Source organism: Bacillus sp. BP-3 (assembly GCF_028401955.1).
GTDB lineage: Bacteria > Bacillota > Bacilli > Bacillales > Bacillaceae_G > Bacillus_A.
In genome coordinates, this window is record NZ_JAQOTJ010000001.1 from 219,138 (window position 1) to 276,808 (window position 57,671).

Genomic DNA, 57,671 nt, shown 5'->3' on the forward strand with positions numbered 1-57,671 from the left:
TGAAGACAGGTCTTGGTAATTATTTTTTCTTAATTGATGTGGAGAAAGAGTATGATAATGCTCTGCTTCCAGGAGTGAAAATGGAATTAGAAGCACTTGGTTTTTCGGTTACATTACTTGGGAGTTATTCTTCTTATTGGGTTTGAAAAAAGAATCTCATTTCGTATTTTATCCCGCATTAACGGGCAGTAAGACCCCCACATCAAGATTCAGAGAGAAACGAGAAAGGTAGATGGGGGATAACTGCCCGTAAAAGCCCGATTGGTTCAACTAACCATCAGTGGGAGATGAAAAAACTCTCCACTGATGGAAGTTTCACTTTATGTTAATTTTTCAAGCCGTGCGGTTAATGATTTTCGCCAATCTTCGGCGAGTTCGGGAACAGCAATAATTTTTTCCATGCCCTCTACATCTTTTTGTCCCCGGAAATAGATTTCGTTCGCAAATAGAATGGAAATTTGGTGTGGATGACGTTCGAGAAATGTAATTTGTGAATCTTTACGAACTGCCCCTTCTTGTAGAACGCGGCATAAATATCCTGTATAGCCAGTTTCAACAATGCGAGGTAACATGCCAGGAATGCCGAGTCGTTTCGAAATTGTACTGCACGGAATTCTTCCTTGCGTCACTTGAACAATTGCATCTCCGAGCTGATAAATGTCGCCAATACAAACATCTTGCTCTAACATATTTGTAACTGTTACATTCTCTCCAAATGCAGATGAAGGAAGGGATGTATGAAACTCGTTTTCCCACAAATCATAATGTTCATAAGGATAAATACAAACAGCACGATCAGGCCCTCCGTGAAAGCGTAAGTCTGCAACACCGTCTCCTTGAAATCCATCTTTTGATAAAAAGGCATCTTCAACAAGCTGTTTACATATGCCGCTTGTCATTTCTTTATTTTCTGCATATTGAATTGTTTTTGGCTTCCCGATGCTAAAGTGAATGAGTTCAATTCCCATATATTATCTCCTTTCCCATCATTTTCTCCATTGTAGCATGATGAAAATAAAAAACGCACAGAGAAAATAAAATTCTCTGTGCGTTTTTTAATGAACAAGAAATCCAGCCCGGTCCAATGCCTCACAAGCAGCATGTAACTTTTCGAGCGAATCTGCTTCAATTGTATGCAAATGAATCCCATCTGTAAGCTGAGATAGATAAGTTGCTTTTGTTTCTTCAATCTTTTTTAAATACTGTTCAAGTTCAAAGCGGTTACTTACCAGAATTAAAGCAGTTAAGTCTCCGTACACTGGATGTTCCACTTTTACATCTTTAATTGTAACTCCATGATCAACAAGTATTGTAAGCTCTTGGCGTACTTGTGATGGCAGATGATTGGAAACGATAATACGCTCGAATGTAGTATGTTGTTTTTCTGTCGGTTTCAAATATAAATATCCTTGCGCTGTTGCAATAATAGGTTCGTTTCGTGCTTTTAATAAAGAAATATCTTGTACAATAACTTGACGGCTTACGTTTGTTTTCTTTGCTAATTCACTACCGGACAATGGTTTATTTGCAGCGAGGAGCCATTCTAAAATGAGCTGTCTTCTTTCCTCACCTAAAATTTTTTTTTGGTCATTTTGATTCATTTTCTATTAACACCTCTATTGAATTGATTTCTAACTTCTGTAATTGCATGAATCACTGCATCAATGTGTTCTGTTGTTGTTTGCTGTCCGAATGAAAAACGGACATATTGCTTCGCTTCATCATGTTCTTTGCCAATCGCAAGCATCGTTTTAGAAGGCTCTTGTTTCCCCATTTGACAAGCACTTCCTGTTGAAATCGCAATGCCGCGGCGGTTGCATTCTAGCATCGTATACTGACCTTCTATTCCTTTTATTGTAACCCCAATGATATGCGGTAAACAAGAAGTAGAATGACCTTCAACTTGTATTTCGGGTGATAGAGCTTGTAATTGCTGGATAAAGTATGTTCGCAATTCTTGTAAATGAGTAACTTCCACTTGTTGATTCTTTAACATGTGCTGCGCTGCTGTAATAAACGAAGCGATGCCAGGAACATTCACGGTACCGGGACGAAATCCTTTTTCATGAGAGGTACCAGGAAACACTTGTCCAAAGCGTACTTGCGGGTTTATATAGCATGCTCCCACCCCTTTTGGACCGTAAATTTTATGAGCTGAAACAGAGAGACTATCAATATTCATCTTAGTCACATTGATTGGTATTTTCCCAAATGTTTGCACACAATCTGTATGAAATAAGACGTTATGCTTTTTAAGAATGGCTCCAATTTCAGTAATTGGGTGCAGTGTGCCGATTTCAGAGTTTCCATGTTGAATACTTGCAAGCACGGTTTGTTCTGTAATCGCACGCTCGAGTTTGTCAAGTTGAATCATGCCAAAGCAATCCACCGGAATTTCAGTAATTTCATAGCCCTGCTTTTGAAGAAGGTGAAAATAATTTCGTATTGATGCATGTTCAATAGGTGTTGTAATAATATGAGTACCGCTCTGAGTATTTAGTAACGATTGAATCGCAAGATAGTTCGATTCAGATCCACCGCTCGTAAAAAAAACGCCTTGTTCTTTCCCACTGATCATCGCAGCAAATGTTTGGCGGCAAGATTGTAATAAAGAGGAGGCAGTCCCGCCAATATCGTGTAAGCTTTGTTCGTTTCCAAAATAACGTTCAGCGGCTTTTGTGTACGTCTCTAGCGCTTCCTTACTCATAGGTGTTGTTGCAGCATAATCCATATATATCATAGAGCATAGCCCTTTCTGTATTAGATTTTTTTGTCGGTTTCTAAAAAGTTCTTGTTATTATTTTAAATATATGTAAATATAGGTGTCAAGACAGTTGAAAAGTGTAAAGTAGGGGGCAATGAAAATGCCAAATGCAGATGTCTTAATTATCGGAAGTGGGGTTGCGGCGCTGCGCGTTGCACAAACCATTTGTCACGAAAAGAATGTGATGATTATCACAAAGAAAACAGGGCGAAACAACAATACAAATTTAGCACAAGGCGGGATTGCAGCAGCAGTATCTTCATCGGATCATCCAGATAATCATTATGAAGATACGCTTACAGCAGGTTGCCATTATAACAATACCGAAGCGGTGCGCTATTTAGTAGAGCATGGGCCACGAGAAATGCAAACATTATTAGATAACGGGATGCGCTTTGATGGCGATGAACGAGGGCTTCATCTTGGAAAGGAAGGAGCGCATCGACAAAGGCGTATTTTACACGCAGGCGGGGATGCAACCGGGAAAAACTTATTAGCGCATCTTGCAGAGCAAGTACTTCCATACGTGACGGTTGTTGAACAAGAAATGGTCTTGGATTTGATAATAGAAAATCAAACTTGTCATGGTGTCGTAGCACGTGATAGTGAAGGAAATATACAAAAGTATGACGCGCAGAGTGTTGTATTGGCAACAGGAGGTATTGGAGGACTGTATGCCTTTACTTCCAATGATTGTACTGTTACAGGCGATGGGTTAGCCATGGTGTATCGAGCTGGCGGAGAACTTGTTGATTTAGAATTTGTACAGTTTCATCCAACAATGTTGCATGTCAATGGTGCTTGCTGCGGCCTTGTTTCAGAAGCGGTGCGCGGAGAAGGAGCGATTCTTCGAAATGGAAAAGGAGAGCGCTTTATGACGAATATTCATGAGCAACAAGACCTTGCACCGCGTGATGTGGTGGCACGTGCTATTCATGAACAAATGTTAGCTGGTGAAACGGTACACTTAGATATATCATCTATTGCAAATTTTGAAGAACGATTTCCAACGGTCTCTTTTTTATGTGAAAAAAGTGGCGTTAACATGGAAAGTAAGTGCATTCCAGTAGTGCCAGGCGCTCATTTTCATATGGGCGGTGTAAAAACAAATTGTAACGGGGAAACGTCAATCAATTGTTTATATGCAGTTGGTGAAGTCGCGTGTAATGGTGTACATGGAGCCAATCGCCTTGCGAGTAATTCATTATTAGAAGGTCTTGTATTTGGAAAACGTGTCGGAGAACACATTTTAGAAAATAGTAGACCGCGAATCGTCGGTAACGATGAAATAGTGAATGGTGATTTACAACAAATACAATTACCAAACAAAGAAGAAATACAAGAGATGATGATGCAATACGTTGGAATCGTCCGAACAGAAGAAGGTTTATTATACGCGAAGCAATGGTTAGAGCAGTATGGAACATATAACAAACCGCTTCCATGTGAAAATCTCACAAATGAAGATATAACAATTATCAATATGTTAACAGTTTGTCAGCTACTAACAAAAGCTGCACTGCAAAGAAGAGAGAGTATCGGCGGTCATTATCGCAGTGACTTTCCAAATCGGAGTAATAAGCTACGCGAAATTGTAATGAGAAGAAACCTGTTGAGATTTGCGTAAGAAAAGAGGGGTACTATGAATTCATTAAAAGTAAAAGAGGCATTAAAGCAATTTTTTCTAGAAGATATCGGGGAGCGAGACGTAACATCGCAGCTTATTTTTCCAAACGATCTGCAAGCAAAGGGAACGTTTCTTGTCAAAGATACGGGTGTATTTGCAGGAGCTGATGTAATTAAGGAAGGTTTTGCAGTATTAGATCATCGAATTGAAGTTACACTTCATAAAAAAGACGGGGACATGGTAACAAACGGAGAAATTCTTGCTACTGTACAAGGGTCGATTGCTCCTTTGTTAACAGCTGAGCGTGTTGTGTTAAATGTTATTCAGCGTATGAGCGGTGTAGCAACGATGACAAGAAATGCAGTTACTGCACTTGAAAGCAATCATACACGCATTTGTGATACGAGAAAAACGATGCCAGGGCTTCGTATGTTTGATAAATATGCCGTTGTATGCGGCGGCGGTTATAATCATCGTTTCGGATTATACGATGGTGTCATGATTAAAGATAATCATATTGCATTTGCCGGGTCGATTACAAAAGCGGTAACAGCGGTGAAAGAACAGCTCGGACATATGGTGAAAGTAGAAGTAGAAACCGAGACGGAAGAACAAGTATTAGAAGCAGTTTCTGCCGGAGCAGACATTATTATGTTTGATAATCGTACACCAGAAGAAGTGCGCGAATATTGTAAGCTCGTGCCAAGCGCAATTGTTACAGAGGCTTCGGGCGGGATTACGATGGAAAATATAGCCAAGTATGGCCAAACCGGTGTGGATTACATTTCGTTGGGGCTCTTAACGCATTCTGTTAAAGCGTTAGATATTAGTTTTAATATTGAAGTGTGATTGAGGGAAGAGGGGGACTTCACTGATGAATATTTTAGAAACAGTGCAACTGATTGAAACGATGTTACCAGATCGTTATGGAACAATGTCAATCGAAGAGATGGAAGCGCGTGTGCGTGAAATTAAAGAAAAGATGGGGAAAAAGCTTTTCATACCAGGACATCATTACCAAAAAGATGAGGTCGTTCAGTTTTCAGACTGGGCAGGAGATTCTTTGCAGCTTGCCCAAGTAGCAGCGCGTAATAAAGAGGCAAAGTATATTGTATTTTGTGGTGTTCATTTTATGGCAGAAACAGCTGATATGCTAACAACAGATGAGCAAATTGTTATTCTTCCTGATATGCGAGCTGGTTGTTCGATGGCTGATATGGCTGATATTGAACAAACAGAGCGAGCTTGGAAAGAATTGCAGCAACTATTTGGAGATACAATACTTCCATTAACTTATGTAAATTCAACCGCTGCAATTAAAGCGTTTTGCGGCCGAAATGACGGCGCGACAGTTACATCTTCTAATGCGAAAGAGATGGTAAAATGGGCGTTTACACAAAAAGAGCGGATTTTATTCTTACCAGATCAGCACTTAGGACGTAATACAGCATATGACCTTGGTGTACCGCTAGAAAACATGGCAGTTTGGGATCCGCATACAGATTCATTAGAATATGATGGGAATATGGAAGATATTCAAGTCATTTTATGGAAAGGGCATTGTTCCGTCCATCAAAATTTTACTGTGAAAAATATTGAAAATGTAAGAAAAAACCATCCGGATATGAATATTATTGTTCATCCGGAATGTTGTTATGAAGTTGTTGCAGCTTCTGATTATGCTGGCTCAACAAAATATATTATTGATATGATTGAAAAAGCTCCGTCTGGAAGCAAGTGGGCAATCGGTACAGAAATGAACTTAGTCAATCGTATTATTCAGCAGCACCCAGATAAAGAAATTATTTCATTGAATCCATTTATGTGTCCATGTTTAACGATGAATCGTATCGATTTACCACATTTACTATGGGCACTGGAGGCAATTGAGCGCGACGAACATGTAAATGTAATTGAAGTAGATAAAAAAGTAACGGAATTCGCGGTACTTGCATTAAACAGAATGTTAGAGTGAGTATAAAAGCAACGGATTTTCGTTGCTTTTTCTTTTGTACATAATTTTGTTTTTATGAGCATACATTGTGGTGAAGCAATCATTGTGTTTATACTCGTTTTTATTATAGATAAGTTATACAGGAGGGGGAAAAATTGAAAATTCATATCGTGCAAAAAGGGGATACCCTTTGGAAAATTGCGAAAAAGTACGGGGTGGATTTTGAAGCATTGAAACAAGCGAATACACAGCTTAGTAATCCAGATTTAATTATGCCAGGCATGAAAATTAAAGTACCATCTAACGGTGTTCCAATTAAAAAAAATCCAGGTGCGGGTTCAGTCCCTCCAAAAGAATATGTAAAAGAAGTACAGCAAAAAGAATTTCCAGTAGCGCCGAAACCTCTTGGTATAGAAGAAGAGGAAGAAATGACTCCACAAGCCGGACCAATTACAGAACAGCCGGCAATACAAAAAATGCAGAAGGAAATGCAAGTAAAAGCGCAAAAGGAGCAACCTATCCAAAAAGAACAGCCTATCCAAAAAGAACAGCCTATCCAAAAAGAGAAACCGGTGGAAAAACAACCTATTATTGAAAAGCAACCGACTGTTAGTAAAGTGGAAAAACAAAAAGAGAGCACAAAATTTTCCGTAAACATTTTACCACAGCCGCCGCAAGCGCCGGTTAAACCTGCGAAAGGATATAAAATTGCTGATATTATAAAAAAAGGGAACGATTTAATTGCTCCGCAAGTAAATAAAATGAAGGGAAGTAATGTCGTTGTCCCGGAAGTGAAGAAAGAAAACGTAAGTAATGTCGTTGCTCCGGAAGTGAAGAAAGAAAATGTAAGTAATATCGTTGCTCCAAAAGTGAAGAAAGAAAACGTAAGTAACATCGTTGCTCCAGAAGTAAAGAAAGAAAACGTAAGTAACATCGTTGCTCCAGAAGTAAAGAAAGAAAATGTAAGTAATGTTGTCGCACCAAATGTCACAAAAGAAATTCCACAAGCACTTCCACCTAATATTACGGTGCCAATCATGGAAAATAGCCACATGCCAAACGTGATGCCAATGATGGAAAGTAATCAAATGCCAAATATGATGCCAATGATGGAAAATGATCAAATGCCAAACATAATGCCAATGTTGGAAAGCAATCAAATACCAAATATGATGCCAATGATGGAAAGCAATCAAATGCCAAATATAATGCCAATGTTGGAAAGCAATCAAATACCAAATATGATGCCAATGATGGAAAGCAATCAAATGCCAAATGTGATGCCGATGATAGAAAACAATCAAATGCCAAATATGATGCCAATGATGGAAAGTAATCAAATGCCAAACGTGATGCCAATGATGGAAAATGATCAAATGCCAAACATAATGCCAATGCTGGAAAATAGTCAAATGCCAAATATGATGCCAATGATGGAAAGCAATCAAATGCCAAATATGATGCCAATGATAGAAAGCAATCAAATGCCAAATGTGATGCCAATGCTAGAAAGTAATCAAATGCCAAATATGATGCCAATGATAGAAAGCAATCAAATGCCAAATGTGATGCCAATGCTAGAAAGTAATCAAATGCCAAATATGATGCCAATGATAGAAAGCAATCAAATGCCAAATGTGATGCCAATGCTAGAAAGTAATCAAATGCCAAATGTAATGCCGATGATGGAAAATAGTCAAATGCCAAATATGATGCCAATGATGGAAAGTAATCAAATGCCACACCAACAAAATCCATACTACGGAATGCCGCCAATGCAGGGAATGCCGCCAATGCAGGGAATGCCGCCAATGCAGGGAATGCCGCCAATGCAGGGAATGCCGCCAATGCAGGGAATGCCGCCAATGCAGGGAATGCCGCCAATGCAGGGAATGCCGCCAATGCAGGGAATGCCGCCAATGCAAGGAATGCCGCCAATGCAGGGAATGCCACCAATGCAGGGAATGCCGCCAATGCAGGGAATGCCGCCAATGCAGGGAATGCCGCCAATGCAGGGAATGTCGCCGATGCAGGGAATGCCACCAATGCAGGGGAGACCACCATATGATATGCAACACACTTTTATGTCGAATTCGAATGTTGCGCCTGGCACAATGGATAATAATGTGCCGCCAATGGAGCTAATGCAAGAAGATTGTGGTTGTGAGGGTGAACCAGAACTGTATAGTCCGCAGCCAGGTATGCCTTATTTCCCGCGGGAGCTTCATCAGCAAAACCCATATATTCCGTATACACCGCAGCCGGGCACAATGTATTACCAACAAAGTTCTCCCTCTGTATTTGGAACACCTTATCCAGAAGAAGAAAATTAATAAGAGTGATAAGAAGCCGTTCTTTTATAAAGAACGGTTTTTGTATGAGAATCTGTTTGGTAATTTGGTGGAGATTACAAAATAAAGTATTTTGAGTACAAAGAATTGTAAAAGGACTTATTGTTGGGAGCAGTATTGTATTAGATGTATGTAGTAAGCGCAGGTCTTTAGGGAGTAGAATGAAAGGGAGTTCCTAAAAAAGATCTCCTTAATTATTGAGCGTCTTCATGCTCACTTAGGTCATAAGTGTCATTTAGAAGCAGCACATTCGAAATTTTAAGTAAAATACTTACAGTGTAAAAAACCTCTTTGTGACTCATGATAAGAAGGAGCTTTTCGAATGAAAAGTTCATTCTAACAGAGGGGGTTTTTGCATTGAACAAAAAAATTAAAATTATTGCTGCTTCTTTGTTAGTTACCAGTGCGTTAGCTGCATGTGGTACACCGAAAAATAAAAGTGCGATGGACCGTAATGCTACTTATAATTATGAGCGCACATCTTATGAGAATGCGTATCCGCATAGAGATAATGTAGCAGGTACAGACCGTTACACAGATTATGTCACATACCGTAACGATACGCGAACTGACCAGTATGGGAATGTAAAGTATACAAAAATTAATCAAGACGTTCACAATCGTCGTGATAACGTTGGATACAATTATTACCGTGATGTAAACTATCATGGACAAATGACGAACCCATACCCAACTCGTAATGTAACGATGAACAACACGTATATAAACAACGATGGAAAAGTAGCTGAAGCAGTTTCCAACCGAGTAAAAGGGATGGATAATGTAGATCGTGTTTCTACTGTTGTACGTGGTAATGATGTTGTCATTGCGGTCAAAACTCGCAACAATCCAGACGAAAAAGCGCTAGAAAATGACATTCGCAAAGCTGTTGCGCCTCTTGTGAACAATCGTAATGTCTATGTAACAGCAAAAGCAGATATGTTTACTCGCGTTGATACAATGAGTACGCAGCTACGAAATGGAACAATTACAAATGATTTAAATCGTGATGTAACAAATATGTTCCGAGACCTTCGTACAAATGTAACTAACGTGGTGCGATAATGGAAAGAGGGGGAATTATTTCCCCTTCTTTTTATTTATGTAGTGTATTGCTTTTTCTGTTAATAAATGAATATTTTCTATGCAGTCTAATTGAAGTTCATCTTCTAATAAGTCTGCATTAATTGTACTATAATGTTGTTTTAATTCATGTAAGTCCGTGATGAGTTGATTTGGCTGAGGATTTGTTTTTCGTTCATTTAGTCGACGCGCCCAGACAGATTCATCACTGCAAATACATGAAATAGACGTTAAAATCCCTTCTCGTTGTTCGACCCAAGATTTTAACTTCAGTACGTCCTCTAAATGGTTATAGCCAAAATCGATAATAACGGTTGCATTGCAAGCAAGAGTGGATTCTAACAATCGGAAAAGAATATCAAAGCAAATTTTGTTTCGAGTAAAATAATCTGTTACATGTTTAGCGATGGAGTCATATAAATCGTCTTTATGAATAACCAGTATATGTAGCTGTGCGCCTACAGAATTTGATATTGTTGTTTTACCGGTACATATTTTTCCCCTAAATAAGATCACTTGTGTCATCATTCTATATCCTTTCTTTATAAGTGTTCTCCATATTCGACATTTTGTGAAATGATCCTTCTTTTTAGAGACAGCGTTTTTGATTATTATTTTTTTCTTGCTTTCTCTTAGCATTAATGTTATATTAACAAAGCGATGAGCTAATTTACGTAAGACGAGAGATATGCTTAAGTGCTAAACACGCGGATGTGGCCGCCTGGTCTCTCGCCGTAAACGCATCAAGACGCCTGCATGACAGGCGTCTTTCTTATTTATATAGAAAATGGTAGCGGAATAGGTTGAAGAACTTATTCCGCTTTTTTGTGTTCTTAATCTTGTACACCTCCTTCTTTATGGATAAAAGAAATTATTTTATACAAATTCATTTTAAATTCTTCGACATATCAATTGCTGTTATGCAGAATAAAACATAACCGCTACTTGCTTTCTCCTTTTGTTTTAAACCTTGCATGTGGCAGGAACAGGCCCTGACCGTTTCTATGTATGGCCAGATGCTCTCGCCCACCTAAAAGCGAGGGGTTTTTAATTTATATCTATATAATGAGTTAATGCTGCTTTTCGAGATATCTAACTTCGAATCTTCTAAGGGGCATAAAACTTTTATTTTCGGCCAAACTGTAAATAGAAGTTTTTATTTTCCCTAAAAGAGGTGACAGCATATGAAGTTCATGATCGTTGCCATGCAGATTGTGCTAGCTGCGTTTTGTTTGTATCATGAATCGAATGTAGCATTGGCAGAGAGTTCGGGTAATGCAGCTAGACAGGAGCCTCAAATTACAGTCATGTTGCAGCGTATATATTTAGATGGGGAAGTGAGTCAGGAGATTATTAGAGAAGAAGTTGTGAATTTAGAAAAGCTTTTAGAGCAATATGAAGATTGGCAACTCGTTGACCGAGATGATGTGCAAATTGTATTGCAACAGCACATTGATGATATTTCGCCGTTATTAAAAACGAGTGGGTATTTTGGCGTTTCGAAAGAGGGAATTCTCCAAATTTTTAACGGTGTGCCGAAAGATGACAATGCCATTCATTCCTTCTTTCAAATTGATATAAAAAAGATGGAAAGTTATCAGCGTGAACAGCTGAAGCGAGGAATTCGGGTGAAGTCAAAAGAGCGGTTCGTAAAAGTGATGAAAGATATGGAACAATATTCTCTGAGAAATGGAAACAGCCGTAGCGTAAGGTAGCTGCGGCTTGTTTCTTATTTTTATTTTGCTAAAATCATTTTTCAAGAGCAGCGTGTTAATATGAAAATGAAAAAATAGGATAGAGAACATTTGTTGGGGGAACCTCGCATTTCTAATGTTATTTATGTTAAAATGGAATACATGATTTGAGAGGGAGAGATACAGTTTTGTTTGAATATATTACAGGTTATGTGGAATATGTAGGACCGGAGTATATCGTTCTTGATCATAATGGAATTGGTTATCAAATTTTCACGCCAAATCCGTATGTATTCCAAAGAAGTAAACAAGAACTTCGTGTATATACATATCATTATGTAAGAGAAGATATAATGGCCCTTTACGGATTTAAAACGCGTGAAGAGCGTTTACTATTTACAAAGCTTTTAGGTGTATCGGGGATTGGGCCGAAGGGAGCGCTTGCGATTTTAGCTTCAGGTCAAACGGGGCAGGTTGTACAAGCGATTGAACATGAGGATGAAAAATTCTTAGTGAAGTTCCCAGGTGTTGGAAAGAAAACAGCGCGTCAAATGATTTTAGACTTAAAAGGGAAATTGGCGGATGTTGTGCCTGATGCTTTTGTTGACTTATTTTCAGATGCAGAGCGTTTCGATGAGAAGAAGGGAACATCTGTCGAACTTGATGAAGCTTTGGAAGCACTTAGAGCACTTGGATATGCAGAGCGAGAAGTATCTCGCGTCGTGCCAGAATTATTAAAAGAATCACTTACGACGGATCAATATATTAAAAAGGCACTTAGTCTTTTACTAAACGGTAAGAGGTGAGTAGAATGGATGAACGTCTCGTTTCAGGAGAATCCGCGTATGAAGATGCGGACTTAGAATATTCGTTAAGACCACAAACGCTCCGTCAATATATTGGCCAAGATAAAGCAAAGCATAATTTAGAAGTATTTATTGAAGCGGCGAAAATGCGTGAGGAAACGTTAGATCACGTCTTATTATATGGACCACCAGGACTTGGGAAAACGACATTAGCAAACATTATTGCGAATGAAATGGGCGTGAATATTCGTACAACGTCAGGACCAGCAATTGAACGACCTGGTGATTTAGCAGCAGTATTAACAGCACTTCAACCGGGTGATGTTTTATTTATTGATGAAATTCACCGTTTACATCGTTCAATTGAAGAGGTGTTGTATCCAGCAATGGAAGATTTTTGTCTTGACATTGTCATTGGAAAAGGCCCAAGTGCACGCTCCGTTCGGCTCGATTTACCTCCATTTACGTTAATTGGAGCAACAACGCGTGCAGGGGCGTTATCTGCACCACTTCGAGATCGCTTCGGTGTATTGTCTCGTTTAGAATATTACACAGTTGATCAGTTATCAGCCATTGTAGAACGTACTGCAGAAGTGTTTGAGGTGGAAATTGACTCCTTAGCTGCCTTAGAAATTGCAAGGCGTGCACGAGGTACGCCTCGTATTGCCAATCGTTTATTGCGCCGTGTACGTGATTTTGCGCAAGTTCGAGGCGATGGAACGATTGCGATAGAAATTACGCAAATGGCCCTCGAACTACTACAAGTAGATAAGCTTGGGCTTGATCATATTGACCATAAATTATTGCTTGGTATTATTGAAAAATTCCGCGGTGGTCCAGTTGGATTAGAGACGGTTTCTGCAACTATAGGTGAAGAATCACATACAATTGAAGATGTGTATGAGCCATATTTACTACAAATTGGCTTCTTGCAAAGAACGCCAAGAGGTCGTATTGTTACACCGCTTGTATATGAACACTTTGGATTAGAGATGCCACAAGCATGACGGATATGCCAAAGCTGCTCATTACAGTAGGTATTCTTTTCATAGTTGTTGGATTAGCTTGGAAGTTTATAGGTAGGCTTCCAGGCGATATTTTTGTGAAAAGGGGAAACGTTACCTTTTATTTTCCCATCATTACGTGTATTGTGATAAGTATTGTATTATCTTTTATTATGTACGTAATAAATAGATTTAAATAGAAATAGGTGAACATAAGTTATGGATATTAATCTGTTTGATTTTCATTTACCAGAAGAACTCATTGCACAAGTGCCACTTGAAGAGCGGGAAACATCAAGATTAATGGTGTTAGATCGTGAAACGGGCGAGATTCAGCATAAACATTTCATGGATATTCTTTCTTATTTACATGAAGGGGATTGCTTAGTTTTAAATGAAACGAAAGTAATGCCTGCTCGTTTGCACGGTGTAAAAGAAGATACAGGTGCACATATTGAAGTGCTTTTATTAAAGCAAGAAGATGGGGATACTTGGGAGACACTTGTTAAACCAGCGAAACGTGTGAAAGAAGGAACGATTATTTCTTTTGGCGAAGGAAAGCTAAAAGCAATATGTATCGGAACTGGCGAACAAGGCGGACGTCATTTGGAATTTTCATATGACGGCATTTTCTATGAAATTTTAGATGAGCTTGGTGAAATGCCGCTTCCTCCGTATATTAAAGAAACACTTGAAGACCGTGACCGTTATCAGACGGTATTTGCACGTGAGGTTGGTTCAGCAGCAGCGCCAACAGCAGGACTTCATTTTACAGAAGAGCTGTTAGAAGAACTGAAGAAAAAAGGTATTCAGTTAGCGTTTATTACGCTTCATGTTGGTCTAGGGACATTTAGACCGGTTTCTGCAGATACAATTGAAGAACACCATATGCATGCGGAATATTATCATATGTCAGCGGAAACGGCAGACCTTTTAAATCGTGTGAAGCAAGAAGGTGGTCGTATTATTACTGTTGGAACAACATCAACGCGTACACTTGAAACGATTGCAACAGATAATAATGGTAAGATTTGCGCGGCTTCTGGCTGGACTGATATTTTTATGTATCCAGGATATGAATTTAAAGCAATTGATGGTTTAATTACAAACTTCCATTTGCCAAAATCAACTTTAATTATGCTTGTGAGTGCATTTGCAGGAAGAGAAAATGTTCTTCATGCCTACAATGAAGCGGTAAAAGAAAAATATCGTTTCTTTAGCTTCGGTGATGCGATGTTTGTTGCATCTCACTCTCAAGTAGAGAAGAAATAAAAAAGGAGTAAAGATATGACAGCAATACGTTATGAATTAATTAAAACATGTAAACAAACGGGCGCGCGTTTAGGTCGTGTTCACACACCGCACGGTTCATTTGAAACACCAATTTTTATGCCAGTTGGAACACTTGCGACAGTAAAAACAATGTCACCAGAAGAGCTAAAAGCGATGGATGCGGGTATTATTTTAAGTAATACGTATCATTTATGGCTTCGTCCTGGTCATGAAATTGTACGTGAGGCAGGCGGCTTACATAAATTTATGAACTGGGATCGTTCGATTTTAACAGATTCTGGCGGTTTCCAAGTATTTAGTTTAAGTGACTTCCGCCGTATTGAAGAGGAAGGTGTTCACTTCCGTAATCACTTAAATGGGGATAAATTATTCCTATCACCAGAAAAGGCAATGGAAATTCAAAATGCACTTGGTTCTGATATTATGATGGCATTTGATGAGTGTCCGCCGTTTCCGGCAACATTTGAGTATATGAAAAAATCAGTAGAGCGTACGAGCCGCTGGGCAGAACGTTGCTTAAAAGCACACCAGCGTCCAGAGGATCAAGGTCTATTTGGTATTGTACAGGGCGGAGAGTTTGAAGAACTTCGCCGTCAAAGTGCACGCGACCTTGTTTCAATGGATTTCCCAGGTTATGCGGTTGGTGGTTTATCTGTTGGAGAACCGAAAGACATTATGAACCGTGTGCTTGAATTTACAACACCGCTTCTTCCTGATAACAAGCCGCGTTATTTAATGGGTGTTGGATCACCAGATTCGTTAATTGACGGTGCAATCCGTGGTATCGATATGTTTGACTGTGTACTTCCAACTCGTATTGCACGAAATGGTACGTGTATGACAAGTGAAGGCCGTTTAGTTGTGAAAAATGCAAAATTTGCGAAAGACTTTGGTCCGCTTGATCCGAATTGCGATTGTTATACATGTAAAAACTATTCACGCGCGTACATTCGTCACTTAATGAAATGTGATGAAACATTCGGAATTCGTTTAACGTCTTACCACAACCTGCATTTTCTGTTAAACTTAATGGAGCAGGTGAGACAAGCCATTCGTGAAGACCGTCTTGGAGATTTCCGTGAGGAGTTCTTTGAACAATATGGCTTTAATAAACCGAATGCTAAAAACTTCTAATACATAATAATTGAGGAGGAATAAAAGATGAATCCAGGTATGATGAATATTGTCATGATCGTTGCGATGTTTGCGATTTTCTACTTCTTATTAATTCGTCCGCAACAAAAACGTCAAAAGGCTGTAGCGCAAATGCAAAGCGAACTGACAAAAGGTGATGTAATCGTAACAATTGGTGGCTTACACGGTACAATTGAATCTGTAAATGATACAACAATTGTGATTAAATCTGGTGGTTCACACCTTACATTTGATCGTAGCGCAATTCGTGAAGTTGTGAAAAACTAATGCAAAAGGTGCCCTAAAAGTATTACTTTTAGGACACCTTTTTTTAATAAACGTAAGTATTGCTAGTAAATAATAACGAGAATGAGAAAATATAATTTGCTTTTTCTAGTGGATTTTGACTTGTGAAATGTATCCCGCTATTCGTGGGCAGTAAGCCCCCCACCTCAAGGTTGAGAGAGAAACATTGTCTAGCTCCAGTGGCTAGAATGTTCGGTGGCTTCGCTTCTTCCTACGAGGTAAAAACACCTCTACGTCAGAAGCTCCATCCCCCTCACATTCTGAACGAGCCACTTCCGCATTTCTTTATTGTCCAGCTTCTATGTTTAATATGTTGTTCGCTTACCGATGTTGACTCCAAGTATGCCTCCAATTGTACTTGCTGCAATAATGATAAGTTGATATAGAAGTTGTGCGCTTGATAATGTCGATGAAAACCCTAAATAATTTACAAGAAATACGAGAATAGCAAATATGCCTCCAGTTGATCCACCAACAAACCATCCTTTTCCTTGTGCTTTTACTCCAGCAACAAATCCAGCGATTACTGTCGACACAATGGCAAGGATAAGAAGTGCGATGGATAAAGTCCCTTCATTTATGTTTGTAAATTTCAATAATAAAGCAATGATGATGCTTGCTAGGCAAGCGAAAATAAGTAAGGTAACGATGCCGAATCCAACTGCAATTGATAATTTTTTCGTTCCATCCATAGAGCATCTCTCCTTTCTAATACAAGCATATTTCCTCTTTTACTAAGTTAGACTAGTTTCTTTTTGTGCGGGGAAACTAATGGGTAGAAATTGCAATGAGAAAGGAAAGAGAAGATGGAACTACTTCAAATTGTCTTTCGAACAATTCTTTTATATAGTGTGATGTTAATTATTTTTCGGCTCATGGGAAAACGTGAAATTGGTGAATTAAGTGTTTTAGACTTAGTTGTGTTTATTATGCTTGGTGAAATGGCGGTTATTGCAATTGAAAATATGGATAAGGCAATTTGGCATCAACTCGTTCCGATGGTGCTGATTATGATTATTCAAATTGTGTTATCCTTTGTCTCACTAAAAAGTCAGCGTATGCGTCACATATTAGAAGGAGAACCAGCTATTATCGTACGTGAGGGAAAGATAGATGAAAAGCAGATGCGTAAGCAGCGATACAACATGGATGATTTACTTATGCAATTACGTGAGGAAAGTATCGGTGATATACGTGATGTCGAGTATGCGATTTTAGAGCCATCGGGAAGGTTATCAATATTTGAAAAACAAAAAAGTAAAAAAAGTAAAAATGACACACCATTATTTTCACTTCCGCTTATTATTGATGGAGAGATTCAGAAAAAACATTTATACATGATGGAACATACTGATATATGGCTGAAGGATAAGTTAAAGAAATTAGGACATACCGATATTGAGAAGATTTCATATTGTAGTTTTCAAAATGGTCAGTTTTTTGTGGATTTAAAAGATGAGTAAATATACGATCCAAACAGGACTTCATGGAACTTTGTAGAATAGAAGAGGGAAAAGAAGTCTAATTTGGAGTGAATGATATGGGAGTCAGACTAGAAAAAGCAACAGTTTCTGACGCGGAATTGATTTACGCTATGCAAGTAGAGGCTTTTCTACCGTTATTGGAAACATACCAAGATTATAATACGAATCCGGCAAATGAGAAGCTTGATAGAGTCATTACAAGAATTAACAATCCGTACGGTGAATTTTATAAAATCATATACAATAAGGACGTTGTTGGTGCTGTGAGTATAGTTTGGAAAGAAGGGGCAACTGAATTTTGGATTAGTCCAATGTTCATTCTTCCGAAGTATCAAGGAAAGGGAATTGCCCAGAAAATAATATTGTTATTAGAAGAAATGTTCCCCCAAGCAACAAGTTGGGAATTAGCCACAATTTTAGAGGAAAAACGGAACTGTTATCTGTATGAAAAAATGGGTTTTGTACAGACTGGGGTAAGAAAAAGGTTGAACGAACATACAACGCTTGTTTATTATGAAAGACTGTAATAAATAAAAACAGCTATCGAATTAAAATCGATAGCTGTTTTTATTTAAAAAAGGAAAATTTACGAAGAATCGGGAGTCTTAGTAATTCTTCTTTTCGAATAATGCCAAAAAGGATTAATAGGAATACATATAGTGCGGAGGTAGATAGTACTTCCCATAATGTTTGCATGCCAAGTGAAGGAGAGAAGATCATGTGTTTATGTATGTAATAGCCCACGCCCCCAGCGATGATAATAGCAAGTAAACCATAAATATAATCTTTTATATAAATAGTAAACGTAATTTTTTTTAAGACAGTTGCATAGTGAAGTAAAGTAACTGTAACGATATTGGCTGCAATTGCAAGAGCGACGCCCATCATTTGAAACTGTGGTTGTGAGGCAAGAACGAAAATAACGAGTAATTTCACAATTGCCCCGATAAACGTATTCATCATAGCAGCTCGTGCTAAATTTAGAGCTTGTAATACAGATGTGAGTGGCCCCTGAAAATAGTGAAATAAAAAGCAAGGTGCAAGTACTTGAATGAAAAGTGTAGCACTATCGGAACCGTACATAAGCGTTAAAATGGGCGAAGTGAATACATATAAAATGACGACGGACCATCCCCCTGTAATAAGAGAGATGCGCAGAGCTTGTTGTAATCTATGCTCTACTAGACGGAGCTGTTTTTTTGCATTTGCTTCACTAATAGAGGGAACAAGTGCTGTAGAAAGAGCGTATGTAATAAAGGCCGGCAGAGACAAAAGTGGAAAGGCATACCCATTTAATATACCGTATTGCTGCGTTGCGATAGAAGCTGCAACTCCGGCAATTGCTAAACTTTGCATAACAACGATTGGTTCGAAAAAGTAAGAAATAGATCCAATTAAGCGGCTTCCCGTCGTAGGAAGTGCAATATCCATTAAAGAATAAAAGGTGCTTTTACTTTCTTTTACAGTACTTATAAAATGGGAATGAATGGCAAGGTGTTTTTCTCTTTGAAATAATGTTAATAAAAATAATAAAGAAGCGATTTCTCCAAGTACAGCTGAGAGCATGGCACCTGCGGCAGCGTACTCGACTCCATATGGTAAAAAAAAGCGAATGCATACAGCAATAATCGTAATACGAACGACTTGTTCTAGCACCTGTGCATAGGCGCTCGGTTTCATATTTTGTCTTCCTTGAAAGTAACCACGAAGTACAGAGGAAACGGCAATGACAGGTACAACTGGTAAAATAGCAATTAATGGATAGTAGGTTCGTTTATCAGTTAATAATGTTTCTGCTAATAAAGGAGCAAGAAGCATAATTCCAATTGTTAATAGAATACTAATGATTGAGGTAATAGCTAATGAAACGGTTAATATTTTTTTAACTTGTTGTTTATCGTGTGTAGCTTCTGCTTCAGCAATCAGTTTTGCAATGGCAACTGGAAGGCCGATTTGTGTAATGGTAATAGCTAATATAAATGTTGGAACAGCCATCATATATAGCCCAACGCCTTCTTCGCCTAAAATGCGCGCCATTACAATACGGTTAATAAAGCCTAATATTTTTGTAATAAAACCAGCGAGCATTAAAATAAAAGCACCACGTAAAAAGGTTTGTTTCGTCATCGTTTTCTCCTACCTTCTCAAAATCAGTGGAATGATTTACAATAATTTATATGCATGAATAAGATAAGCATGACAAGCTTTTGAAATGAGGAACGTGAGATCAGAAGGAGATGAGCTAGAAATGGCTGAGAAAGAGGCATTAGTAGAAGCGTATCGAGAGCAATTACAAATCGTTTTGGACAGTAAGGTGGAAGAGTTTCAAATGCTCGGCTATGATCGTGTTACACTAGAAGATGTATGGAAGTGTTTAAAGGATAGAAAGTGGAAAAAAGTAGGGCGCGATGTCAGATTGTATGAGCTTGTAAATGATGTGCTAACGTTAACAGCTAACGATTATATGACATATTTAACGATGAAGGCATATCAAGCACCGCTTTGGTCGTTTGAAGAATATGAAAATAAATAATAAGGTTGTAATTGGTTTGTTCTTCCTCTTGCAGTATAATAGTGAGTATTGATAAAGAGGTAATTTTGGAACAAGTGCTTTTGTTCAAAGGAGGAACAAGAAACATATGGCAAAGCGAAGCAGCAGAATCGTTGCCTTTTTCCTCGTTGTGTTATTAATTGGAGGAATCATTGGAGCAACGACAAAAAACATTACAAAAGGAATTAATCTCGGACTTGATCTTCGAGGCGGCTTTGAAATTTTATATGAAGTAAAGCCAGCGAAAAAAGGGGATAAAGTTACAAGGGATACTCTTGTGAGTACGGTTGGTGCACTCGAAAAACGTGTAAACGTTCTTGGTGTAAGCGAACCGAATATCCAAATTGAAGGAAATGATCGCATTCGTGTGCAGCTTGCTGGCATTAAAGATCAACAGCAAGCGCGAGATGTATTATCAACGCAAGCGAAATTAACGTTCCGTGATGTAAATGATAACATCCTTATGGACGGTGCGGACTTAGCAACGAACGGTGCAAAGCAAACGTTCGATGAGCAAGGTCGACCAAGTGTTGGCTTAAAGTTAAAGAGTGCTGATAAATTCCGTCAAGTGACTGAGAAAGTATTAAACATGAAGCCGAACAACTTAATGGTAATTTGGCTTGACTTTGAAGAAGGAAAAGATTCTTACAAGGCAGAAGCAGCGAAGCCAAAACCGAAATATTTATCAGCAGCTACTGTGAGTCAAGTATTTAATCAAGCGGAAGTATCTATTGTTGGTGGAAACTTTACAGTAGAGAGCGCAAAACAACTTTCAGAGTTGTTAAATGCCGGAGCACTTCCTGTTGATTTAAAAGAAATATACTCTACTTCGGTTGGAGCGAAATTTGGTGAGCAAGCACTGCAAAAAACAATTTTTGCTAGTGCAATCGGTATAGCGCTTATTTTCTTATTTATGCTTGTATTCTATCGTCTACCTGGTCTTGTAGCGATAATTATGCTTGGTTTATATATTTACATAACGTTACTCGTATTCAATTGGATGCACGCGGTTCTTACATTGCCGGGTATAGCAGCACTCGTGCTCGGGGTCGGGATTGCGGTTGATGCAAACGTTATTACATATGAAAGGCTGAAAGAAGAACTGCGCATAGGAAAATCGATGCTATCGGCATATCGTGCAGGTAATCAGCGTTCATTATCAACCATTCTAGATGCAAATGTTACAACACTTGCAGCAGCAGGAGTATTGTTTGCGTATGGTACAAGTTCTGTTAGAGGATTTGCGACAAGTTTAATTGTAAGTATTTTAGTTGGCTTTATCACAAACGTATATGGTACACGTTTCTTACTTGGCTTACTTGTGAAGAGCCGTTACTTTGATAAAAAATATGCTTACTTTGGTGTAAAACCGAAGGAAGTTATTCCGCTATCAAAAGGTGTAGAACACGCACCAACGAAATTTGACCGTATTAACTTTGTTAGTATCGGACATAAATTCTTCTGGTTCTCAGTTGTTGTCATGATTGCGGGTGCGATTATTTTACCGATTTTCAAATTGAATCTAGGCATTGATTTTGAAAGTGGTACGCGCATGGATATTAAAACAAATCAAGCGATAACGGTATCACAAGTACAAAAAGAGTTGCATGATTTGAAAGTAGATGTGAAGCAAGAAGATATCGTGCCAACAGGTAATGATAATAAAGGATTTGCTGTTCGTACAATTGGTGTACTATCAAAAGATGATATTTCGAAAGTAAAAACAGCCTTCCACGATAAATATGGTACAGAACCAAACGTAAGTACAGTTTCTCCGACAATTGGGAAAGAAATTGCGCGAAATGCACTTATAGCTGTGTTGATTGCATCAGCTGTTATCATTTTATATGTGAGCATTCGCTTCCGCTTCACATATGCATTATCAGCAGTATTAGCGCTTCTGCACGATGCATTCTTTATTATTGTTGTGTTTAGTCTACTTCATTTAGAAGTTGATCTTACGTTTATCGCAGCGGTGTTAACAATTATCGGTTATTCTATTAACGATTCGATTGTTACGTTTGACCGAAATCGTGAGTTATACAAACAGAAGCAAAAAATTCGCACATTAAGCGATTTAGAAGAGATTGTGAATGCGAGTATTCGCCAAACAATCGGTCGTTCTATTAATACGGTTATGACGGTGTTACTGCCTGTTATTACATTGTTAATTTTCGGCAGTGAGTCATTACGTAACTTCTCAATTGCATTATTTGTTGGTTTAATTGTTGGTACTTACTCTTCTGTTTTCGTTGCATCCCAAATTTGGTTGATGCTTGAAAACCGCCGTTTGAAAAAAGGAAAAGGTCAGAAGAAAGTAGAAGTAAAGACATCTGAACCGCAAGTATAAGAAAAAATCATGTGAATTTGAATGAAAAGAGATGCCTCTTTGCAGGCATTTCTTTTTTTGTTCTGGGATAGAATAAAGTGAAGGTTAGTACGGGACTTTATCCCTCGCTGATGGAAAGTCCGCCCAATCGGACTTTTACGGACAATTATCCATCATCTATCTTCTTTAGAAAAGCGGAAGCGGCTCGTTCAGAATCGCAGGACGCCCACGTCCCTGACAGGGAGGTGTTTTTTGCCTCGTTCGAGGCGAGGGTCTTACTGTCCGCGAATAGTGGGATAAAGTGTACGTTGATGAAAGAAAGGGTTTCGATTATGGAAAAAGATGAACGTTTTAAACAAGCGGAATTTGGGGCAATTGTTGGAATTGTCGGCAATATTGTGCTTGCGATTGTCAAAGCTGTTATTGGATATATTGGAAATAGTAAAGCGCTTATGGCGGATGCAGTTCATTCTGGTTCGGATGTTATCGGCTCATTAGCAGTCTTTTTTGGACTCCGCGCAGCGAAGCAACCGCCTGATGAGGATCATCCATATGGACACGGAAAAGCTGAATCTATTTCTGCAATCATTGTAGCTGTTCTTTTGTTTATTGTCGGAATTGAAATTGTTATTTCTTCTGTTAAAGCTTTTACACAAGTGCTTGAGCCTCCGCGCTGGATTACTGTGATTGCTGTACTTCTTTCGATTGTTGTGAAAGAAGGAATGTTTCGTTATAAATATAAGTTAGGCAAAAGGATAAATAGTGATGCAATTATTGCAAACGCGTATGAGCATCGTTCGGATGTGTTTTCATCAATTGCGGCTTTAATTGGTATTGGGGCAGCAATTATAGGGGATAAATTTGGGATGGAGTGGCTTGTATATGCCGATCCAGCTGCCGGTTTATTTGTATCTTTACTCGTTATAAAAATGGCTTGGGATATCGGCAAAGAAGCGATTCATACAACACTGGATCATGTGCTTCATGAGGAAGATATTATTCCGATGAGAGAAGCGGTTATGCAAGTAGAAGGAATTAAGAAAATAGGTTCGCTATATGCAAGAGAGCATGGGCATTATGTTATCGTCGATATTAAAGTGTCTGTTGATCCATACATTACGGTAGAAGAAGGACATCGTATTGGTAAACGTGTGAAAGAGGTGCTCATGCAGCAAGATCATGTACAAAATGTTTTTGTTCACATAAATCCCTATTCTCCTGACTAATGAAAACTTGTAAGCGCCAATTGGTTAATCAAACCTCATTGTCACCCCTTAATCTGTCTAGTATAATAGACAGGTTAAGGGGTGATTTCGTGTTACAACCGAAGACGCGTTGGAAAGAAAAGGATAATAATGAGGAACTTGTAGAACAATTGGCAAATAAACTTCAATTGTCATCTCTTGTTACTTCGTTATTATTAAATAGAGGTTTAGATACAGAAGAAAAGATTGTGGATTTTTTAAATACAGAGCAGCAAGAATTTCACGATCCTTTTTTACTTGAAGGTATGGATCGTACTGTAGAGCGCGTTCGCGAAGCGATTCAAAACGGTGAACAAATTTTAATTTTCGGTGACTATGATGCGGACGGTGTTAGTAGTACAACCGTTTTATTTTTAGCATTACAAGAAATCGGAGCGGATGTAGAGTTTTATATTCCGAACCGATTTACAGAAGGATATGGACCGAATGAAGAAGCGTTTCGCTGGGCGCATCGCGCTGGTTTCTCGCTTATTATTACAGTTGATACAGGGATCGCAGCTGTTCATGAGGCGCAAGTTGCGAAGGAGCTTGGCATTGATTTAATTATTACTGATCATCATGAGCCTCCGCCAGAATTGCCGGAAGCTTTGGCTATCATTCATCCGAAGTTAGATGGCGGTATATATCCATTTCACTATTTAGCAGGTGTTGGTGTGGCGTTTAAAGTTGCTCATGCTTTGCTTGGTAGTGTACCAGAACATTTATTAGAAATTGCTGTTATTGGTACAGTAGCCGATTTAGTGTCTCTTAATGGTGAAAACCGTCTACTTGTACAGCGTGGATTGAAAAAAATGCGAACAACGCAGCGAATAGGTTTACAAGCGCTGTTCAAAGTTGCTAATATTTCGCAAGGTGAAATTACAGAAGAAAGTGTAGGGTTTGCAATTGGACCACGCATTAACGCGGTTGGACGATTAGAAGATGCTGCCCCAGCTGTTCATTTATTATTATCAGAAGACGTAGAAGAAGCAAAAGAACTTGCACAAGAAATTGATGAACTAAACAAATTACGAAAAGACATTGTAAAGCAAATTACAGAAGAAGCGATTGCAGAAGTAGAAGCACATTATCCACCAAAAGAGAATACAGTATTAGTTTTAGCAAAAGAAGGATGGAATCCCGGTGTAATTGGGATTGTTGCTTCGAAGCTCGTAGATCGTTTTTACAGGCCGACAATTGTCTTAAGTATTGATCCTGAAAAAGGCACAGCAAAAGGTTCAGCTCGTAGTATTGAAGGTTTTGATTTATATTCGAATTTATCAGATTGTCGTGATATTTTACCGCATTTTGGTGGGCATCCAATGGCGGCTGGTATGACTCTTAATATAGAGGATGTTGATGAACTGCGCCGCCGTCTAAACGAGCAAGCTGCTGCATTGTTATCAGATGAAGATTTTATTCCTGTCACTACGGTAGATGTAGTATGTAAAGTGGAAGATGTCACGCTGGATGCAATCGAAGAAATGCAAAAGCTTGCTCCGTTCGGTGTCGGGAATCCAAAACCGCGCGTCGCTGTGAAAGATGCAAGTCTAGAAAGTATTCGTGCCATTGGTTCTGATGGCTCACATTTAAAAATGACACTTCGCGATGGACCAGCAACATTAGATAGTATTGGCTTTGGTTTCGGAGCATTTGCAAAAGAAATTTCTCCTGTAGCGAAAGTATCAATCGTTGGAGAAGCTTCTATTAATGAATGGAATAATTTCCGTAAACCACAAATTATGGTTCAAGACATTGCTGTAGAAGCTTGGCAATTATTTGATTGGCGTAGTATGCGTAATGTAGAAACGAATTTAGCAGATCTTTCGCGTGATAAACTGACAATTGTGTATTTTAAGGAAGAAGCATTGCAAAAGTTTTCGTTAGAAGCATATAAAGATTACGCAATACAGGCTAAAGATGTGACAACATTCGAAGATCGCTACGTTGTTATTCTTGATTTACCGGATGCGACAGAAGATTTAAAGCACATATGTGAAAAAGGATTTCCAGCCCGCATTTATACGGTTTTTTATCAAGAAAATAATCATTTGTTTAGTACGGTTCCAACGAGAGAACACTTTAAATGGTACTTTTCATTCCTGCATCAAAAAGCACCGTTCTCGCTTCGTCAATACGGAGAGCAGCTTTGCCGTCATAAGGGCTGGTCAAAAGATACAGTAAATTTCATGACACAGGTGTTTTTTGAGTTAGAATTTGTTACAATAAAAGACGGTGTCATTTTTATGACAGAAGAAATGAAAAAGCGTGATTTAACCGAATCAAACACGTATCGTGAGAAAATAAACCAATTACAATTAGAAAAGGAACTGGTTTATAGCACATATCAGCAGTTATATGCATGGTTTGAAACGCTTCGTAACCATAAAGAAGTAGAACAGTTAGGATAAAGGACTTGTATTTACAACGCTTTTTATATTCGAGGAGGATTCATAAATATGGATTTCAAGCAACATATTGCAATCGTACCAGATTATCCGAAAGAAGGTATTGTCTTTAAAGACATCACACCTTTAATGAACGATGGAAAAGCATATAAAGCAGCAACAGATGCAATCGTTGCATATGCAAAAGAAAGAAATATCGACCTAGTAGTAGGACCAGAAGCACGTGGTTTTATTATTGGATGTCCAGTTTCTTACGCATTAGAAGTAGGCTTTGCACCAGTTCGTAAATTAGGTAAATTACCACGCGAAGTAATCACAGTAGATTACGGTAAAGAGTATGGTAAAGATGTGTTAACAATTCATAAAGATGCAATCAAACCAGGTCAACGCGTATTAATTACAGATGACTTATTAGCTACAGGTGGAACAATTGAAGCAACAATTAAGCTAGTAGAAGAACTTGGCGGTGTTGTGGCAGGTATCGCATTTTTAGTAGAGCTTACTTACTTAGATGGCCGTAAAATGTTAGATGGCTATGATGTGTTAGTGTTAGAACAATATTAATTGTAAACAGGGCGACATGCGGAGTACCCGTGAATCTCTTTGAGAGGATCGGGTATTTTTATATATGTATCGAAAAAAGTAAAGTGAAATGTCAGTAAAATCTTTTCCTTTTCACAATTCACAATCATTACGTTATAATGGTAAGATAAAAATTATTCTAATTGGCAAGGAAAGAGATTATGAATCTTTAATAAAAGGTGATTAGATGGCGAATGAACAAGTACTAACAGCTGAGCAGGTACTGGAGAAAGCAGGGCAATATTTACACGATGATGATATCGATCTTGTGGCGCGCGCTTATGAATTTGCACGTGCGGCACATAGCGAGCAATACCGAAAATCAGGTGAACCATATATTATCCATCCTATTCAAGTAGCAGGAATTTTAGTGGACTTACACATGGATCCATCTACTGTATCTGCGGGGTTTTTACATGATGTAGTAGAAGATACAGATGTAACATTAGAAGACATTGAACGTGAATTTACAAAAGAGATTGCGATGCTTGTTGATGGTGTAACGAAGCTCGGGAAAATTAAATACAAATCTCATGAACAGCAGCAGGCGGAAAATCATCGAAAAATGTTTATCGCAATGGCGCAAGATATTCGTGTTATTTTAATTAAGCTTGCAGACCGACTTCACAACATGCGAACATTGAAACATTTACCACAAGAAAAGCAGCGCCGCATTGCAAATGAAACATTAGAAATTTTCGCTCCATTAGCACACAGGCTCGGAATTAATACGATTAAGTGGGAACTAGAAGATACATCGCTTCGTTACTTAAATCCGCAGCAATATTACCGTATTGTCAACTTAATGAAACGTAAACGTGCAGAGCGCGAAGAATATTTGGATGAAGTTATGATGGAAATTCGTGACAAATTAAAAGAAGTCGCGATTCAACCAGAAATTTCTGGTCGTCCAAAGCATATTTATAGCATTTATCGAAAAATGGCAATGCAAAATAAACAATTCAATGAAATTTACGATTTGTTAGCTGTTCGTGTTGTCGTAAATAGTATTAAAGATTGCTATGCCGTTTTAGGTATTATTCATACGTGCTGGAAGCCGATGCCGGGGCGTTTTAAAGATTATATCGCAATGCCAAAAGCGAACTTATATCAGTCGCTGCATACGACAGTAATTGGACCGAAAGGCGATCCGCTTGAAGTGCAAATTCGTACGAAAGAAATGCATGAAATTGCCGAATTCGGAATTGCGGCCCACTGGGCATATAAAGAAGGAAAAACGGCTGAAACAACAGGTACACTTGAGAAAAAACTAACATGGTTCCGTCAAATTTTAGAATGGCAAAATGAAGCCTCGAATGCAGAAGAATTTATGGAATCATTAAAAATTGATTTATTCTCTGATATGGTGTTTGTCTTTACACCAAAAGGCGATGTCATGGAATTGCCGCTTGGCTCTGTACCGATTGACTTTGCTTACCGCGTTCACTCTGAAATCGGGAATAAAACGATTGGTGCAAAAGTAAACGGTAAAATGGTCACTTTAGATTATAAGTTAAAAACAGGTGACATCATTGAAATTTTAACGTCTAAACACTCGTATGGCCCGAGTCAGGACTGGGTGAAATTAGCGCAAACATCCCATGCGAAAAATAAAATTCGTCAATTTTTCAAAAAGCAACGCCGCGATGAGAATATTGAAAAAGGTCGCGAGCTTGTTGAAAAAGAGGTGCGAGGCCTTGAGTATGAGATGAAAGAAGTGTTAGCATCTGATAATTTAAAGCGCGTTGCTGAGAAGTTTAATTTTGCAAATGAAGAAGATATGTTTGCAGCTGTTGGATATAACGGAATTACTGCATCGCAAATTGTGACGCGCTTAACAGATAAATTCCGTAAGCAACGTGAAGAAGATTTAACAGAAGTAAAAGAAGTTCGAAAACCAATGAAAATTCGTAAATGGGATTCTGGTGTAAAAGTAAGCGGTGCAGATAATTTACTTATCCGTTTATCGAAGTGCTGTAATCCAGTTCCGGGCGACGATATCATTGGTTATATTACAAAAGGTCGCGGTGTCTCGATTCACCGTACAGACTGTGTAAATATTCATACAGAAGAAGCGCAGGCAAGACTGTTAGAAGTAGAGTGGGAAGGCAGCCCAGAAAAAGAAATTGAATACAATGTTGATATTGAAATTTCGGGTTATGATCGCCGCGGTTTACTAAATGAAGTACTGCAAGCTGTAACAGAAACGAAAACATATATTTCAGCTGTTTCAGGAAGAAGTGATCGCAACAAAATGGCGACGATTCATATGTCTATTTCAATTCGTAACTTACAGCATTTGAAAAAAGTTGTCGAGCGCATTAAACGGGTTCCAGAAATTTATGCAGTGCGCCGCATGATGCATTAATAGGGAGTGAAGTGAAATGAGAGTTGTCTTACAACGATCAAAAGAAGCATCTGTAACGGTAAAAGGTGAAGTTGTAGGGCAAATTCCTTTCGGCTTAACACTATTAGTTGGAATCGCCCATGAAGATACGGAAAAAGATGCAACATATATCGCTGAAAAAATTGCAAACTTACGCATTTTTGAAGACGAAAACGAAAAAATGAACCATTCTGTATTAGATGTTGGTGGACAAGTTCTTTCCATTTCTCAGTTCACGTTATATGGAGATTGCCGAAAAGGAAGAAGGCCAAACTTTATGGATGCAGCAAAACCTGACTACGCAGAGCGCTTATATGAATTCTTTAACGAAGAACTTCGCAAACAAGGACTGCATGTAGAAACAGGGCAGTTCGGAGCAATGATGGACGTTCAGCTTGTTAATGATGGTCCAGTGACATTGATTGTAGAGAGTAAATAGTGATGGTCGAAGAGAGGGGGGTGTTCTCCTCTCTTTTTTGATTTGTTTAAAACATATGCATAACGTTTCTGTTGATTGTTAGAACGATTGTTTCATTCTTGAACATAGTAAAAAAATATAATATATCTATCCCTGTTTGTATAGCGCATCACGATCAGGATACTATTATGAGAACCAAAAAGGACTAGTTATAGGTAAAAATAAGGAATGATATTTCCAGTTATTATTGTTATGGATTAAATTATATAGAAGGTGCTCGATATTATGCAGTATTCATACAAGGAATTTTTGCCAAATTTATTAGCACAGATTAAGGAGATAGAACAATCTTTAAAAGAGCCTATTGCATTATTGTTAAAAAAATATAAACCCGTTTTCGCAGAAAAAAATATAGATTTTGATGTAGGACTTGAGATAGAGGGAGAAAATCATTTTACTCCTGGATACAATTCTGCTGTTGTTATGGCAATATCGGAAGAAGATGAGTTACTTGGTGTATATATAGTGACAATTTGGAAATGTGAACAAACGTGGCTTGGTTTACCTGTTTCTAAGAATATACCTGGATGCAGAATTATGGGAGATTTAGTAAAGGAATCAGTAGAAGAAATTTTATTAGAGCTAACAGAACATATTGAAGAAATATGGAAAGATGATGCGATTGAAGGTAAGTTATAGTATGTGTGTAGTGTGATTGTTAGGCGAAAAGAACTTTATCAGATGATTCCTCTTAGTAACAACGTATAACCCTTACATCAATATGGAACACTATTCATTAGAATTCCACTACCGAATGTGAGGGATATACGTATGCGTATGAATGAAAAGGGAAACTTTGCTACTAACGGAGCAAACCAATTGTTTAATGTGAATTTTCATGAGTTTATTTCAAAAGAACAGCAAAATACATCGCTAGAACTTGCTTCTGAATTTGGGATTTCTTTAAAAGATGTAAAAACGTTAAAGAAGCACCTCGGACGTTCTTGAGAATCTTGACAATAATTGTGAATAATCGTATAGTAGTAAACAAATTCATTTTTTACAGTTACATATGGTATAAACCGATGATAGAGAAGAGTAGATAAGAGACACATGAAAAGAGAGGAAATGTCTAAGGCTGAAAACATTTCTGCATGATGACTGATCGAATGACACTCTGTAGGTTTCGTCTTGAACAGCATAGTGCTTAGTAGAGGTCGAACGCAATTTAAGCGTTATTAAAAAAGTGGAAGCATACGTGCTTCAATTAGGGTGGCACCACGGGTATTATACTCTCGTCCCTACTGTACAATCAGTAGAGGCGGGAGTTTTTTTATTTTTATTACTATTGAGAAAATGAGGAGGAACTGAATATGTCTATTCAAATCCCGCGCGGAACGCAAGATATCCTTCCTGGTACTGTGGAATTATGGCAGTATATTGAAGGGCAAGCACGTGAAATTTGTCGTCGTTACAACTATAAAGAAATTCGTACACCAATTTTTGAGCATACAGAATTATTTTTACGCGGTGTTGGAGATACGACAGATATCGTACAAAAAGAAATGTACACATTCGAAGATCGCGGGGAGCGTAGTTTAACACTTCGTCCAGAAGGAACAGCTCCAGTTGTACGTTCTTATGTAGAAAATAAAATGTTCGGTGATGCGACGCAGCCGACAAAATTATATTATATTGGACAGATGTTCCGTTATGAAAGACCACAAGCTGGACGTTATCGTCAATTTGTTCAGTTTGGTATTGAAGCGATAGGTAGTAATGACCCAGCAATTGACGCAGAAGTGATTGCGCTTGCTGTTGAGTTTTACCGCGGCATGGGCCTAAAAAATATTAAAGTTGTGTTAAATAGCTTAGGTGATGCAGCGAGCCGTAAAGCACATCGCGATGCGTTAATTGCACACTTTGAGCCTCGCATTGGTGAGTTTTGTTCAGATTGCCAATCTCGTTTAGAGAAAAACCCACTTCGTATTTTGGATTGTAAAAAAGATCGCAATCATGAATTGATGAGCACAGCACCATCGATTACAGAATACTTAAACGAAGAGTCAAGTGCGTACTATGAAAAAGTACAGGAATTATTAACAATGATGGGTATTCCATTTGAGAAAGATCCAAACCTTGTGCGCGGTTTAGACTATTATCAGCACACTGTATTTGAAATTATGAGCGAAGCAGAAGGTTTTGGTGCGATTACAACATTAAGCGGCGGCGGCCGATACAACGGACTTGTACAAGAAATCGGTGGCCCAGAAATGCCTGGTATTGGTTTTGCGATGAGTATTGAACGTTTAATTATGGCGTTAAAAGCTGAGAATATTGAATTACCAATTGCTCATAACATTGATTGTTATGTTGTAGCGCTTGGTGAAAAGGCGAAAGATCATGCTGCAAAAATTGTCTTTGACCTTCGTAAGGCTGGATTAGCGGTTGAGAAAGATTACTTAGATCGTAAAATGAAGGCACAGTTTAAATCAGCGGATCGTCTAAGTGCAAAATTTGTAGCTGTTTTAGGTGATGATGAATTAGAAAAAGGCATTATCAACTTAAAAGATATGGCAACAGGCGAACAAGAAGAAGTTGCATTAGATGTATTTGCTTCTTACGTAGCAGAAAAGTCACTATAGGGGGAAAAAGAAATGGCTGAAAGAACGCATGCATGCGGAAAAGTAACAGTAGAAGCTGTGGGACAAACGGTTCAATTAAAAGGTTGGGTGCAAAAGCGCCGTGATTTAGGTGGATTAATTTTCATTGACTTACGTGACCGTACAGGTATTGTACAAGTCGTATTTAGTCCAGAAACTTCAAAGGAAGCGTTAGAAGTAGCAGAAACAATTCGCGGTGAATACGTACTGCACGTAGAAGGTACAGTTGTTGAGCGCGCAGCTGGTGCGATTAATGAAAATATGGCAACAGGCCGTATTGAAGTACAAGTAACGAAAGTAAACGTACTAAATGCAGCAAAAACAACACCAATTATGATTACAGATGATACAGATGCATCAGAAGATGTCCGCTTAAAATATCGTTATTTAGATTTACGTCGCCCTGTTATGTACAACACATTTAAAATGCGTCACGACGTAACAAAAACAATTCGTAATTTCTTAGATAGCGAAGATTTCTTAGAAGTAGAAACACCAATTTTAACGAAAAGTACACCAGAAGGAGCTCGTGATTACTTAGTACCGAGCCGCGTACATGAAGGCGAGTTTTATGCACTGCCGCAATCTCCGCAGTTATTTAAACAGCTTCTTATGGTCGGCGGATTTGAGCGCTATTATCAAGTAGCGCGTTGTTTCCGTGATGAAGATTTACGTGCAGACCGTCAGCCAGAATTCACACAAGTCGATATTGAGACATCATTCTTAACACAAGAAGAAATTCTCGAAATGATGGAACGTATGATGACAAAAGTAATGAAAGAAGCAAAGGGTGTAGAAATTAATGCACCATTCCCGCGCATGACGTATGCTGATGCGATGTCTCGCTACGGTTCTGATAAGCCAGATACACGCTTTGCGATGGAACTAATTGATCTATCAGAATTTGCAGCGGGTTGCGGATTTAAAGTGTTCACAAGCGCTGTAGAGAGTGGCGGACAAGTAAAAGCAATCAATGCCAAAGGTGCAGCGAGCAAATATTCCCGTAAGGATATCGATGCATTAACAGAATTCGTAAAAGTATACGGAGCAAAAGGTTTAGCTTGGTTAAAAGTTGAAGAAGACGGCTTAAAAGGACCAATCGCAAAATTCTTTAACGAAGAAGATGCAAATACGCTTATGAGCACGTTAGATGGGGCTGCTGGTGACTTATTATTATTCGTTGCTGATAAGAAGAGCGTTGTTGCGGATAGCTTAGGAGCACTTCGTTTACGTTTAGGTAAAGAACTTGAGTTAATTGATGAAAGCAAGTTTAACTTCCTATGGGTAACAGATTGGCCGCTTCTTGAGTATGATGAAGATGCTGATCGTTATTTTGCAGCGCATCATCCATTCACAATGCCATTCCGCGAAGATGTTGAGCTACTAGAAACAGCACCAGAAAAAGCGCGTGCACAAGCGTATGACCTTGTATTAAACGGTTATGAGCTTGGTGGTGGATCACTTCGTATTTATGAGCGTGATGTACAAGAAAAAATGTTCAAAGCGCTAGGTTTCTCACAAGAAGAAGCGCAAGAGCAGTTTGGATTCTTATTAGAAGCATTCGAATACGGTACACCGCCGCACGGAGGAATTGCATTAGGTTTAGACCGCCTTGTTATGTTACTTGCGGGTCGTACGAACCTTCGTGATACAATTGCCTTCCCGAAAACAGCAAGCGCAAGCTGCTTATTAACAGAAGCACCAAGCCCAGTTGCAGATGCACAGCTTGAAGAGCTTTACTTACAATTAAAAGTAAAAGAAGAGAAGTAAAAATGAATCCTAGGTGGACATACTAATTCCATCTAGGATTTTTTTATAGAGTATATAACTTATATAAATACAAAGTAACTACTCAGTTACTTTATGGAAAAACGACAGAAAAGCATTTTTTTAAATGGGCGAGAGGGACTGGACATGCATAGAAGCGGTCAGTTCCTTTTCCTGCCACGTGCAAAGTGTAAAACAAAGAGAGAAAGCAAGCAGCAGTTATGTTTTATTCTGTACGGCAGCGACTTAGATGCTAAAAAATCAAAGTGGATATATACAAATAGTCGGAAAAACGCTAGAATACATGGTAGACCATTTTTGTAATAGGAGTGTAGACCGCATGTTACATCAATTTTCACGTAATGAATTAGCCTTCGGAAAAGAAGGTATTGAAATATTAAAAAATAGTACAGTTGGTATTCTAGGAATTGGCGGCGTTGGTTCGTTTGCAGCAGAAGCATTAGCGCGTTCTGGCGTCGGTCGTCTTGTATTAGTTGATAAAGACGTTGTTGATATTACAAATGTTAACCGTCAAATCCATGCGTTACTTTCTACTGTGGGTCGTTCAAAAGTAGAACTAATGAAAGAACGTATTGCTGATATTAACCCAGACTGCGAAGTTATCGCATTAGAAATGTTTTATACAGATGAAACATACGAAGAGTTCTTTAAACATGGTTTGGATTTCGTAGTGGATGCATCTGATACAATTACGTTCAAAATTCATTTAATTAAACAGTGCTTGCGACGTAAAATTAAAATCATTTCAAGTATGGGTGCAGCAAATAAAATGGATCCAACTCGTTTCCGTATTGCCGATATTTCTAAAACGAACACAGATCCAATTGCGAAAGTGATTCGTACGAAACTTCGTAAAGAAGGTATTAAAAAAGGTGTGAAAGTTGTATTCTCTGATGAAAATCCAATTGTGATTCGTGAAGATATTCGTAAAGAAATCGTTCCAGATGAAAATGCAAAAATTCGCAAAGCGAAATTACCACCGTCCTCTAACGCATTCGTTCCGTCTGTGGCCGGCTTAATTATGGCAAGTCATGTTGTGCGTGAACGTTTGAAGGATGTTGAAGTAAAACGTGTCGGACAAGACTAAAATGAGGCACACATGTTTCTTTATGGAAGCATGGGTGTTTTTTTATGTTAAATATTCAGAGAAATGTTAAGAGTTAGATGTGCATATTTTTATATGAAGGAGGGAGACAATGAGAAATAAGAAACTTCTGTTAAGTTTTATTATGTTGCTTTGTTTCGTTTCATTTTCCGCATGTAATTCATATGAAGATTATTGGGTATTAGAGAAATCAAGGTATAATGAGGCGCCAGAAATGATTGACTATTTTCCGAAACGTGCACAGGAGAATCCTTCACTCGTAGGCTATTCTACCTATACAATTTCAGAAGGAAGAAAAATGATTGTGTTAGCAGTTGGGTCTAAGCATAAAGGTAGTGAAATTGAAGTAACAAAATTTCAGGAAAAAGGTGATACAACATATGTCACTGTGAATATCAAAAAGGGCAAATCGAATGAAGAAAATCCTGTTATCTTAATTGGAGTAAGTAAGTTACATAAGAATATTGTGATACAAGATACGGATGGAAAGAAATATAAAAGCTTATAAAATTGAAGAATAAGTAAAACAGAGAATATGAAACGCATGAATTTTATCCATGCGTTTTTTATGTGCTCGTTTTGTTATTTTAATTTTCGGCTGTGTAAACAATATCTAAGTTTCCGTTCTGATCCATTTTGAAAATTGGTGCCATCTGTTCTTGCGGGTTATCTAGTAGAACGAGCTTGCGTGCACGGTCCATAATTCTAACGAGTGTTTCATAATCTTCCTGCACAGATTGCTGTTGTTTCTGCAGTGTTTTAAGCTTTTTCTCTAATTGATGATTTGTTTTTTGCAACGTTTCGAGCTGCCTACGTAATGTGTCGTTTTCAGTTTGTAACTTTTCTGTACGTGGATTGTTTTGTTCTATATTTTGCAAAAATGAAATGACATCTTGCATCGTAAGTGACGACTTATTTGTAATAACATCTTCCGAAAACTCACCCTCAATAACAACTTTTTTCTTCGGCTCTAATCGTGATACTTGTGGTTTCGGCTTCACTGCTTGTTCTCTCTTTAATTCTTTGCGTTGCTTTCTCGCAATTTGCACAGCTTCTTCATAGCCTTGCCGAACTTCTGCGTTCCAACGAAAGCCACAAGCGGCAGAAGTTCTGTTTAATTGATCGCCCACTTCATCAAATGCTTTTAATTGCGTACTGCCTTCGCGAATGTGACGTAAAACGGTTTCTGCTAGAAGTAAATCATCTTCTCCAGTCCATGCATCTTGACGCATTTTCATTGTGAAACCCCCATATTTCATGTCGTTTTCGCTTATGTTACCCTTTTGATTCACTTTTATACGAATGTTGTAATCTTTCATAAACAGTAGCAAGTGCTTGCTCAAATTTACCAGTCGTTTTTGGTTTATAGTATTGCTTATTTTTAATTTTGTCTGGTAAGTACTGCTGCTGCACCCATCCACTAGGATAATCGTGTGGATAGAGGTAACCAATTCCTCTGCCGAGCGATTCGGCGCCTTTATAGTGACTATCTTTTAAATGAGCTGGAACATCACCTGTTTGTCCGTTTCGTAAGTCCTGAAGCGCTGCATCGAGCGCTTTGTATGCTGAATTTGATTTCGGTGATAAGCATAGCTCGATGACCGCATTTGCCAGTGGAATGCGAGCTTCTGGAAAGCCGACGCGTTCTGCGGATTCGATGGCCGCAAGTGTACGGGGCCCAGCCTGAGGGTTCGCAAGTCCAACATCTTCGTATGCCATAATTAGTAAACGTCTGCCAATGCTTTGCATATCACCAGCTTCAATAAGGCGGGCTAAATAATGAAGAGCGGCATTTACATCACTTCCGCGCACTGATTTTTGGAAAGCTGATAATACATCGTAATGGGCGTCGCCGCCTTTGTCGTGTACAAAACTTTTCTTCTGTAAACATTCTTCAGCGATTTCAAGTGAAATTTCTACTGTTTCTTCATTTGTTGTAAAGCTAGATAAGACTGCGAGCTCAAGTGCATTATAGGCAGAGCGCATATCACCGCCAGATGCGTTTGCGAAGTGACGCAGAGCTTCATCGGTTACGATTATGTTATATTCTCCTAGTCCTTTTTCCTGATCTGTTAAAGCGCGTTTTAATCCTTGTAAAAGGTTTTCTTCCGTTAAAGCTTGTAGTTCGAAAATTTGACAACGGCTTCGAATAGCAGAATTAATTGCGTGAAATGGATTGCTTGTCGTCGCCCCAATTAATGTAATGAGTCCGCTCTCTAAGTGAGGAAGAAGGAAATCTTGTTTTCCTTTATCTAATCGATGCACTTCATCTAAAATTAAGATGAGATGGCGATGCATTTTTGCTTCTTGGACAACAATTTCCATATCTTTTTTATTATGAGTAACAGCATTTAATAGACGAAAAGGCATACCGATGCTGCCGGCAATGGCGCTTGCAATTGATGTTTTTCCTGTTCCGGGAGGCCCGTACAAAATCATTGATTGTAGATGCTTTGCTTGTACCATCCGCCATAAAATTTTGCCTTCGCCCACTAAATGTTCTTGTCCGATAACTTCTGTGATATTGGTCGGACGCATTCGATGTGCGAGTGGTTGTTTCATATGTTCTCTCTCCTTCAGTGCCTTGTTTATATAATAAATTCCGAGTTATTTGGTATACTTATATGTTATCATTTCTGTTAGAAAAGTTGAAATTCCTTATCATACTATATTATGCTATAATTTCAAAGGATTTTGATTTCAGAGAGTGTTTTTCCTATAAAATAAAAGAATAACGAAGAAGTAGAAGCAAAAGACTTGAAAAGAGGTGCTACATATATGAAAATTTCAACAAAAGGCCGTTACGGTTTAACAATTATGATTGATCTTGCGAAAAAGTTTGGGGAAGGCCCAATTTCATTAAAATCAATTGCACAGGCGCACGATTTATCTGAACATTATTTAGAACAATTAATTTCTCCGCTTCGTAATGCTCGTCTTGTAAAAAGTACACGCGGTGCATATGGTGGTTATGTATTATCAGATCAACCAATTAATATTACAGCAGGTGATGTAATCCGCGTATTAGAAGGGCCGATTAGCGTAGTAGAAATGTTGGATGAAGAAGAACCAGCACAGCGTCAGCTTTGGGTCCGTGTTCGTGATGCGGTGCAAGAAGTTCTTGATAGTACAACGTTAGAAGATTTAGTACGTTATGAAGAAGAAAACAACGGCGGTTATATGTTTTATATCTAATTCCGTGTGTAACGATTTGGAAAGAAGGAGATATGATGGAACGCATTTATTTAGATCACGCTGCGACATCTCCGGCTCACCCAGAAGTAGTCGAAAAGATGATTCCATATATGACAGAAGTATTTGGTAACCCGTCAAGCATCCATTTCTTTGGGCGCCAAGGGCGTCATGCAGTAGATGAAGCAAGACGTGCGTGCGCGCGCAGTATTCATGCAAATCCAAATGAAATTATTTTTACAAGCGGCGGTACAGAGGCTGATAATTTAGCCCTTCTTGGTGTAGCTCGTGCGAATCGTAAGAAAGGAAATCATATTATTACGACAACAATTGAGCATCATGCGATTTTGCATACGTGTAATGTGTTAGAACGAGAAGGGTTTGAAGTGACGTATTTACCTGTTGATAAAACAGGGCGTATTCACATTTCAGATTTGCAAGCAGCGTTAACAGAGCAAACGATTCTTGTGTCTATTATGTTTGGAAATAATGAAGTTGGTACAGTACAGCCGATTGCAGAAATCGGAGCTCTATTAAAAGAACATAGTGCTTATTTTCATACAGACGCAGTACAAGCATACGGCTTAACAACAATTGATGTGAAAGAGCTTGGTATTGATCTCTTGTCAATTTCTGGACATAAAATTAATGGTCCAAAGGGTGTGGGCTTTTTATATGCAGGGCAGCATGTAAAGTTTGAACCGCTGTTAACAGGCGGAGAGCAAGAACGAAAACGCCGTGCTGGTACAGAGAATGTGCCAGGAATTGTTGGACTTTGGCAAGCTATTTTGTTAGCAGAACAAACTCGTGAGCAAAAAATTGCCCAATACAATGGATTTAAAGATATAATGATATCTGTCTTTAAAGACGAAGGCATTACTTTCGAGGTAAACGGAAACTTAGAGCATAGCTTACCACATGTATTAAATGTAAGTTTTATAGGAATGCATATTGAGTCATTTTTAATGAATTTAGATTTAGCGGGAGTTGCAGTTTCAAGCGGATCTGCTTGTACAGCAGGCTCGATTGATCCGTCACATGTACTTGTAGCGATGTTCGGAAAAGAATCCGATAAAATACGTTCATCCGTACGTTTTAGCTTCGGGCTTGGGAATACGAAAGAACAGGTCGAAAAAGCAACGTACGAAACAGTGAAGATCGTGAAGCGATTAACACAAAATTAATATAGGAGGTGACCTGATGAACAAACTACCTCACGAAACGCGCGTTGTCATCGGGATGTCTGGTGGCGTCGATTCATCTGTAGCAGCAATGTTATTAAAGAAACAAGGCTATGATGTAATCGGAATCTTTATGAAAAACTGGGATGATACAGACGAAAATGGTGTATGTACAGCGACAGAAGACTATAACGATGTCATTGAAGTATGTAACCAAATTGGAATCCCATATTATGCAGTCAATTTTGAAAAACAATATTGGGATAAGGTATTTACGTACTTTTTAGATGAGTACCGCGCTGGTCGTACACCGAACCCAGATGTAATGTGTAATAAAGAAATTAAATTTAAAGCATTTTTAGAACATGCGATGGCGCTTGGTGCAGATTATGTAGCGACAGGACACTATGCGCGCGTAGCGTATATGGATGGGGAATATAAAATGCTGCGCGGCGTTGATGATAATAAAGACCAAACATATTTCTTAAATCAACTAGGTCAAGAACAATTATCAAAAACAATGTTCCCACTTGGGGAGTTAAAGAAGCCGCAAATTCGTGAAATGGCGAAAGAAGCTGGTTTAGCAACAGCGGCGAAAAAAGATAGCACAGGCATTTGCTTTATCGGCGAGCGTAACTTTAAAGACTTTTTAAGCAACTACTTGCCAGCACAGCCAGGTCAGATGCAAACATTATCTGGTGAAGTGAAAGGGAAACATGACGGGTTAATGTATTATACAATTGGACAACGTCATGGCCTTGGTATTGGCGGCAATGGTGATCCATGGTTTGCTGTTGGGAAGAACTTGAAAGAAAACATTTTATATGTAGAACAAGGATTCCATAATGAACTGTTATATGGTGATGAAGTATTTGCCACAAATGTAAGTTGGGTAAGCGATAAGCCGAAAGAAAAAGAATTTACATGTACAGCGAAATTCCGCTATCGTCAAGCAGATAACGGTGTAAAGGTTCAAATCGTTGATGAGAATACCATTCGCATTCTTTGTGATGAACCAATTCGCGCAATTACGCCAGGACAAGCAGTTGTTTTCTATGATGGAGATGAGTGCTTGGGCGGTGCGACAATTGATGACGTATACTGTAATGGTAAGAAACTGGATTATTTAGGATAAGAAAGAAGAACCTCTGCCTTGTATTGGTCAGAGGTTTCTTTTTAGATAAAAGCGAATTTTCGTTCGCTCGGAAAATAGATTCTTTGTTATAATTTGTTGTAGAGGTGAAGGATACATGTCAAATAAACTGGAAATAGGTATTCAATATATGCAAGAAGGAAACTGGGAAGAAGCCGCAAAGAATTTTACTGAGGCGATTGAGGAAAATCCAAAAGATGCACTTGGTTATATTAACTTTGCAAATTTACTAGATGTATTAGGAGATAGTGAGCGCGCGATTGCCTTTTATAAACGTGCGATTGAATTAGATGAGGAATCTGCTACAGCATACTATGGATTAGGAAATATATATTATCAGCAAGAACGTTTTGCAGAGGCAAAAGAAGCGTTTGAGAAGGCGATGCAAGCAGGACTGCAGACAGGAGATGTGTCGTTTATGCTTGGCATTACATATGTGCAGCTTGGAAATGACCGTTTAGCGCTGCCATTTTTACAACGTACTACTGAATTAGATGAAAATGACGTTGAAGCCATTTTCCAATGCGGATTATGCTTAGCACGGCTAGAACATGTAAAAGAAGCAAAACCTTATTTTGAAAAAGTTGTAGCACTTGATGAAGAACATGCGGATGCATATTACAACTTAGGTGTTGCATATGCGTTTGAAGAAAATCGTGAGAAGGCACTTGCGATGTTTAAGAAAGCTGTAGCGATTCAGCCAGATCACTTTTTAGCTGGTAATGGTATTCGTTTATTAGAGCAAGACGCATAAAATGGAAGGAGGGGTAAAATGGGAAATCAACATGCGATGGATTTGTTTGAGGAAGAGCAAAAGTTTATAAAAGCACAAGTTCTTCATACCATTTTCCACAACGAAGAAAACCTCTATTCCGTTGTCAGTATGAAAATTATTGAAACGAATGAAACATATGACGAAAAAAAGGTCATGATAACAGGTCATTTTCCCCGAATGCATGAAGATGAAGTGTTTACACTAACGGGTCATTTTAAAGATCATCCAAAGTACGGGAAACAATATCATATTGAAACGTTTAAAAAAGAATTACCGCAAACAAAAACAGGAATGGTGCAATATTTAGCGAGCGATTTATTTAAAGGAATCGGGAAACGAACAGCGGAAAAGATTGTTGATCATCTTGGTGAACATGCGATTTCGAAAATTATGGATGATCCCGCAGCTTTGGACGGGATTGTAAATAAACAAAAAGCACAAGAAATATACGAAACGATTATTGAACATCAAGGTCTTGAAAAAGTGATGAGCTTTCTAAATGGTTATGGGTTTGGAACGAAGCTTTCTATTAAAATTTACCAACAGTATAAGGAAATGACACTTGAAGTCATCCGCAATAATCCGTATCAACTGATTGAAGAAGTAGATGGTATTGGGTTTGGACGAGCTGATGATATTGGCCGCGCGCTTGGCATCTCTGGTAATCATGCCGATCGTGTACGAGCAGGATGCTTTTATACATTAGAGCACGTTTCGCTGCAAGAAGGTCATGTGTATATGAATAGAGCACAGTTAGTGCAGCAAACGATGGAGTTATTAAATAACCAGGAAGCGGCTGTTGCAGAAGAAGATGTTTTGCAATGTGCGGAAATGATGCAAGGAGAAGGGAAAATTATTATAGAAGATGAGCGTGTATATTTAGCCTCCTTGTACTATTCTGAAAAAGGTGTTGTAGCCTCCATCAATCGTTTACTTGGCCAAGAAGAACTTCCTTCCTTTCCTGAATCGGAGCTGTTGTTAACGCTTGGGAAAATTGAAGAGCAGTTCGGCGTGCAATACGCACCGCTTCAGCAAGAGGGTATTCAAACAGCTCTTCATAAGCCACTGATGATTTTAACAGGTGGACCTGGTACTGGAAAGACGACTGTTATTAAAGGGATTGTTGAAATGTATGCTTCTCTTCATGGGTTATCATTAGACCCGAAGGATTATAGTGATGAAAATCCGTTCCCGATTTTATTAACAGCACCGACCGGAAGAGCAGCAAAGCGTATGAGTGAATCAACAGGATTGCCTGCTTGTACGATTCATCGTCTGCTTGGATGGACACCGGAAGGGGCATTTCAACGTAATGAGCACGATCCTGTTAAAGGGAAATTACTCATTATTGATGAATTTTCTATGGTTGATATTTGGCTTGCGAATCAATTATTCAAGTCATTGCCATCTAGTATTCAAGTCATCATCGTTGGAGATGAAGATCAATTGCCATCCGTTGGTCCTGGACAAGTGTTGAAAGATTTATTAGAATCCAGCGTTATTCCGACAGTAAAGCTTACGGAAATTTATAGACAAGCAGAAGGTTCATCTGTTATTCAGCTTGCTCATGCGATTAAAAAAGGTGCATTACCTTCTGATGTAACGCAAAACAAGCAAGATCGTTCGTTTATTGCTTGCACAGGTACGCAAATTGTTGATGTTGTGAAAAAAGTATGTGAAAACGCAAAAACAAAAGGATTTAGTGCGCGTGATGTACAAGTGCTAGCTCCGATGTACAAAGGGCCAGCAGGTATTAATACATTAAATGAAGCGTTGCAAGAAGTATTTAATCCGAAAAAAGAAAAAAGAAAAGAGATTGCATATGGCGAAGTTGTATACAGGACTGGAGATAAGGTGCTTCAACTTGTCAATCAACCGGAAAGTCAAGTGTTTAACGGTGATATTGGTGAGATTGTGTCGGTGTTTTATGCGAAAGAAAACGTGGAACAACAAGATATGGTTGTTGTATCTTTTGACGGTATCGAAGTGACCTATACAAAGGCAGATTTAAATCAAATTACACATGCGTATTGTTGTTCAATCCATAAATCACAAGGAAGCGAATTTCCAATTGTAATCATGCCTGTTGTGAAAAGTTATTATCGTATGCTGCGCCGCAATTTAATTTACACAGGGATTACACGCAGTAAAAAGTTTTTAATTATTTGCGGGGAAGAATCAGCGTTTCAATCTGGTGTAAATCGCCTTGATGATGCACTCCGGCAAACGACATTATGCAATCGCCTGCAAGGAAAGACCGAAGTGACTGAGGTAATGACTGAGGAAGGTCTCGATGTGGAAAACATTTCACCGTATGATTTTATGTAGCAAGGTGAAATTATATAGTGTAATGCAGTTCTTCTCATGTATAAACATATACAGTTTGGACATAATGGCGTAATAGAATACGGGAGATTGTAAGGAGATGAACGTCATATGTTCAGTTGTCCAAACTGTAAAGGAAAAGATATTGGGAAAATCGGTGTGAATCAATATTATTGTTGGAACTGCTTTATTGAATTATCGATTTCAAAGGGGAAAATTCATACACATCAAGTCGAAGAAGACGGTTCATTAAGTTCGTTAGATGATTTATTTGATGATAATGAACGGACAATCGGCTAATAAGGAGAGTGTTAACTTTGAAATTGCGCTCATCATTAATAGCGTTAGGTGTAGGAGCAGCGGCATATCAATATGCACGTAAGCAAGATGTATTTTCAAAACGAAATATGAAAAAAGCACGTAAAATGCTGAAGTCTTACTTATAAATTACATTATGTATGTGAAAGGCTCCCTAATTTTGGGGAGCTTTTATTATATCTAGCGATTCATCCCCCGCCTCAAGCGCGAAACGGTAGGTGGGGGTAGTTCAATATGTACTTGTATAGAGATAAAACAGTCCGATTTGGGAGAAGAGATGAGAAAGTCCGTAGCAACCGAGTCCTAAAATGCCATAGTGCCAAAGATGCCTGGCACGTTCTTGATTTGAAGAGGGAATGAAGAATCCCTTCCAAATGCCAAAACCAATACATACCCACTCTAATAGCATACAAAGTGTAGAAAGACCCAGCATTAACCATACCATTGTATTCCCTCCTAACTTTGTGGAACAAATTGGGATATTGTTGCTTATTCATACGTAATATCGCATGAAATTGTAATCGTTATAAGTATATGTATTTTTCTACAAAACAGTAAGAATCCCTACAAAAATATTGCAACGCGGCAATGTTTTTTATTTTTTTACACATAACCTTCTTTATTTCTTTTCAAACTAAGAAATAGAGGAGGTTTTTCTGTTGAAGAATCTTAAAATTATTTGGATTTATCGATTGGGTTTATTATTGCTGATTTTTTTGTGTTTACTTGTCTTTTTGAAAATTAAGCCGCTATGGGCACCAATTTTGTTTGTACTCAAGGTTGCTGTTACACCATTTCTCATCGCTTGCTTTATTGCCTATTTGCTGCATCCGCTTATTGAAAAATTACATGAAAAAGGTGTGCCGCGCACACTTGCCATTTTACTCATTTACATTCTTTTCTTTGGCGGTCTTGGATATGGTGTGTATAAAGGAACACCAGCCATTGTTGCACAGCTCCAAGAAATGAACGAACAATTCCCGCAATTTGTAAATATGTATGAATCGTGGACGGATGGAGTAAGAGAGCAAACTGAAAATTTTCCTGAGTTCGTGAATGAGAAAGTGAAGCAAATGTTTGCGGGGGTTGAAGGGAAGATACAAGCGCTGTTAAATAAAGTAATGGGTACAGCAAGAGGAATACTTGATTCCCTTCTTATCATTTTCTTAATTCCATTTATCGTATTTTATATATTAAAAGACTACGGAGAGTTTTATCATATTTTTTGGAAGCTTATACCGGCTAAGTGGCGGAAGGATGGACAACAGTTAGCAAAAGAAATTGATAAGTCTCTTGGAAATTATATTCGCGGTCAATTATTTGTTTGTTTAATTTTAGGAGGGGTTTCTGCACTAGCTTTTTGGTTTATTGGGATGAAATATCCACTGCTTTTAGGAATTATTGTTGGGGTTACTGATATTATCCCATATTTTGGCCCTATTTTAGGAGCGATTCCAACATTAATGATTGCTGCAACAGTATCGATGAATTTAGTTATTAAGGCTGGCATCGCGCTTGCGATTTTGCAATTTGTTGAGAGTAATATACTATCTCCGTATATTGTAGGAAGATCGCTACGGATGCACCCAGTTGTTATTATGTTTGCATTGCTTGTTGGTGGAGAAGTTGGCGGCATTATTGGGCTTTTATTATCCGTGCCGCTTTTAGCAGTTCTTCGTACGATTATTGTACACACTAAGCCGTTTTGGAAACATTGACAAATGGAAATGGATTCGCTACAATTTGGGCATATAGTATATGATAAATTGATGACGGAACGAGTATGTTACAGTCCATTTTGCAGAGAGAGGCTTCCTTAGGCTGTAAGAAGCTTCAGATGAAGGGTAACAGAACGCTATTCCTGAGAGCAGCTAATCCCTGCCGTCTTGCCACGTTACGGCAACTTGAGGTGATGAAATATATGCATATGATATACGATATGCAATCTAGCTGTCGTGTCTAAAAGTGAGACACATCCGCTTTTTATTTCATAATCAGGGTGGTAACGCGAGTCAACTCTCGTCCCTGCTATAGGGGACGGGAGTTTTTTGTTTTCTAATTGATTTTAATGAAGGAGGAAATACATATGAAACACTTAACAGGCGCACAAATTCGTCAAATGTTTTTAGATTTTTTCCAGGAAAAAGGACATGCAGTAGAACCAAGTGCATCATTAGTTCCACATGAAGATCCATCTCTTTTATGGATTAACAGTGGTGTTGCAACATTAAAAAAATATTTTGATGGCCGCGTAATTCCGCAAAACCCACGCATTACAAATGCGCAAAAATCAATTCGTACAAACGATATTGAAAACGTAGGGAAAACAGCTCGTCACCATACATTCTTTGAAATGTTAGGGAATTTCTCAATTGGTGATTACTTCAAAGAAGAAGCAATTACATGGGCTTGGGAGTTTTTAACAAGCGAAAAATGGATTGGTTTCGATAAGGAATTACTATCTGTTACGATTCATCCAGAAGACGAAGAAGCATTTACGATTTGGCATGAAAAAATGGGCGTGCCAAAAGAGCGCATTATTCGTTTAGAAGAAAACTTCTGGGATATCGGTGAAGGCCCAAGTGGACCAAATACAGAAATTTTCTACGACCGCGGAGAAGCTTATGGCAATGATTTTAGTGACCCAGAGTTATATCCAGGCGGAGAAAACGAGCGTTATTTAGAAGTATGGAACCTTGTATTCTCACAATTTAACCATAACCCAGACGGTACGTACACGCCGCTTCCAAAGAAAAATATTGATACAGGGATGGGTCTTGAGCGTATGGCGTCAGTTGTACAAAACGTGCCAACGAACTTTGACACTGATTTATTTATGCCAATTATCGGCGCAACAGAAGCAATTTCTGGTGAAAAATATCGTGCTGGTAATCAAGAACAAGACACAGCATTTAAAGTAATTGCTGACCATATTCGTACAGTAACGTTTGCTGTTGGGGACGGAGCGCTTCCTTCTAACGAAGGCCGCGGTTATGTATTACGTCGTTTATTACGCCGTGCTGTACGTTATGCGAAGAAATTAAATATTAATCGTCCATTTATGTACGAATTAGTACCAGTAGTTGGGGAAGTAATGAAAGATTTCTACCCAGAAGTTCTAGAAAAGAAAGATTTCATTGCACGCGTTGTGAAAAATGAAGAGGAACGTTTCCATGAAACACTTCATGACGGTGAAACAATTTTAGCTGAAGTAATCGGTAAAGCAAAAGAGGCAAAATCAACGGTTATTTCTGGTGAAGATGCATTCCGTCTATATGACACATACGGATTCCCAATTGAGTTAACAGAAGAATATGCAGAAGAAGCTGGCATGACAGTTGATCATGAAGGTTTTGAAGCAGAGATGGAAAAACAACGTGAGCGTGCACGTGCAGCTCGTCAAGATGTTGATTCTATGCAAGTACAAGGCGGGGTTCTTGGTGAAATTAAAGTAGCAAGCGAATTTGTTGGTTACAATACTGTTGGAACAGAAAGTAACGTTGTTGCACTTGTGAAGAATGGTGAGTTCACAGACAGCCTACAAGCAGGTGAAGAAGGACAATTAATGTTAGATGCAACACCATTCTATGCTGAGAGCGGTGGTCAAATTGCTGACCGTGGTTATCTTCTTGCTGATGGCGTAAAGGTACTTGTAAAAGATGTACAAAAAGCGCCTAATGGTCAAAATTTACACAAAGTAGTTGTAGAAGAAGGAACATTAACGAAAGATGCAGCAGTAAAAACGTTAATCGATACGAAAAACCGTGCAGCAATCGTGAAAAACCATACAGCAACTCACCTTCTGCATCAAGCATTAAAAGATATCCTTGGCGGACACGTAAACCAAGCGGGATCTCTTGTCACATCAGAGCGTTTACGTTTTGATTTCTCTCACTTTGGTCAAGTGCAAGCAGATGAACTTGAAAAAATTGAGCGTATTGTAAACGAGAAAATTTGGGAAAGTATCACAGTAGACATTTCTCAAAAAGCAATTGAAGAAGCAAAAGAGATGGGTGCAATGGCACTGTTTGGTGAAAAATACGGGGATGTAGTACGTGTTGTACAAGTAGGCGATTATAGTTTAGAGCTTTGCGGCGGTTGTCACGTAGATAATACGGCATCTATCGGTATTTTCAAAATTGTTGCTGAATCTGGTATTGGAGCAGGAACGCGCCGTATTGAGGCAGTAACAGGGAAATCGGCATATGAACTAATGAATGAACAAGTAGGTTTATTAAAAGAAGCAGCAAATAAAATGAAAACAAACCCGAAAGACATTTTAACTAGAGTAGATGGCTTATTTGCTGAAGTAAAACAATTGCAAAAAGAAAATGAATCTCTTGCAGCAAAACTAAGCAACATTGAAGCTGGTAATTTAACAGATGCAGTGCGTACAATTGATGGTGTAAATGTACTTGCGACGAAAGTAAATGTTGCAGATATGAATAATTTACGTACGATGATGGATGATTTAAAGAATAAGTTACAATCTGCAGTTATCGTGCTTACAGCTGTTAGTGATGATAAAGTTAACATTCTTGCTGGCGTAACAAAAGATTTGATCGAGCAAGGATACCATGCTGGTAAACTTGTAAAAGAAGTGGCATCTCGCTGCGGCGGTGGCGGCGGTGGTCGTCCCGATATGGCACAAGCTGGTGGTAAAAATCCAGCACAAGTAGAAGATGCACTTGCATTTGTAGAAGAGTACGTTAAATCTGTTTCAAAATAAAGAGATAGTAGTGTACAATATAGGGAGAAGGGATATCTTTCTCTCTATATTTAGTAAAGTGAGGTGCTTAAAATGGACGGATTCGATAAAACGATGAAGTTTAACTTCCAAGAAGAAAAACAAAATGTCCATGTCAATGACGTACTATTAACTGTGTATGATGCACTTCAAGAAAAAGGGTATAATCCAATTAATCAAATCGTCGGTTATTTATTAAGCGGTGATCCGGCATACATACCTCGTCATAAAGATGCTCGCAATATTATTCGTAAGCTAGAACGTGATGAATTGATTGAGGAGCTTGTTAAGTCTTACTTGAAACATCATCGTGAGGAGTAGTTTATGCGTATATTAGGTTTAGATGTTGGTACAAAAACAGTCGGCGTTGCAATAAGCGATGAGATGGGCTGGACAGCACAAGGTTTAGAAACGATTAAAATTAATGAAGAAAGAGGCGAATTTGGTTTTAATCGTATTTCTGAATTAGTAAAACAGTACAATGTGGACAAGATAGTAGTAGGATTGCCAAAGAACATGAATGGTACAATCGGTCCGCGTGGCGAGGCTTGTCAGCAATTTGCAGAAAATTTGCATGAACTCGTGCAATTAGAAGTTGTACTGTGGGATGAACGTCTGTCAACAATGGCAGCGGAGCGCTTGCTCATTTCAGCAGATGTAAGTCGGAAAAAACGAAAGCAAGTCATTGATAAGATGGCGGCTGTCGTAATTTTACAAGGATATTTAGATAGTAAATAAGAGGTGACCATAATGGAAGAAAATCAAATTACAATTGTTGACGAAAAAGGTAACGAACATCTATGTGAAATTATTTTCACTTTTGATGCTGACAAATTTGGTAAAAAATCTTACGTAGTATTCTCACCAATCGGTGAAGTTGACGAAGATGGCGATCCAATTTATGATGCAATGGCTTTCGAGCAAAACGAAGATGAGTCTGGTGGTACATTACTTCCAATCGAATCAGAAGAAGAGTGGGAAATGGTACAAGAAATGTTTAACACTCTTGCTGAAGAAGAAGGCGAAGAAGAGTAATATGGTAAGTAAACAAACTGATTTCATATTGAAATCAGTTTGTTTACTATATAAGGTACTTATATATGCCAATTAAAAATCTGACGTTAAAATCTCCTTTCTTTTTAGTGGGGAGAGAGCATCCGGCCATGCATAGAAGCGGTCCTACCACATGCGATGTTGAAAACAAAGGGAGAAAGCAAGTAGCGGATATGTTTTATTCTGCATAGCAGTAACTTAGGTGACGGAAAATTAAAATGTATTTAGTGAATATTTTAAATATCTATTTATTTGGATTTATCGAAAAGAGGGTTATTCATATGAAATGGAATGAAATAAAGGGAACGAAAGATATAGAAACATTTCTTGAAATATTTGGTCATTTTCATGATAGCTGTTTAAAAGAATTATACATGTGGACAGAAAGTTATGTAAGTGAAGAGCTATCTATGGCAGTATCAACTGAACTTGATACAAATGTAAGAATACTTTTTCAAAGACAGTTCGATAATCCATCAGCGGTTGAATTAGTATTTGAAGGTGTAACGCAATTTCATATCATTCCAAGTCCGGTAAATTATGATTCAATTATTTATGATGCTACGCTTCTCTTACAAGATGATATGTTTTACTGGGCAAATGCGTATGACTGGAAATTAGAGGATGAGAATTCCAAAGATGTAAGTTGGATCGCAGCTAAAGTTGTGAAGTGGCGTGATGTAAGTTCTTGGATGGGAGAGCAAATGAGATATGGTGTGCTTGAAGACTGTTAATCATTTTTTGTTCGTAAACTGAAATCATATTTATACAATAAATGAAAGATTTTTTGTCGAAAGCATACGATTATTTGTAGTATAATGATACAGATTGTAGAAAAAAGGGAAACATGTCTACGGATAGACATGTTTTTTAATATTCCTTAGATTTTGTATAGGGTAAACCAGTGCAGTCTATAATGGGGAGTAAGGAGGAAGTACGGTAGTGAATCAAAGGAAAACAAAGAAACTAAGACGAGTGATTGCAATCATTTTCATCACGTTGCTTGTTGTATGCGGCGGCGTATATGCGTATGTTACATCAGCTTTAAAACCACTAAATACAGCAAGTAAACAGGAAATTGAGGTGGAAATTCCAAAAAGTTCTTCTACAAGTAAGATTGGAGAAATTTTGGAAGATAAAGGAATTGTAAAAAACGGGACTATATTTAGTTTTTATGCAAAAATGAAATCCAAAAATTTACAAGCTGGTACATATTTATTAAACTCATCGATGAATGTAGAAGAAATAATGGGACAAATGTCATCAGGTAATGTGCATCGTCCAGTTGCTTATAAAGTGACAGTTAAAGAAGGCGCACAAGTTGTTGAAATCGCAGATACAATTGCAAAGGAATTGAAGTGGAATAAAGAAGATGTTGTTCGCCAACTAAACGATAAAGCATTTGTACAAAAACTACAGAAGAAATATCCGGTTTTATTAACAGATAAAATTTATGATGCAAATATTAAATACCCATTGGAAGGATATTTATATCCAGCAACATATCCTTTTTATAAAAAGGATGTAACGTTAGAAGAAATTATTATTCCGATGTTAGAGAAAACAAACAAGCTCATTGTTGAAAATGAACAGAAGATGAAAGAAAAAAATTGGGATGTTCATCAATTATTAACCTTATCTTCACTTATTGAAGAAGAAGCAACTGGTTATACAGATCGTCAAAAAATAGCAAGCGTGTTCTATAATCGCTTAGCGAAAGGAATGCCTTTGCAAACAGATCCAACAGTGCTATACGCATTAGGTAAGCATAAAGAACGTGTATTATACAATGATTTAAAAGTAAACTCTCCGTATAATACATACGTTATAAAGGGGTTACCAGTTGGACCAATTTCGAATTCTAGTGTAAAATCAGTACAGGCAGCACTTGAACCTGAAAAGACAGATTACTATTATTTCTTGGCGGCACCAGATGGTCAAGTGTACTACGCGAAGACATTAGAAGAACATAATGCGTTAAAACAAAAGTATATTACACAAAAGCAATCGTAAATTTTTTGAGGGAAGCGAGAAAAATTCGCATATCCCTCTTTTTTATGATAAAATATAGCGGGTTAAAAACTGGTAGAAGAATCGTTTTTAATACAGAAACGGGATGTACAAGCTAAGGATAGAGCAGGCTTGTATTTTTCTTTCCATATAGAGACAATATTCTTTTTTACTTCTCCATGCGATAAGGAGGACTATCTATGGAGCAACAAGATGTAGTTAGTGAATATTTGCTGTCTTTTATCGATCCAAAAGATGAGCTCATTCTTGAAATCGAACAGTATGCATGTGAGCAACATGTACCAATTATGGATCGTCTTGGCATGGAATTTATGTTGCAATTTTTGCGTTTAATTGGGCCAAAGAGCATATTAGAACTTGGTACAGCAATTGGATATTCTAGTATTCGCATGATGCAAGCTATTCCAAATTCACGTATTGTGACAGTAGAACGAAACGCAGATCGATACGAAAAAGCACTTGAATATATAAATCGTTCCCCAGTAAAAGAGCGCATTTCTGTTATTTATGGAGATGCTTTAGAAACAGGGGATCAAGTAAAGGAATATGGCACATTTGATGTTATTTTTATTGATGCAGCAAAAGGACAATATCGCCGCTTTTTTGATATCTATGAGCCGTTATTAAATCCTGGCGGTGTCATTATTTCAGATAATGTACTATATCACGGCCTTGTGACGACAAAGGAACACATTGAAAATAGACGTACACGCGGTTTAATTAGACGAATTAAAACGTATAACGAGTGGCTCATGAATCATGAAGGGTATGATACAACCATTTTCCCAATTGGTGACGGAGTAGCAGTGAGTAAAAAGAGAGGGTGACAGGCAATGAAAAAACCTGAATTGTTAGTAACGCCAAAAACAGTGGCAGATATCGAACCACTTGCAAAAGCAGGCGCAGATGCAGTGATGATTGGTGAGCAAGAGTTTGGCTTACGTTTAGCAGGCGAATTTTCTCGCGAAGATGTAAAAGAAGCGGTAGCAATTGCACATGAAAACAATATGAAAGTATATGTCGCAATGAATGCGCTGTTCCACAATGAGAAAGTAGAGGCTTTAAAAGATTACGTTTCATTTTTACAAGAAGTAAACGTAGATGCGGTTGTATTTGGAGACCCAGCTGTATTAATGACGGTGCGTGAAGTTGCCCCAAATATGAAAATGCATTGGAATACAGAAACAACAGCAACGAACTGGTTTACATGTAATTACTGGGGACGTAAAGGTGCAAAACGTGCTGTGTTAGCTCGTGAATTAAGCTTAGATGCAATTGTTGAGCTAAAAGAACATGCAGAAGTAGAAATAGAAGTACAAATTCACGGTATGACATGTATGTTCCAGTCGAAGCGTTCTTTAGTAGGAAACTACTTCGAGTATCAAGGTCGTGAAATGGAAATCGAGAAGAAGAAATACGAAGAAAACATGTTCTTGCATGATGCAGAGCGTAACAATAAATACCCAATTTATGAAGATGAAAACGGTACGCACATTATGAGCCCAAATGACATTTGCTTCATCGACGAGTTAGAAGAGTTAATTGATGCAGAAATTGATAGTTTAAAAATTGAGGGTGTATTAAAAAGCTCTGAGTATATCATTGAAGTGACAAAGAAATATCGTAAGGCGATTGATTTATGTGTAGAAAATCGCGACGCATATTACGATGTGAAAGACGACTTATATAAAGAGATTGAGGAATTACAACCAGTAAATCGTCCGTTAGATACAGGGTTCTTCTTTAAAGAAACGGTTTATTAAAATAGGAGGTAACGCATATGAGTTTTCAAGAAATTTCACGCGTCATTGACGGAAAGCGTGTTATTGTAAAAAAACCTGAGCTATTAATGCCCGCAGGAAACCTAGAAAAATTAAAAATAGCTATTCATTACGGCGCAGATGCTGTATTTTTAGGAGGACAAGAATTTGGTCTTCGTTCGAATGCAGGAAACTTCACGTTAGAAGACATGGCTGAAGGCGTTGAATTTGCAAAGAAATATGGTGCGAAAATATATGTAACAACAAATATCTTTGCTCATAATGAAAACATGGATGGGCTAGAAGAATATTTAAGAGGGATTGAAAAAGCAGGTGTAACAGGTATAATCGTTGCAGACCCTCTTATCATCGAAACATGTAAGCGCGTAGCTCCTTCTGTGGAAATTCATTTAAGTACACAGCAATCATTATCAAACTGGAAAGCGTCCCAGTATTGGAAAGAAGAAGGATTGCACCGCCTTGTACTTGCTCGTGAAGTAAGCTATGAAGAAATGAAAGAAATTAAAGAAAAAGTTGATATTGAAATTGAAGCATTTATTCATGGTGCGATGTGCATTGCTTATTCTGGAAGATGTACATTAAGTAATCATATGACAGCGCGTGACTCCAACCGCGGTGGTTGCTGTCAGTCCTGCCGCTGGGACTATGATTTAATTCAAACAGTATCGCAACATAAAGAAGCACAAGAACTTTCTCTTTTCCAGGAAGAGGATGCTCCGTTTGCAATGAGTCCAAAAGACTTAAACCTTATCTTATCAATTCCGAAGATGATTGAAATCGGAATTGACAGCTTGAAAGTTGAAGGGCGCATGAAATCTATTCACTATATTGCAACTGTAGCAACTGTATACCGTAAAGTAATTGATACGTACTGTGCAGATCCAGACAACTTTGAATTTAAGCAAGAATGGTTAGAAGAGCTTGATAAATGCGCGAATCGTGATACAGCTCCTGCATTCTTCGAGGGAGTTCCAGGGCACTTAGAACAAATGTATGGAAATCATAGTAAGAAAACAACGTATGATTTTGCTGGTTTAGTGTTAGATTATAATGAAGAAACAGGCATTGCGACAGTAGAGCAACGTAACTACTTCAAGCCAGGTCAGGAAGTTGAGTTCTTTGGACCGGAAATTGAAAACTTTACACAAACGGTGGAAAAAATTTGGGATGAGGATGGAAACGAATTAGATGCAGCGAGACATCCGTTGCAAATCGTGAAATTCAAAGTGGATCGACCAGTGTATGTGAACAACATGATGCGAAAAAGCATAATTCAATAAGAAAGAGTGGTAGTTGAATGGGGACGAACAAGCCTGTTGTAATTGGAATTGCTGGTGGTTCAGGATCAGGTAAAACAAGTGTAACAAAAGCAATTTTTGATCAATTTCAAGGTCATTCCATTTTAATTTTGGAGCAAGATTATTATTACAAAGATCAAAGCCATTTGCCAATGGAAGAGCGCTTAAAAACAAATTATGATCATCCATTAGCATTTGATAATGACTTACTAATTGAGCATTTACATCAGTTGCTTTCATATAAGGCGGTTGAAAAACCTGTATATGATTATACATTGCATACACGCTCAGAAGAAATTATTCCAGTAGAGCCGAAAGATGTAATTATTTTAGAAGGGATTCTAATTTTAGAAGACCCGCGTCTTTGTGATTTAATGGACATTAAAGTGTTTGTTGATACAGATGCTGACCTTCGCATCTTACGTCGTATGCAGCGTGACATTAAAGAACGTGGTCGTACGATGGACTCTGTTATTGAACAATATGTAAATGTTGTGCGTCCAATGCACAATCAATTTATTGAGCCTTCTAAGAAATTTGCGGATATTATTATCCCAGAAGGTGGACAAAATCATGTTGCAATCGATATTATGGTCACAAAAATCGCGACAATTCTTGAAGAAAAAGTGAATTTGTAATAGCATAGTAAAAGATGTTCGATAGGAAGGGATTTTCTCCCTTTTTATCGAATACAATGAAACATGCAAACCTCACCCATATCTAGGTGAGGGCATATTTATATTAGCTTTCCATACATATCTTTTTGATATAAGGAAGAATTAAGGAAATACGGGGTTGTATGTGACAACTCCGCTAGTGCTGCCTGTACTAGAAACCTCCGCTATTTTATAGGGCGGGGGAGTTTTCATATGGAACTCCTCTTTTTTTCGGGGGATCGGTATATAAAAGGAGTGGAAAACATGGCAACAGAAAAAACATACCCTATGACACTTGAGGGAAAACAAAAATTAGAACATGAGCTTGAGCAATTAAAAACAGTAAGACGTAAAGAAGTTGTAGAACGTATTAAAATTGCGCGCAGTTTTGGTGATCTTTCTGAGAACTCTGAGTACGATGCAGCAAAAGATGAGCAAGCATTTGTAGAAGGGCGTATTACACAACTTGAAAATATGATTCGCAATGCAGTTATTATTGAAGATAACGGTGAAGAATCTACAGTTGTAACGTTAGGTAAAACTGTAATATTTAAGGAATTACCAGATGGAGAAGAAGAAGCATATACAATCGTTGGTAGTGCAGAAGCAGATCCATTTGAAGGTAGAATTTCTAACGATTCTCCAATCGCAAAAAGCTTACTAGGAAAGCAAATTGGCGAAAAAGTTGCAATTCAAACACCAGGTGGAGAAATGCAAGTAGAGATCGTCTCTGTAAAATAATAAAAAAGGTTCGCTCTTTTGAGTGAACCTTTTTTATTTTCCTCACATTAACGGTCCCACATTTCAAGATTCACAGTGTCAAGTCTTATATCAAATTGTCCATAATAGTGTGTGTAGTCAATAAAGTGAAACTTTAATCAGTGGGGGTTTTCTTCATCCCCTACCTATCTTCTTCGCTTCTCTCTCAATCTTGAGGTGGAGGTCTTACTGCTCACGAATAGCAGGATAAAAACTATACAAGAAAAATTTAAACTCTAATAATAGTTTGTTTTGTATAAAAGGAATGACACCTCGTCTAAACTGAAAAGACGAGGTGTTTTTTATGAAAATCAAGCGGAGAATAATTATCATCTTATTATTTTTTATGTCCATTATATTATTACTAATTGGTAGGTTAGTGCAAATACAGCTTATAGCTACTGAGTCATTTACAAATAGACATATTAATTTAATAGAACAGAGTGTTAAGCAACGTACCCAAGCAGTCACAGTGGACGATGGCAGGGGACATTTTATTGATCGAAATGGAGAAAGTATTGGAGAAGAAAGATATCCAGTTTTACTTGTCTTTCCATTTTTACAAATAAGCAATGATATGTTAGAGAAAATAGCCCATATAATTGGTGTAACTCGCAAAGATATTCAAGTACAGATGAAAAGTAGAAGTAAACCATTTATATTTCAAAAAGATGATCGTCCATTTCCATTAACAAAAGAGCAAATGGAAATGGTGAACCGTACTAGTATGTTAGGTATGGTAGCAACTGAAGTAAGAATGCAACGAAGCCGAGAAGCAGAGCACTTGATAGGTGTAGTCGGAGAAAATGAGAAAGAATATAAAAAGCGCTATGAGAAATTAAAAAAGTTATCTAGCGAAACCCCAATCGGTATTTCTGGATTACAGCAGTCATTTGATGAGTTTTTAATGACTGACGGTGAAACGAAAGTGCTGTATCAAATAGATGGACAAGGGGAGCCGATTTTGGGAGAACGTGCGAAATATACAGCGCCTGGAAACCCCTTTTATCCAGTTACGGTTCAAACAACATTAGACAAATGGTTGCAGCTAAAAGCAGAAGAGCTTGTGAAAAAGCATGGATTACAAAAGGGTGGAATAGTATTATTGGATGTCCAAACGAGTGAAATTGTAGCAATGGTGAGTAAACCATCATTACATACAAATAGCAAGGAAGCTTATAAGCAGGGGGCGAGTAATCAAATGCTTATCCCTCATTTTCCTGGATCTGTTTTTAAAACAGTTATTGCAGCAGCTGCTATTGAAGAAGAAATACTTACAGCAAAGCGAAGGTTCGATTGTAATATGGACCTTTATGGAGAAGGGGAAGCCGACCGATTGATGGGAAAGCTATCGTTTACAGAGAGCTTTGTGCGCAGTTGTAATCGTACGTTTGCAGAGCTTGGACGCGAATTGTTACAAAAAGATAA

The 57,671-nt window shown here is 38.2% G+C and carries 55 protein-coding genes, 2 pseudogenes and 1 other annotated feature (1 of these 58 only partly in view); of the genes and pseudogenes, 48 read left to right on the forward strand and 9 right to left on the reverse strand.

Going from position 1 to position 57,671, the window contains the following annotated elements; translation table 11 throughout:
* Positions 1 to 146 (forward strand): annotated as a pseudogene (locus PLX19_RS01155) (prephenate dehydratase); the annotation flags it as partial.
* A 174-nt stretch (positions 147 to 320) separates the two neighbouring features.
* Here the strand turns inward: PLX19_RS01155 and PLX19_RS01160 are convergent.
* The 3 genes from PLX19_RS01160 to PLX19_RS01170 form a co-directional block, all read right to left on the reverse strand.
* On the reverse strand, positions 321 to 968 hold the full coding sequence (locus PLX19_RS01160; protein WP_272186683.1) for an MOSC domain-containing protein: 648 nt from the start codon (positions 966 to 968) through the stop codon (positions 321 to 323).
* Positions 969 to 1,055: 87 nt separating this feature from the next.
* Complete coding sequence (locus tag PLX19_RS01165) at positions 1,056 to 1,601, reverse strand: transcription repressor NadR (RefSeq protein WP_272186684.1); 546 nt, start codon at positions 1,599 to 1,601, stop codon at positions 1,056 to 1,058.
* Positions 1,598 to 2,740: an IscS subfamily cysteine desulfurase gene (locus PLX19_RS01170; protein ID WP_272186685.1), complete on the reverse strand. Its 1,143-nt coding sequence runs from the start codon at positions 2,738 to 2,740 to the stop codon at positions 1,598 to 1,600. Before PLX19_RS01170 ends, PLX19_RS01165 begins: the two co-directional genes overlap by 4 nt.
* A 124-nt stretch (positions 2,741 to 2,864) precedes the next feature.
* Between PLX19_RS01170 and nadB the strand changes: the two genes are divergently transcribed.
* From nadB to PLX19_RS01195, 5 genes and pseudogenes are all read left to right on the forward strand, one after another.
* Positions 2,865 to 4,391 carry an L-aspartate oxidase gene (gene nadB, locus PLX19_RS01175; protein WP_272186686.1) on the forward strand — a complete coding sequence of 509 codons (1,527 nt, stop codon included), beginning with the start codon at positions 2,865 to 2,867 and terminating at the stop codon, positions 4,389 to 4,391.
* Between the two features lie 15 nt (positions 4,392 to 4,406).
* Positions 4,407 to 5,240 (forward strand): carboxylating nicotinate-nucleotide diphosphorylase, encoded by an 834-nt coding sequence (gene nadC / locus PLX19_RS01180; RefSeq protein WP_272186687.1) that lies wholly within the window; start codon positions 4,407 to 4,409, stop codon positions 5,238 to 5,240.
* Positions 5,241 to 5,265: 25 nt separating this feature from the next.
* Positions 5,266 to 6,366 carry a quinolinate synthase NadA gene (gene nadA / locus PLX19_RS01185; protein ID WP_272186688.1) on the forward strand — a complete coding sequence of 367 codons (1,101 nt, stop codon included), beginning with the start codon at positions 5,266 to 5,268 and terminating at the stop codon, positions 6,364 to 6,366.
* 134 nt (positions 6,367 to 6,500) lie between these two features.
* Positions 6,501 to 8,030: pseudogene (safA, locus tag PLX19_RS01190) on the forward strand (SafA/ExsA family spore coat assembly protein); the annotation flags it as partial.
* Between the two features lie 1,023 nt (positions 8,031 to 9,053).
* Entirely contained in the window at positions 9,054 to 9,761 is a 708-nt protein-coding gene (locus PLX19_RS01195; protein WP_272186690.1) for a YhcN/YlaJ family sporulation lipoprotein, read from the forward strand.
* Between the two features lie 15 nt (positions 9,762 to 9,776).
* Here the strand turns inward: PLX19_RS01195 and PLX19_RS01200 are convergent, their stop codons facing one another.
* A complete protein-coding gene (locus PLX19_RS01200; protein ID WP_272186691.1) occupies positions 9,777 to 10,304 on the reverse strand; it encodes an AAA family ATPase in 528 nt (175 codons plus the stop codon).
* 659 nt (positions 10,305 to 10,963) lie between these two features.
* On the opposite strand from PLX19_RS01200, the gene PLX19_RS01205 reads away from it, so the two are divergent.
* From PLX19_RS01205 to yajC, 7 genes are all read left to right on the forward strand, one after another.
* Positions 10,964 to 11,494, forward strand: a complete 531-nt coding sequence (locus PLX19_RS01205) for a BofC C-terminal domain-containing protein (RefSeq protein ID WP_272186692.1) — start codon at positions 10,964 to 10,966, stop codon at positions 11,492 to 11,494.
* A gap of 167 nt (positions 11,495 to 11,661) precedes the next feature.
* Complete coding sequence (gene ruvA, locus PLX19_RS01210) at positions 11,662 to 12,279, forward strand: Holliday junction DNA helicase RuvA (RefSeq protein ID WP_272186694.1); 618 nt, start codon at positions 11,662 to 11,664, stop codon at positions 12,277 to 12,279.
* 5 nt (positions 12,280 to 12,284) lie between these two features.
* Positions 12,285 to 13,286 (forward strand): Holliday junction branch migration DNA helicase RuvB, encoded by a 1,002-nt coding sequence (gene ruvB, locus PLX19_RS01215; RefSeq protein WP_020060815.1) that lies wholly within the window; start codon positions 12,285 to 12,287, stop codon positions 13,284 to 13,286.
* Positions 13,283 to 13,483, forward strand: coding sequence for a DUF2905 domain-containing protein (locus PLX19_RS01220; RefSeq protein WP_272186695.1), 201 nt, complete (start codon positions 13,283 to 13,285; stop codon positions 13,481 to 13,483). The genes ruvB and PLX19_RS01220 overlap by 4 nt, the downstream gene beginning before the upstream one ends.
* A gap of 19 nt (positions 13,484 to 13,502) precedes the next feature.
* A complete protein-coding gene (gene queA, locus PLX19_RS01225) occupies positions 13,503 to 14,555 on the forward strand; it encodes a tRNA preQ1(34) S-adenosylmethionine ribosyltransferase-isomerase QueA (RefSeq protein WP_272186696.1) in 1,053 nt (350 codons plus the stop codon).
* Positions 14,556 to 14,570: 15 nt separating this feature from the next.
* Positions 14,571 to 15,710 (forward strand): tRNA guanosine(34) transglycosylase Tgt, encoded by a 1,140-nt coding sequence (tgt, locus tag PLX19_RS01230; protein WP_272186697.1) that lies wholly within the window; start codon positions 14,571 to 14,573, stop codon positions 15,708 to 15,710.
* 27 nt (positions 15,711 to 15,737) lie between these two features.
* Positions 15,738 to 15,998, forward strand: coding sequence for a preprotein translocase subunit YajC (yajC, locus tag PLX19_RS01235; protein WP_272186698.1), 261 nt, complete (start codon positions 15,738 to 15,740; stop codon positions 15,996 to 15,998).
* Between the two features lie 323 nt (positions 15,999 to 16,321).
* On the opposite strand, the gene PLX19_RS01240 is transcribed toward yajC, so the two are convergent.
* A complete protein-coding gene (locus PLX19_RS01240) occupies positions 16,322 to 16,708 on the reverse strand; it encodes a TIGR04086 family membrane protein (protein WP_272186699.1) in 387 nt (128 codons plus the stop codon).
* 114 nt (positions 16,709 to 16,822) lie between these two features.
* Here PLX19_RS01240 and PLX19_RS01245 point away from each other — a divergent pair, with 114 nt between their 5' ends.
* Positions 16,823 to 17,479 (forward strand): DUF421 domain-containing protein, encoded by a 657-nt coding sequence (locus PLX19_RS01245; protein ID WP_272186700.1) that lies wholly within the window; start codon positions 16,823 to 16,825, stop codon positions 17,477 to 17,479.
* A 77-nt stretch (positions 17,480 to 17,556) separates the two neighbouring features.
* Positions 17,557 to 18,027, forward strand: a complete 471-nt coding sequence (locus tag PLX19_RS01250; RefSeq protein ID WP_272186701.1) for a GNAT family N-acetyltransferase — start codon at positions 17,557 to 17,559, stop codon at positions 18,025 to 18,027.
* Positions 18,028 to 18,067: 40 nt separating this feature from the next.
* Here the strand turns inward: PLX19_RS01250 and spoVB are convergent, their stop codons facing one another.
* The gene (gene spoVB / locus PLX19_RS01255; RefSeq protein WP_272186702.1) at positions 18,068 to 19,627 is read right to left on the reverse strand and encodes a stage V sporulation protein B; all 1,560 of its coding nucleotides are present in this window, start codon (positions 19,625 to 19,627) and stop codon (positions 18,068 to 18,070) included.
* Between the two features lie 121 nt (positions 19,628 to 19,748).
* On the opposite strand from spoVB, the gene PLX19_RS01260 reads away from it, so the two are divergent.
* The 13 genes from PLX19_RS01260 (at position 19,749) to PLX19_RS01320 (ending at position 35,482) form a co-directional block, all read left to right on the forward strand.
* Entirely contained in the window at positions 19,749 to 20,033 is a 285-nt protein-coding gene (locus PLX19_RS01260; protein WP_272186993.1) for a post-transcriptional regulator, read from the forward strand.
* A gap of 106 nt (positions 20,034 to 20,139) precedes the next feature.
* A complete protein-coding gene (gene secDF / locus PLX19_RS01265; protein ID WP_272186703.1) occupies positions 20,140 to 22,401 on the forward strand; it encodes a protein translocase subunit SecDF in 2,262 nt (753 codons plus the stop codon).
* A gap of 311 nt (positions 22,402 to 22,712) precedes the next feature.
* Positions 22,713 to 23,606, forward strand: coding sequence for a cation diffusion facilitator family transporter (locus PLX19_RS01270; protein WP_272186704.1), 894 nt, complete (start codon positions 22,713 to 22,715; stop codon positions 23,604 to 23,606).
* An 89-nt stretch (positions 23,607 to 23,695) separates the two neighbouring features.
* On the forward strand, positions 23,696 to 26,035 hold the full coding sequence (recJ, locus tag PLX19_RS01275) for a single-stranded-DNA-specific exonuclease RecJ (RefSeq protein WP_272186705.1): 2,340 nt from the start codon (positions 23,696 to 23,698) through the stop codon (positions 26,033 to 26,035).
* Between the two features lie 48 nt (positions 26,036 to 26,083).
* Positions 26,084 to 26,596 (forward strand): adenine phosphoribosyltransferase, encoded by a 513-nt coding sequence (locus tag PLX19_RS01280; protein WP_272186706.1) that lies wholly within the window; start codon positions 26,084 to 26,086, stop codon positions 26,594 to 26,596.
* Positions 26,597 to 26,801: 205 nt separating this feature from the next.
* The gene (gene relA / locus PLX19_RS01285; RefSeq protein ID WP_272186707.1) at positions 26,802 to 28,982 is read left to right on the forward strand and encodes a GTP diphosphokinase; all 2,181 of its coding nucleotides are present in this window, start codon (positions 26,802 to 26,804) and stop codon (positions 28,980 to 28,982) included.
* 16 nt (positions 28,983 to 28,998) lie between these two features.
* Entirely contained in the window at positions 28,999 to 29,439 is a 441-nt protein-coding gene (gene dtd, locus PLX19_RS01290; RefSeq protein WP_272186708.1) for a D-aminoacyl-tRNA deacylase, read from the forward strand.
* Between the two features lie 264 nt (positions 29,440 to 29,703).
* Entirely contained in the window at positions 29,704 to 30,117 is a 414-nt protein-coding gene (locus PLX19_RS01295) for a hypothetical protein (protein WP_272186709.1), read from the forward strand.
* Between the two features lie 132 nt (positions 30,118 to 30,249).
* Complete coding sequence (locus PLX19_RS01300) at positions 30,250 to 30,426, forward strand: hypothetical protein (protein ID WP_272186710.1); 177 nt, start codon at positions 30,250 to 30,252, stop codon at positions 30,424 to 30,426.
* A gap of 68 nt (positions 30,427 to 30,494) precedes the next feature.
* Positions 30,495 to 30,724 (forward strand) — a binding site (T-box leader).
* Positions 30,725 to 30,791: 67 nt separating this feature from the next.
* Positions 30,792 to 32,063 (forward strand): histidine--tRNA ligase, encoded by a 1,272-nt coding sequence (hisS, locus tag PLX19_RS01305; RefSeq protein WP_272186711.1) that lies wholly within the window; start codon positions 30,792 to 30,794, stop codon positions 32,061 to 32,063.
* A 12-nt stretch (positions 32,064 to 32,075) separates the two neighbouring features.
* Positions 32,076 to 33,851 (forward strand): aspartate--tRNA ligase, encoded by a 1,776-nt coding sequence (aspS, locus tag PLX19_RS01310; protein ID WP_272186712.1) that lies wholly within the window; start codon positions 32,076 to 32,078, stop codon positions 33,849 to 33,851.
* A gap of 337 nt (positions 33,852 to 34,188) precedes the next feature.
* A complete protein-coding gene (locus tag PLX19_RS01315) occupies positions 34,189 to 34,956 on the forward strand; it encodes a tRNA threonylcarbamoyladenosine dehydratase (protein WP_272186713.1) in 768 nt (255 codons plus the stop codon).
* Positions 34,957 to 35,065: 109 nt separating this feature from the next.
* Complete coding sequence (locus tag PLX19_RS01320) at positions 35,066 to 35,482, forward strand: hypothetical protein (protein WP_272186714.1); 417 nt, start codon at positions 35,066 to 35,068, stop codon at positions 35,480 to 35,482.
* A 79-nt stretch (positions 35,483 to 35,561) separates the two neighbouring features.
* Here the strand turns inward: PLX19_RS01320 and PLX19_RS01325 are convergent, their stop codons facing one another.
* Positions 35,562 to 36,212 (reverse strand): RsfA family transcriptional regulator, encoded by a 651-nt coding sequence (locus PLX19_RS01325; protein ID WP_272186715.1) that lies wholly within the window; start codon positions 36,210 to 36,212, stop codon positions 35,562 to 35,564.
* Positions 36,213 to 36,249: 37 nt separating this feature from the next.
* Positions 36,250 to 37,536 carry a replication-associated recombination protein A gene (locus PLX19_RS01330; RefSeq protein ID WP_272186716.1) on the reverse strand — a complete coding sequence of 429 codons (1,287 nt, stop codon included), beginning with the start codon at positions 37,534 to 37,536 and terminating at the stop codon, positions 36,250 to 36,252.
* 216 nt (positions 37,537 to 37,752) lie between these two features.
* Between PLX19_RS01330 and cymR the strand changes: the two genes are divergently transcribed.
* The 7 genes from cymR to PLX19_RS01365 all read left to right on the forward strand — a co-directional run bounded on the left by cymR (position 37,753) and on the right by PLX19_RS01365 (position 44,046).
* Positions 37,753 to 38,169 carry a cysteine metabolism transcriptional regulator CymR gene (gene cymR / locus PLX19_RS01335; RefSeq protein ID WP_272186717.1) on the forward strand — a complete coding sequence of 139 codons (417 nt, stop codon included), beginning with the start codon at positions 37,753 to 37,755 and terminating at the stop codon, positions 38,167 to 38,169.
* Between the two features lie 35 nt (positions 38,170 to 38,204).
* A complete protein-coding gene (locus PLX19_RS01340) occupies positions 38,205 to 39,350 on the forward strand; it encodes a cysteine desulfurase family protein (protein WP_272186718.1) in 1,146 nt (381 codons plus the stop codon).
* A 16-nt stretch (positions 39,351 to 39,366) separates the two neighbouring features.
* The gene (gene mnmA, locus PLX19_RS01345) at positions 39,367 to 40,482 is read left to right on the forward strand and encodes a tRNA 2-thiouridine(34) synthase MnmA (protein ID WP_272186719.1); all 1,116 of its coding nucleotides are present in this window, start codon (positions 39,367 to 39,369) and stop codon (positions 40,480 to 40,482) included.
* Positions 40,483 to 40,597: 115 nt separating this feature from the next.
* Positions 40,598 to 41,254, forward strand: coding sequence for a tetratricopeptide repeat protein (locus PLX19_RS01350; protein WP_272186720.1), 657 nt, complete (start codon positions 40,598 to 40,600; stop codon positions 41,252 to 41,254).
* Positions 41,255 to 41,272: 18 nt separating this feature from the next.
* A complete protein-coding gene (gene recD2 / locus PLX19_RS01355) occupies positions 41,273 to 43,603 on the forward strand; it encodes an SF1B family DNA helicase RecD2 (RefSeq protein ID WP_272186721.1) in 2,331 nt (776 codons plus the stop codon).
* 108 nt (positions 43,604 to 43,711) lie between these two features.
* Positions 43,712 to 43,900 carry a hypothetical protein gene (locus PLX19_RS01360; RefSeq protein WP_035434183.1) on the forward strand — a complete coding sequence of 63 codons (189 nt, stop codon included), beginning with the start codon at positions 43,712 to 43,714 and terminating at the stop codon, positions 43,898 to 43,900.
* Between the two features lie 17 nt (positions 43,901 to 43,917).
* The gene (locus PLX19_RS01365) at positions 43,918 to 44,046 is read left to right on the forward strand and encodes a YrzQ family protein (protein WP_272186722.1); all 129 of its coding nucleotides are present in this window, start codon (positions 43,918 to 43,920) and stop codon (positions 44,044 to 44,046) included.
* A 101-nt stretch (positions 44,047 to 44,147) separates the two neighbouring features.
* Here the strand turns inward: PLX19_RS01365 and PLX19_RS01370 are convergent, their stop codons facing one another.
* The gene (locus PLX19_RS01370) at positions 44,148 to 44,363 is read right to left on the reverse strand and encodes a hypothetical protein (RefSeq protein WP_272186723.1); all 216 of its coding nucleotides are present in this window, start codon (positions 44,361 to 44,363) and stop codon (positions 44,148 to 44,150) included.
* Positions 44,364 to 44,559: 196 nt separating this feature from the next.
* Here PLX19_RS01370 and PLX19_RS01375 point away from each other — a divergent pair, with 196 nt between their 5' ends.
* The 13 genes from PLX19_RS01375 to PLX19_RS01435 all read left to right on the forward strand — a co-directional run.
* Positions 44,560 to 45,636 (forward strand): AI-2E family transporter, encoded by a 1,077-nt coding sequence (locus PLX19_RS01375; protein ID WP_272186994.1) that lies wholly within the window; start codon positions 44,560 to 44,562, stop codon positions 45,634 to 45,636.
* 368 nt (positions 45,637 to 46,004) lie between these two features.
* Complete coding sequence (gene alaS / locus PLX19_RS01380) at positions 46,005 to 48,647, forward strand: alanine--tRNA ligase (protein WP_272186724.1); 2,643 nt, start codon at positions 46,005 to 46,007, stop codon at positions 48,645 to 48,647.
* Between the two features lie 72 nt (positions 48,648 to 48,719).
* Positions 48,720 to 48,986, forward strand: coding sequence for an IreB family regulatory phosphoprotein (locus tag PLX19_RS01385; protein WP_035434175.1), 267 nt, complete (start codon positions 48,720 to 48,722; stop codon positions 48,984 to 48,986).
* 3 nt (positions 48,987 to 48,989) lie between these two features.
* Entirely contained in the window at positions 48,990 to 49,403 is a 414-nt protein-coding gene (gene ruvX / locus PLX19_RS01390) for a Holliday junction resolvase RuvX (RefSeq protein ID WP_272186725.1), read from the forward strand.
* 12 nt (positions 49,404 to 49,415) lie between these two features.
* Positions 49,416 to 49,700 (forward strand): DUF1292 domain-containing protein, encoded by a 285-nt coding sequence (locus PLX19_RS01395; protein WP_272186726.1) that lies wholly within the window; start codon positions 49,416 to 49,418, stop codon positions 49,698 to 49,700.
* A 299-nt stretch (positions 49,701 to 49,999) separates the two neighbouring features.
* Complete coding sequence (locus PLX19_RS01400) at positions 50,000 to 50,452, forward strand: hypothetical protein (RefSeq protein ID WP_272186727.1); 453 nt, start codon at positions 50,000 to 50,002, stop codon at positions 50,450 to 50,452.
* A gap of 208 nt (positions 50,453 to 50,660) precedes the next feature.
* Entirely contained in the window at positions 50,661 to 51,731 is a 1,071-nt protein-coding gene (mltG, locus tag PLX19_RS01405; RefSeq protein WP_272186728.1) for an endolytic transglycosylase MltG, read from the forward strand.
* 197 nt (positions 51,732 to 51,928) lie between these two features.
* The gene (locus tag PLX19_RS01410) at positions 51,929 to 52,576 is read left to right on the forward strand and encodes an O-methyltransferase (RefSeq protein ID WP_272186729.1); all 648 of its coding nucleotides are present in this window, start codon (positions 51,929 to 51,931) and stop codon (positions 52,574 to 52,576) included.
* 6 nt (positions 52,577 to 52,582) lie between these two features.
* On the forward strand, positions 52,583 to 53,512 hold the full coding sequence (locus PLX19_RS01415) for a peptidase U32 family protein (protein ID WP_272186730.1): 930 nt from the start codon (positions 52,583 to 52,585) through the stop codon (positions 53,510 to 53,512).
* Between the two features lie 17 nt (positions 53,513 to 53,529).
* On the forward strand, positions 53,530 to 54,810 hold the full coding sequence (locus PLX19_RS01420) for a peptidase U32 family protein (protein WP_272186731.1): 1,281 nt from the start codon (positions 53,530 to 53,532) through the stop codon (positions 54,808 to 54,810).
* Between the two features lie 17 nt (positions 54,811 to 54,827).
* The gene (gene udk, locus PLX19_RS01425) at positions 54,828 to 55,466 is read left to right on the forward strand and encodes a uridine kinase (RefSeq protein WP_272186733.1); all 639 of its coding nucleotides are present in this window, start codon (positions 54,828 to 54,830) and stop codon (positions 55,464 to 55,466) included.
* A gap of 282 nt (positions 55,467 to 55,748) precedes the next feature.
* Positions 55,749 to 56,225, forward strand: a complete 477-nt coding sequence (greA, locus tag PLX19_RS01430) for a transcription elongation factor GreA (RefSeq protein WP_020060861.1) — start codon at positions 55,749 to 55,751, stop codon at positions 56,223 to 56,225.
* A 322-nt stretch (positions 56,226 to 56,547) separates the two neighbouring features.
* Positions 56,548 to 57,671 carry the 5' portion of a penicillin-binding transpeptidase domain-containing protein gene (locus PLX19_RS01435; protein WP_272186734.1) on the forward strand. 625 nt of this gene lie beyond the right edge of the window, so 1,124 of the gene's 1,749 nt are visible here — the first part of the coding sequence; it begins with the start codon at positions 56,548 to 56,550; the stop codon falls past the right edge of the window.

Bases quoted from the DNA above. Each gene is read 5' to 3' on its own strand.
- PLX19_RS01300 (WP_272186710.1), top strand. From the start codon at position 30,250: ATGCGTATGAATGAAAAGGGAAACTTTGCTACTAACGGAGCAAACCAA.
- PLX19_RS01280 (WP_272186706.1), top strand. From the start codon at position 26,084: ATGGATTTCAAGCAACATATTGCAATCGTACCAGATTATCCGAAAGAA.
- PLX19_RS01295 (WP_272186709.1), top strand. From the start codon at position 29,704: ATGCAGTATTCATACAAGGAATTTTTGCCAAATTTATTAGCACAGATT.
- greA (WP_020060861.1), top strand. From the start codon at position 55,749: ATGGCAACAGAAAAAACATACCCTATGACACTTGAGGGAAAACAAAAA.
- PLX19_RS01240 (WP_272186699.1), bottom strand. From the start codon at position 16,708: ATGGATGGAACGAAAAAATTATCAATTGCAGTTGGATTCGGCATCGTT.
- nadB (WP_272186686.1), top strand. From the start codon at position 2,865: ATGCCAAATGCAGATGTCTTAATTATCGGAAGTGGGGTTGCGGCGCTG.
- tgt (WP_272186697.1), top strand. From the start codon at position 14,571: ATGACAGCAATACGTTATGAATTAATTAAAACATGTAAACAAACGGGC.
- nadC (WP_272186687.1), top strand. From the start codon at position 4,407: ATGAATTCATTAAAAGTAAAAGAGGCATTAAAGCAATTTTTTCTAGAA.
- PLX19_RS01370 (WP_272186723.1), bottom strand. From the start codon at position 44,363: ATGGTATGGTTAATGCTGGGTCTTTCTACACTTTGTATGCTATTAGAG.
- PLX19_RS01260 (WP_272186993.1), top strand. From the start codon at position 19,749: ATGGCTGAGAAAGAGGCATTAGTAGAAGCGTATCGAGAGCAATTACAA.
- PLX19_RS01350 (WP_272186720.1), top strand. From the start codon at position 40,598: ATGTCAAATAAACTGGAAATAGGTATTCAATATATGCAAGAAGGAAAC.
- dtd (WP_272186708.1), top strand. From the start codon at position 28,999: ATGAGAGTTGTCTTACAACGATCAAAAGAAGCATCTGTAACGGTAAAA.
- PLX19_RS01360 (WP_035434183.1), top strand. From the start codon at position 43,712: ATGTTCAGTTGTCCAAACTGTAAAGGAAAAGATATTGGGAAAATCGGT.
- PLX19_RS01320 (WP_272186714.1), top strand. From the start codon at position 35,066: ATGAGAAATAAGAAACTTCTGTTAAGTTTTATTATGTTGCTTTGTTTC.
- ruvB (WP_020060815.1), top strand. From the start codon at position 12,285: ATGGATGAACGTCTCGTTTCAGGAGAATCCGCGTATGAAGATGCGGAC.
- PLX19_RS01245 (WP_272186700.1), top strand. From the start codon at position 16,823: ATGGAACTACTTCAAATTGTCTTTCGAACAATTCTTTTATATAGTGTG.
- recD2 (WP_272186721.1), top strand. From the start codon at position 41,273: ATGGGAAATCAACATGCGATGGATTTGTTTGAGGAAGAGCAAAAGTTT.
- queA (WP_272186696.1), top strand. From the start codon at position 13,503: ATGGATATTAATCTGTTTGATTTTCATTTACCAGAAGAACTCATTGCA.
- PLX19_RS01325 (WP_272186715.1), bottom strand. From the start codon at position 36,212: ATGAAAATGCGTCAAGATGCATGGACTGGAGAAGATGATTTACTTCTA.
- PLX19_RS01165 (WP_272186684.1), bottom strand. From the start codon at position 1,601: ATGAATCAAAATGACCAAAAAAAAATTTTAGGTGAGGAAAGAAGACAG.
- PLX19_RS01170 (WP_272186685.1), bottom strand. From the start codon at position 2,740: ATGATATATATGGATTATGCTGCAACAACACCTATGAGTAAGGAAGCG.
- aspS (WP_272186712.1), top strand. From the start codon at position 32,076: ATGGCTGAAAGAACGCATGCATGCGGAAAAGTAACAGTAGAAGCTGTG.
- ruvX (WP_272186725.1), top strand. From the start codon at position 48,990: ATGCGTATATTAGGTTTAGATGTTGGTACAAAAACAGTCGGCGTTGCA.
- PLX19_RS01410 (WP_272186729.1), top strand. From the start codon at position 51,929: ATGGAGCAACAAGATGTAGTTAGTGAATATTTGCTGTCTTTTATCGAT.
- yajC (WP_272186698.1), top strand. From the start codon at position 15,738: ATGAATCCAGGTATGATGAATATTGTCATGATCGTTGCGATGTTTGCG.
- mnmA (WP_272186719.1), top strand. From the start codon at position 39,367: ATGAACAAACTACCTCACGAAACGCGCGTTGTCATCGGGATGTCTGGT.
- PLX19_RS01400 (WP_272186727.1), top strand. From the start codon at position 50,000: ATGAAATGGAATGAAATAAAGGGAACGAAAGATATAGAAACATTTCTT.
- relA (WP_272186707.1), top strand. From the start codon at position 26,802: ATGGCGAATGAACAAGTACTAACAGCTGAGCAGGTACTGGAGAAAGCA.
- spoVB (WP_272186702.1), bottom strand. From the start codon at position 19,627: ATGACGAAACAAACCTTTTTACGTGGTGCTTTTATTTTAATGCTCGCT.
- PLX19_RS01315 (WP_272186713.1), top strand. From the start codon at position 34,189: ATGTTACATCAATTTTCACGTAATGAATTAGCCTTCGGAAAAGAAGGT.
- nadA (WP_272186688.1), top strand. From the start codon at position 5,266: ATGAATATTTTAGAAACAGTGCAACTGATTGAAACGATGTTACCAGAT.
- hisS (WP_272186711.1), top strand. From the start codon at position 30,792: ATGTCTATTCAAATCCCGCGCGGAACGCAAGATATCCTTCCTGGTACT.
- PLX19_RS01250 (WP_272186701.1), top strand. From the start codon at position 17,557: ATGGGAGTCAGACTAGAAAAAGCAACAGTTTCTGACGCGGAATTGATT.
- PLX19_RS01200 (WP_272186691.1), bottom strand. From the start codon at position 10,304: ATGACACAAGTGATCTTATTTAGGGGAAAAATATGTACCGGTAAAACA.
- PLX19_RS01340 (WP_272186718.1), top strand. From the start codon at position 38,205: ATGGAACGCATTTATTTAGATCACGCTGCGACATCTCCGGCTCACCCA.
- PLX19_RS01205 (WP_272186692.1), top strand. From the start codon at position 10,964: ATGAAGTTCATGATCGTTGCCATGCAGATTGTGCTAGCTGCGTTTTGT.
- udk (WP_272186733.1), top strand. From the start codon at position 54,828: ATGGGGACGAACAAGCCTGTTGTAATTGGAATTGCTGGTGGTTCAGGA.
- PLX19_RS01385 (WP_035434175.1), top strand. From the start codon at position 48,720: ATGGACGGATTCGATAAAACGATGAAGTTTAACTTCCAAGAAGAAAAA.
- alaS (WP_272186724.1), top strand. From the start codon at position 46,005: ATGAAACACTTAACAGGCGCACAAATTCGTCAAATGTTTTTAGATTTT.
- PLX19_RS01270 (WP_272186704.1), top strand. From the start codon at position 22,713: ATGGAAAAAGATGAACGTTTTAAACAAGCGGAATTTGGGGCAATTGTT.
- PLX19_RS01395 (WP_272186726.1), top strand. From the start codon at position 49,416: ATGGAAGAAAATCAAATTACAATTGTTGACGAAAAAGGTAACGAACAT.
- PLX19_RS01330 (WP_272186716.1), bottom strand. From the start codon at position 37,536: ATGAAACAACCACTCGCACATCGAATGCGTCCGACCAATATCACAGAA.
- PLX19_RS01415 (WP_272186730.1), top strand. From the start codon at position 52,583: ATGAAAAAACCTGAATTGTTAGTAACGCCAAAAACAGTGGCAGATATC.
- cymR (WP_272186717.1), top strand. From the start codon at position 37,753: ATGAAAATTTCAACAAAAGGCCGTTACGGTTTAACAATTATGATTGAT.
- secDF (WP_272186703.1), top strand. From the start codon at position 20,140: ATGGCAAAGCGAAGCAGCAGAATCGTTGCCTTTTTCCTCGTTGTGTTA.
- PLX19_RS01220 (WP_272186695.1), top strand. From the start codon at position 13,283: ATGACGGATATGCCAAAGCTGCTCATTACAGTAGGTATTCTTTTCATA.
- PLX19_RS01160 (WP_272186683.1), bottom strand. From the start codon at position 968: ATGGGAATTGAACTCATTCACTTTAGCATCGGGAAGCCAAAAACAATT.
- PLX19_RS01420 (WP_272186731.1), top strand. From the start codon at position 53,530: ATGAGTTTTCAAGAAATTTCACGCGTCATTGACGGAAAGCGTGTTATT.